48 protein-coding genes and 2 tRNA genes are annotated in these 57671 nt (G+C 63.1%); 14 read left to right on the top strand and 36 right to left on the bottom strand.

All coding sequences use genetic code 11. The features are described 5' to 3' along the window. Positions 1 to 63: 63 nt before the first annotated feature. Entirely contained in the window at positions 64 to 540 is a 477-nt protein-coding gene (locus G486_RS0112475) for a GNAT family N-acetyltransferase (RefSeq protein ID WP_027015844.1), read from the top strand. On the opposite strand, the gene G486_RS0112470 is transcribed toward G486_RS0112475, so the two are convergent. After that, positions 531 to 2174, bottom strand: coding sequence for an ABC-F family ATP-binding cassette domain-containing protein (locus G486_RS0112470; RefSeq protein WP_027015843.1), 1644 nt, complete (start codon positions 2172 to 2174; stop codon positions 531 to 533). The two genes, G486_RS0112475 and G486_RS0112470, sit on opposite strands and share 10 nt — an antisense overlap. Before the next feature lie 184 nt (positions 2175 to 2358). Next, complete coding sequence (locus G486_RS22215) at positions 2359 to 3717, bottom strand: TIGR03862 family flavoprotein (RefSeq protein WP_051303475.1); 1359 nt, start codon at positions 3715 to 3717, stop codon at positions 2359 to 2361. 248 nt (positions 3718 to 3965) lie between these two features. Here G486_RS22215 and trxA point away from each other — a divergent pair, with 248 nt between their 5' ends. From trxA to G486_RS0112440, 5 genes are all read left to right on the top strand, one after another. Continuing rightward, the gene (gene trxA / locus G486_RS0112460) at positions 3966 to 4298 is read left to right on the top strand and encodes a thioredoxin TrxA (RefSeq protein ID WP_027015842.1); all 333 of its coding nucleotides are present in this window, start codon (positions 3966 to 3968) and stop codon (positions 4296 to 4298) included. 322 nt (positions 4299 to 4620) lie between these two features. Next, positions 4621 to 5883, top strand: a complete 1263-nt coding sequence (gene rho / locus G486_RS0112455; protein WP_027015841.1) for a transcription termination factor Rho — start codon at positions 4621 to 4623, stop codon at positions 5881 to 5883. Between the two features lie 237 nt (positions 5884 to 6120). Next, complete coding sequence (locus G486_RS0112450) at positions 6121 to 6366, top strand: type B 50S ribosomal protein L31 (RefSeq protein ID WP_027015840.1); 246 nt, start codon at positions 6121 to 6123, stop codon at positions 6364 to 6366. Between the two features lie 241 nt (positions 6367 to 6607). Beyond that, positions 6608 to 8335, top strand: a complete 1728-nt coding sequence (locus G486_RS0112445; protein ID WP_027015839.1) for a hypothetical protein — start codon at positions 6608 to 6610, stop codon at positions 8333 to 8335. Then, positions 8332 to 9684 carry an MATE family efflux transporter gene (locus G486_RS0112440; protein ID WP_027015838.1) on the top strand — a complete coding sequence of 451 codons (1353 nt, stop codon included), beginning with the start codon at positions 8332 to 8334 and terminating at the stop codon, positions 9682 to 9684. Before G486_RS0112445 ends, G486_RS0112440 begins: the two co-directional genes overlap by 4 nt. A gap of 24 nt (positions 9685 to 9708) precedes the next feature. On the opposite strand, the gene phoR is transcribed toward G486_RS0112440, so the two are convergent. The 7 genes from phoR to pstS all read right to left on the bottom strand — a co-directional run bounded on the left by phoR (position 9709) and on the right by pstS (position 16699). After that, the gene (phoR, locus tag G486_RS0112435; protein ID WP_027015837.1) at positions 9709 to 11055 is read right to left on the bottom strand and encodes a phosphate regulon sensor histidine kinase PhoR; all 1347 of its coding nucleotides are present in this window, start codon (positions 11053 to 11055) and stop codon (positions 9709 to 9711) included. Positions 11056 to 11279: 224 nt separating this feature from the next. Continuing rightward, positions 11280 to 11975: a phosphate regulon transcriptional regulator PhoB gene (gene phoB, locus G486_RS0112430; RefSeq protein WP_027015836.1), complete on the bottom strand. Its 696-nt coding sequence runs from the start codon at positions 11973 to 11975 to the stop codon at positions 11280 to 11282. 18 nt (positions 11976 to 11993) lie between these two features. Then, positions 11994 to 12695, bottom strand: a complete 702-nt coding sequence (phoU, locus tag G486_RS0112425; protein WP_027015835.1) for a phosphate signaling complex protein PhoU — start codon at positions 12693 to 12695, stop codon at positions 11994 to 11996. Between the two features lie 137 nt (positions 12696 to 12832). Then, positions 12833 to 13615: a phosphate ABC transporter ATP-binding protein PstB gene (gene pstB, locus G486_RS0112420; RefSeq protein ID WP_027015834.1), complete on the bottom strand. Its 783-nt coding sequence runs from the start codon at positions 13613 to 13615 to the stop codon at positions 12833 to 12835. 33 nt (positions 13616 to 13648) lie between these two features. Then, positions 13649 to 14512, bottom strand: a complete 864-nt coding sequence (gene pstA / locus G486_RS0112415) for a phosphate ABC transporter permease PstA (protein WP_034387530.1) — start codon at positions 14510 to 14512, stop codon at positions 13649 to 13651. 23 nt (positions 14513 to 14535) lie between these two features. Next, on the bottom strand, positions 14536 to 15474 hold the full coding sequence (gene pstC / locus G486_RS0112410; RefSeq protein ID WP_027015832.1) for a phosphate ABC transporter permease subunit PstC: 939 nt from the start codon (positions 15472 to 15474) through the stop codon (positions 14536 to 14538). A 184-nt stretch (positions 15475 to 15658) separates the two neighbouring features. Beyond that, positions 15659 to 16699 (bottom strand): phosphate ABC transporter substrate-binding protein PstS, encoded by a 1041-nt coding sequence (gene pstS, locus G486_RS0112405; protein WP_027015831.1) that lies wholly within the window; start codon positions 16697 to 16699, stop codon positions 15659 to 15661. A 254-nt stretch (positions 16700 to 16953) separates the two neighbouring features. Here pstS and G486_RS0112400 point away from each other — a divergent pair, with 254 nt between their 5' ends. Continuing rightward, on the top strand, positions 16954 to 18447 hold the full coding sequence (locus G486_RS0112400; RefSeq protein ID WP_027015830.1) for a Ppx/GppA phosphatase family protein: 1494 nt from the start codon (positions 16954 to 16956) through the stop codon (positions 18445 to 18447). Positions 18448 to 18684: 237 nt separating this feature from the next. Here G486_RS0112400 and ppk1 read toward each other — a convergent pair whose 3' ends face one another. Next, entirely contained in the window at positions 18685 to 20742 is a 2058-nt protein-coding gene (ppk1, locus tag G486_RS0112395) for a polyphosphate kinase 1 (protein WP_027015829.1), read from the bottom strand. A 543-nt stretch (positions 20743 to 21285) separates the two neighbouring features. Here ppk1 and G486_RS0112390 point away from each other — a divergent pair. Next, positions 21286 to 22227 carry a Ppx/GppA family phosphatase gene (locus tag G486_RS0112390; protein ID WP_027015828.1) on the top strand — a complete coding sequence of 314 codons (942 nt, stop codon included), beginning with the start codon at positions 21286 to 21288 and terminating at the stop codon, positions 22225 to 22227. Between the two features lie 85 nt (positions 22228 to 22312). Beyond that, complete coding sequence (locus G486_RS22210; RefSeq protein WP_084455242.1) at positions 22313 to 24157, top strand: sensor domain-containing protein; 1845 nt, start codon at positions 22313 to 22315, stop codon at positions 24155 to 24157. Positions 24158 to 24294: 137 nt separating this feature from the next. Here the strand turns inward: G486_RS22210 and glmM are convergent, their stop codons facing one another. The 4 genes from glmM to G486_RS0112365 all read right to left on the bottom strand — a co-directional run bounded on the left by glmM (position 24295) and on the right by G486_RS0112365 (position 29432). Further along, positions 24295 to 25629, bottom strand: a complete 1335-nt coding sequence (glmM, locus tag G486_RS0112380) for a phosphoglucosamine mutase (RefSeq protein WP_027015827.1) — start codon at positions 25627 to 25629, stop codon at positions 24295 to 24297. A 37-nt stretch (positions 25630 to 25666) separates the two neighbouring features. Beyond that, positions 25667 to 26509 (bottom strand): dihydropteroate synthase, encoded by an 843-nt coding sequence (gene folP / locus G486_RS0112375; protein WP_027015826.1) that lies wholly within the window; start codon positions 26507 to 26509, stop codon positions 25667 to 25669. Between the two features lie 96 nt (positions 26510 to 26605). Further along, on the bottom strand, positions 26606 to 28528 hold the full coding sequence (gene ftsH, locus G486_RS0112370; protein WP_027015825.1) for an ATP-dependent zinc metalloprotease FtsH: 1923 nt from the start codon (positions 28526 to 28528) through the stop codon (positions 26606 to 26608). A 250-nt stretch (positions 28529 to 28778) separates the two neighbouring features. After that, entirely contained in the window at positions 28779 to 29432 is a 654-nt protein-coding gene (locus tag G486_RS0112365; RefSeq protein ID WP_027015824.1) for an RlmE family RNA methyltransferase, read from the bottom strand. A 31-nt stretch (positions 29433 to 29463) separates the two neighbouring features. Here G486_RS0112365 and G486_RS0112360 point away from each other — a divergent pair, with 31 nt between their 5' ends. Together G486_RS0112360 and G486_RS0112355 are read left to right on the top strand one after the other, a co-directional pair. Beyond that, positions 29464 to 29937 (top strand): YhbY family RNA-binding protein, encoded by a 474-nt coding sequence (locus tag G486_RS0112360; RefSeq protein WP_027015823.1) that lies wholly within the window; start codon positions 29464 to 29466, stop codon positions 29935 to 29937. 127 nt (positions 29938 to 30064) lie between these two features. Then, positions 30065 to 30769, top strand: a complete 705-nt coding sequence (locus G486_RS0112355; protein ID WP_245587309.1) for a glycosyltransferase — start codon at positions 30065 to 30067, stop codon at positions 30767 to 30769. A gap of 75 nt (positions 30770 to 30844) precedes the next feature. On the opposite strand, the gene G486_RS0112350 is transcribed toward G486_RS0112355, so the two are convergent. The 20 genes from G486_RS0112350 to rpsB all read right to left on the bottom strand — a co-directional run bounded on the left by G486_RS0112350 (position 30845) and on the right by rpsB (position 51833). Next, positions 30845 to 31285 (bottom strand): DUF4149 domain-containing protein, encoded by a 441-nt coding sequence (locus G486_RS0112350; protein WP_034387527.1) that lies wholly within the window; start codon positions 31283 to 31285, stop codon positions 30845 to 30847. A 20-nt stretch (positions 31286 to 31305) separates the two neighbouring features. Next, complete coding sequence (gene greA, locus G486_RS0112345; protein ID WP_027015820.1) at positions 31306 to 31782, bottom strand: transcription elongation factor GreA; 477 nt, start codon at positions 31780 to 31782, stop codon at positions 31306 to 31308. Positions 31783 to 31985: 203 nt separating this feature from the next. After that, on the bottom strand, positions 31986 to 35225 hold the full coding sequence (carB, locus tag G486_RS0112340; RefSeq protein ID WP_027015819.1) for a carbamoyl-phosphate synthase large subunit: 3240 nt from the start codon (positions 35223 to 35225) through the stop codon (positions 31986 to 31988). Continuing rightward, positions 35225 to 36400 (bottom strand): glutamine-hydrolyzing carbamoyl-phosphate synthase small subunit, encoded by a 1176-nt coding sequence (gene carA / locus G486_RS0112335; RefSeq protein ID WP_027015818.1) that lies wholly within the window; start codon positions 36398 to 36400, stop codon positions 35225 to 35227. The genes carB and carA overlap by 1 nt, the downstream gene beginning before the upstream one ends. A 175-nt stretch (positions 36401 to 36575) precedes the next feature. After that, on the bottom strand, positions 36576 to 37367 hold the full coding sequence (locus G486_RS0112330) for a TrmH family RNA methyltransferase (RefSeq protein ID WP_027015817.1): 792 nt from the start codon (positions 37365 to 37367) through the stop codon (positions 36576 to 36578). Between the two features lie 77 nt (positions 37368 to 37444). Next, positions 37445 to 38149, bottom strand: coding sequence for a ribonuclease HII (rnhB, locus tag G486_RS22205; RefSeq protein ID WP_211233784.1), 705 nt, complete (start codon positions 38147 to 38149; stop codon positions 37445 to 37447). Next, a complete protein-coding gene (gene lpxB / locus G486_RS0112320) occupies positions 38112 to 39335 on the bottom strand; it encodes a lipid-A-disaccharide synthase (RefSeq protein ID WP_084455240.1) in 1224 nt (407 codons plus the stop codon). The genes rnhB and lpxB overlap by 38 nt, the downstream gene beginning before the upstream one ends. A 5-nt stretch (positions 39336 to 39340) precedes the next feature. Next, positions 39341 to 40123, bottom strand: coding sequence for an acyl-ACP--UDP-N-acetylglucosamine O-acyltransferase (lpxA, locus tag G486_RS0112315; RefSeq protein ID WP_407059797.1), 783 nt, complete (start codon positions 40121 to 40123; stop codon positions 39341 to 39343). A gap of 21 nt (positions 40124 to 40144) precedes the next feature. Beyond that, positions 40145 to 40585 carry a 3-hydroxyacyl-ACP dehydratase FabZ gene (gene fabZ / locus G486_RS0112310; protein WP_027015814.1) on the bottom strand — a complete coding sequence of 147 codons (441 nt, stop codon included), beginning with the start codon at positions 40583 to 40585 and terminating at the stop codon, positions 40145 to 40147. Beyond that, on the bottom strand, positions 40585 to 41583 hold the full coding sequence (lpxD, locus tag G486_RS0112305) for a UDP-3-O-(3-hydroxymyristoyl)glucosamine N-acyltransferase (RefSeq protein WP_027015813.1): 999 nt from the start codon (positions 41581 to 41583) through the stop codon (positions 40585 to 40587). Before lpxD ends, fabZ begins: the two co-directional genes overlap by 1 nt. 21 nt (positions 41584 to 41604) lie before the next feature. Continuing rightward, positions 41605 to 42108 (bottom strand): OmpH family outer membrane protein, encoded by a 504-nt coding sequence (locus G486_RS0112300; RefSeq protein WP_027015812.1) that lies wholly within the window; start codon positions 42106 to 42108, stop codon positions 41605 to 41607. After that, a complete protein-coding gene (gene bamA, locus G486_RS0112295) occupies positions 42108 to 44405 on the bottom strand; it encodes an outer membrane protein assembly factor BamA (RefSeq protein ID WP_027015811.1) in 2298 nt (765 codons plus the stop codon). Before bamA ends, G486_RS0112300 begins: the two co-directional genes overlap by 1 nt. Positions 44406 to 44449: 44 nt before the next feature. Beyond that, entirely contained in the window at positions 44450 to 45814 is a 1365-nt protein-coding gene (rseP, locus tag G486_RS0112290; RefSeq protein WP_027015810.1) for an RIP metalloprotease RseP, read from the bottom strand. Positions 45815 to 45874: 60 nt separating this feature from the next. Beyond that, entirely contained in the window at positions 45875 to 47056 is a 1182-nt protein-coding gene (gene ispC, locus G486_RS0112285; protein ID WP_027015809.1) for a 1-deoxy-D-xylulose-5-phosphate reductoisomerase, read from the bottom strand. After that, positions 47053 to 47907 carry a phosphatidate cytidylyltransferase gene (locus G486_RS0112280; RefSeq protein WP_027015808.1) on the bottom strand — a complete coding sequence of 285 codons (855 nt, stop codon included), beginning with the start codon at positions 47905 to 47907 and terminating at the stop codon, positions 47053 to 47055. The genes ispC and G486_RS0112280 overlap by 4 nt, the downstream gene beginning before the upstream one ends. Before the next feature lie 9 nt (positions 47908 to 47916). Further along, entirely contained in the window at positions 47917 to 48636 is a 720-nt protein-coding gene (uppS, locus tag G486_RS0112275) for a polyprenyl diphosphate synthase (protein ID WP_027015807.1), read from the bottom strand. Positions 48637 to 48671: 35 nt separating this feature from the next. Then, positions 48672 to 49232 (bottom strand): ribosome recycling factor, encoded by a 561-nt coding sequence (gene frr, locus G486_RS0112270; RefSeq protein ID WP_027015806.1) that lies wholly within the window; start codon positions 49230 to 49232, stop codon positions 48672 to 48674. A 36-nt stretch (positions 49233 to 49268) separates the two neighbouring features. Continuing rightward, the gene (gene pyrH / locus G486_RS0112265; RefSeq protein WP_027015805.1) at positions 49269 to 49991 is read right to left on the bottom strand and encodes a UMP kinase; all 723 of its coding nucleotides are present in this window, start codon (positions 49989 to 49991) and stop codon (positions 49269 to 49271) included. Positions 49992 to 50071: 80 nt separating this feature from the next. After that, a complete protein-coding gene (gene tsf, locus G486_RS0112260) occupies positions 50072 to 50968 on the bottom strand; it encodes a translation elongation factor Ts (RefSeq protein WP_027015804.1) in 897 nt (298 codons plus the stop codon). Positions 50969 to 51080: 112 nt separating this feature from the next. Then, the gene (gene rpsB / locus G486_RS0112255; protein ID WP_027015803.1) at positions 51081 to 51833 is read right to left on the bottom strand and encodes a 30S ribosomal protein S2; all 753 of its coding nucleotides are present in this window, start codon (positions 51831 to 51833) and stop codon (positions 51081 to 51083) included. Between the two features lie 364 nt (positions 51834 to 52197). Between rpsB and G486_RS0112250 the strand changes: the two genes are divergently transcribed. Beyond that, positions 52198 to 53754: an NAD(P)H-hydrate dehydratase gene (locus G486_RS0112250; RefSeq protein ID WP_027015802.1), complete on the top strand. Its 1557-nt coding sequence runs from the start codon at positions 52198 to 52200 to the stop codon at positions 53752 to 53754. A 43-nt stretch (positions 53755 to 53797) separates the two neighbouring features. On the opposite strand, the gene rnr is transcribed toward G486_RS0112250, so the two are convergent. Next, positions 53798 to 56269, bottom strand: coding sequence for a ribonuclease R (gene rnr / locus G486_RS0112245; RefSeq protein WP_034387550.1), 2472 nt, complete (start codon positions 56267 to 56269; stop codon positions 53798 to 53800). Positions 56270 to 56303: 34 nt separating this feature from the next. Here rnr and G486_RS0112240 point away from each other — a divergent pair. Together G486_RS0112240 and G486_RS0112235 are read left to right on the top strand one after the other, a co-directional pair. Continuing rightward, positions 56304 to 56388 (top strand) — tRNA-Leu (locus tag G486_RS0112240). A 156-nt stretch (positions 56389 to 56544) separates the two neighbouring features. Further along, a tRNA-Leu gene (locus tag G486_RS0112235) sits at positions 56545 to 56629 on the top strand. A 34-nt stretch (positions 56630 to 56663) separates the two neighbouring features. On the opposite strand, the gene G486_RS0112230 is transcribed toward G486_RS0112235, so the two are convergent. Further along, the coding region (locus tag G486_RS0112230) for a transposase (RefSeq protein ID WP_027015800.1) at positions 56664 to 57671 on the bottom strand (1008 nt) is incomplete at its 5' end.

The raw sequence follows: 57671 nt of genomic DNA, 5'->3' as shown, positions 1-57671 counted from the left end.
CCTCTCTCTTGATCCTGCTGCGCACGGCTGCTGCGCCATCCCGCCAACAAGAGTCCATCGGCCATGGCCTTTTCCCTGCATTGTTTTACCGAGATCCCCGTGAAGGACTGGATGGTTTTGCTCAACCACCCGGACGTGATCCGCCACATGCCGCTGGCCGATACCCGCTGGGGTGAAAGCGCAGTTGCCGACTGGGCCAAGGCCAAGGATGCGCAGTGGCAGGAGAGCGGTTACGGTCCGCACGCCATCCGCATCGATGGGCACTTCGCGGGCTGGGGCGGCTTTCAGCGCGAAGGCGATGAGGCCGACTTTGCCCTGGTGCTGCTGCCTCAGTACTGGGGGCAGGGCGCCAGCATTTTTCGCAGCTTCATGCGCGACAGGTCCGCTCTGGGCATAGGCCCGGTAAGCATCTTGCTGCCGCCAAGTCGCGTGCGCACCCAGGGCCTGGCCAGACTTGGATTCTCGCCCGCTGGAGAGATCATCTACGAAGGCCAGCGCTTTCTGAAGTTCGTCACCCAAGCCCCGGCGCCTCAAGCCTGAGGCCAGGCATCGAGCACCCAGCCCTGCTTCGTGGCCTCAAGCCGGTGGCTCAGGTGCAGCGCATCCAGGAACACCGCATCATGCGAGACCACCACCAGGCACCCCTGGTAGCCGGCCAGCATCTGCTGCAAGGCCTTTTGCGAGACCAGGTCCAGATGGTTGCTGGGCTCATCCAGCAGCAATATCTGCGCGGGCGGGTCAGCATACAGCGCACAGGCCAGCCCAGCCTTCAGGCGTTCGCCGCCACTCAGCAGGCCTGAAGGCTGGGCCAGCTTTTGGGCATTCAGGCCCAATTGCGCCAGGCGCATGCGCAGCTCGGCCTCGGGCAGCGCGGCATTGGCCTCTTGCATCAACTCCAGCACCGTGCGCTCAGGCGGCAAAGACTCCAGTTGCTGATCCAGATAAGCGCCTGGTCCCACAAGCCGGCACTTGCCGGAGAGCGGCTGGATACGGCCTGCGAGCAGCCTGAGCAAGGTGGTCTTGCCACAGCCATTCGGCCCCAGCACACCGATACGCTGACCCGTGCTCAGGCTCAGGTTCAACGCGCTGTGCGCAGCCTGCTCAGCCCCGGACACGAAGGGCAGGCGCACCGCCTCCAGCTCGGCCACGGTACGGGAGCCGCCAGCCAGTGGCGGCAGTGCATGCAGCACGATGGCCTGTTCATCTTCCAGCAGCGCTGCAGCCTCACGCACACGCGCATCGAGCTGCTCGCGCTGGGCCTGCTGCTGCAGGGCCAGCTTGCCGGCCGTGCCCTGGCTGCGGTCTTTCTGCCGGTCCAGCAGGATCTTGGCCTGGTTGGCCTCCTGCCCCTGGCGTCTGCCGCGTGCCTCGCGCCTTTGCTGGCGCTCCTGCTGCTCGCGCAGCGCATGCTGCTGGCGCTTGCGCTCCTGCCTGGCCTGCTGCAACTGTTCGGTCGCATGCTCCACTTGCCGGGCCTTGGCCTGCTCATAGAAGTCGTAATTGCCACCCCAGCTGTCCAGGCCCAGCGCTGTCAGCTCGATGATGCGCTGCATGGTGTTCAGCAGCTCCCTGTCGTGGCTGATCACCAGCAGCCCCTTGCCGCGCTCTGCAGACCAGTGGCGCAACTGCTCGATCAAGACAGCGCGGCCGGGTCGATCCAGGTGATTGCTGGGCTCGTCGAGGATGAGAAAATCCGCATCCATGGTCAAGGCCCCGGCCAGCGCCACGCGCATGGCCTGGCCACCGCTGAGCCCGGACACGGGAGACTCCATCTCCAGATGCCCCAGCCCCTGGGCCTGCAGCGTCTGCCTCAGCTGCTGCCGCAGGTCCCAGCGATCACCAACGGCTTCGAAGTCGGCGACAGCCGTGCTGCCACCCTCTATGCGGCCCAGTGCATCGAGCACGTCCTGCACGCCTGCCAGGGCCGCCACCGTCGCACTTTCGCAGATCACCTGCTGGGACAGGTAATGCACCTGCCCCGATCCCCGCACCTGGCCTGCACTGGGTGGGATCTTGCCCGCAAGAATCTGTGCCAGCAGGCTTTTGCCCACGCCATTGCGCCCGACCAGGCCCGTGGGCCGCAGGTCGAATTGCGCATGCAGATCGGAGAAAAGTGTCTTGCCCTGAGGCAGGGCCAGAGAAACGCCTTGCAGCGTGAGATAGGTATTCGTCATATCGATGCCGGAAAGCCATAACACCCCCAGGTTGTGGGGAGGAAGAGCTGGGCCGTTGGAACAACGGCGGCATCAATAGCGCATGGGTCGAATACCTCGGTGAATACGAAAGCAGCCAATTATAAGAGCGTGTTCACGATCTAAGCCCGCAGACCTGCCAGGCCAAGCCCGGCACGGGCCTGGATCAACAGCCGCCTTCCACTTCCAGATAGCGCCCCACGCCGCGCGCCACATGCACGGCATTCGCAAAGCAGGCCGTGAGCAGATAGCCGCCCGTAGGCGCTTCCCAATCGAGCATTTCGCCCGCGCAGAAGACTCCCGGCAGGGCCTTGCACATGCCCTGCGCATCCAGCGCCTCCAGCCTCACTCCGCCGGCCGTGCTGATGGCCTCATCCATGGGTCTGGGGGCGACCACGGTGATTGGCAAGGCCTTGATGGCGGCGGCCAGCTGCAAGGAATCCTGCATGGCGCTCTTGTCCAGCATTTCGTGCAACACGCCGGCCTTGATGCCGTCGAGTCCGAGCCGGCTCTTGAGATGGCTGGCCAGGCTGCGCGAGCCGCGCGGGTGGCGCAGCTCGGCGAGCACGCGTTCATGACTCACCTGGGGCAGCAGGTCGAGCGCGAAAGTGGCCTGGCCCTGGCGGCCGATGGTGTCGCGCAGTGCGGCGCTGACCGCATAGACCAGGCTGCCCTCCACACCCGTGGCCGTGGCCACGAACTCGCCCTTGCGGGAAAAGCCAAAGCCCTGGCCATCATCGAAGCTCAAGGCCACGGACTTGAAGGGCTGGCCCGCAAAACGCTGTGCGAAATATGTACTCCAGCCGCGTGCGGGCCGGTGCGCAGGCCTGCTCGCCTCCCCGGCCTGCGCAGGCAGCCCCACATCGAAGCCGCAGTTGGCGGGCGCCAGCGCAGCCATCTCCACACCGCGCTGCTGCAGCCAGGAAAACCAGGCCGCATCCGAGCCCAGACGTGCCCAGCTTCCGCCGCCAAGCGCCAGCACCACGGCCCGGGCGCGCAAGGCCAGGCGACCCTGGGGGCTATCGAACAGCAGATCGCCCTGCTCGCTCCAGCCCTGCCAGCGGTGGTGCATGTGCATGGCCACCCCCTGGCTGCGCAGGCGCACCAGCCATGACCTGAGCAGCGGCGCAGCCTTCATGTCCGAAGGAAAGACCCGGCCCGAGCTGCCCACAAAGGTCTCCACGCCCAGGCCTTTGGCCCATGCGCGCAGCTCTTCGGGGCCAAAGGCTTCAAGCCAGGCTGCGACCTGCGCGCTGCGCTCGCCATAGCGCGCGACAAAGGCCGTCCGCTCTTCCGAATGCGTGAGATTGAGTCCGCCCTTGCCGGCCATCAGGAACTTGCGCCCTGCCGAGGCCTTGGCCTCGAACAAGGCAACCTTCAAGCCCATGGCAGCCAGTTGCTCGGCAGCCATCAGGCCGGCCGGCCCTGCGCCGATGACGGCGACTTCGCAGCTTGCATGGCGCGGCGCCCGCCCAGGATCTGGTTCGGGCGGCTGCGGTTCTTGGTCAGGGCGTTGTGCGAGCATCGCATCTCCAATTCACTGGTGGGCGCGCAGAATACATCGGCCACGCAGGGCCGGCGACACAAGAGCCCAAAAACTCTGCATTCGTGCCCGGGCACCGATACAGCCGCAGCCACCAGCTCCACAAGCTATTGCGTTCATAGCAAAAAGCCCGCACCCACACAGCGCGGCAGGACTGGGGTTTCTGTCACAATGATCCGATAGCGTGGTCAAGGCCACGCCTTTGTTTTCCAGAACTCAAGGACATTTCAATGGCCAGCGACTTGATCAAACACATCTCCGATGCAAGCTTTGAAACCGATGTGCTGCAACCCGGCTCTACGGTGCTTGTGGACTACTGGGCCGAATGGTGCGGCCCCTGCAAGGCAATTGCCCCCATCCTCGACGAGGTTGCCGAGACCTATAAAGGCCGGGTCTCGATTGCCAAGATGAACGTGGACGAGAACCGCAGCATCCCTGCCAAGTTCGGCATTCGCGGCATTCCCACGCTGATGCTGTTCAAGGACGGCCAGTTGGCAGCCACCAAGGTTGGTGCCCTCAACAAGACCCAGTTGTCGGAATTTCTGGACCAGCACCTGGCCTGAATGCCCTCTGCCTGGCTTGAATCCGACGGCCCATCAAATTCGGGCTCCGGTCTTTGATCAAGCAAAAGGCAGTTGCGAAAAGGCAGTTGTGGCACAGAGCCCAAAGTACCGGGATTCATGGGAAACCCCGGCCCTCATGGGCTCCTGCTTCAAAAATCCATGTGACCTTCGGGATTTTTCCTGTCATAATCCCCGCCATCGCCGGCCTCTTGCATCAAAGGCCGCGCTGAAATCCTCAGGCATGCCAGCCCGCATCCGCGGTGTTTCACCTGGCCTACCGCCTTCCCCCTGGTTTCTTTCTACTCCGTTCTGGAGTTACTTCATGCACCTTAATGAACTCAAGGCACTCCATGTGTCTGAAGTCCTGAAGCAGGCCGAAGCGCTTGAGATCGAGAACGTCGGCCGCATGCGCAAGCAGGAGCTGATGTTTGCCATCATCAAAAAGCGCGCCAAGGCCGGCGAACAAGTTTTTGCCGACGGCGTGCTGGAAATCCTGCCCGACGGCTTCGGCTTTCTGCGCAGCCCCGACACCAGCTACACGGCCAGTACGGACGACATCTACATCTCGCCCAGCCAGGTGAGGCGGTTCAACCTGCACACCGGCGACATGATCGAAGGCGAGGTGCGCACACCCAAGGACGGCGAGCGCTACTTTGCACTGACCAAGCTCGACTCCGTCAACGGCGGCCCGCCCGAGCAAAACAAGCACAAGGTGCTGTTCGAGAACCTGACCCCGCTGTTCCCCAAGGTGCAAATGCGCCTGGAGCGCGACATGAAGGGCGAGGAGAACATCACCGGCCGCATCATCGACATCATCGCGCCCATAGGTCGCGGCCAGCGCGCCCTGATCGTGGCTCCGCCCAAGAGCGGCAAGACCATGATGATGCAAAGCATTGCCCACGCCATCACGGCCAACTATCCCGATGTGCACATGATGGTGCTGCTGGTGGACGAGCGCCCTGAAGAAGTGACCGAGATGCAGCGCTCGGTCAAGGGCGAGATCATTGCCTCCACCTTCGACGAGCCCGCCACCCGCCACGTGCACGTGGCCGAGATGGTGATCGAGCGCGCCAAGCGCCTGGTCGAGCTTGGCAAGGACGTGGTCATCCTGCTGGACTCCATCACGCGTCTGGCCCGCGCCTACAACAACGTCGTGCCCAGCTCCGGCAAGGTGCTGTCGGGCGGCGTGGACTCCAACGCCCTGCAGCGCCCCAAGCGCTTCTTCGGCGCCGCGCGCAATGTGGAAGAAGGCGGCTCGCTGACCATCATCGCCACGGCCCTGGTCGATACCGGCAGCCGCATGGACGAAGTGATCTTTGAAGAATTCAAGGGCACGGGCAACAGCGAACTGCACCTGAACCGCCGCCTCTATGAAAAGCGCGTGTTCCCTGCCATCGAGCTCAACAAGAGCGGCACGCGCCGCGAAGAGCTGCTGCTCGCACCCGAGATCCTGCAAAAGACGCGCATTCTGCGTCAGTTCATGTACAACATGGACGAGATCGAATCCATGGAGCTCATGATCAAGAACATGAAGGCCACCAAGACGAATGTGGACTTCTTCGACATGATGCGCCGCGGCGGCTGATCCCAGCCCCCTGCCGGCCGGACCGCGCAGAAGATTTGAAAACGCCTCGCATCCGCGAGGCGTTTTGCATGGCGGGCGCTGCCAAAGGCCCTGACCTTGACCCCCGATTTGCTGCCGGCCTTGGGCCGTGTCATAATGCAGGGCTTTTTTCCTGCGGAAAGTATGCTTGATTTGAACCGCTACAAGGGTTGCAGCGGGTCAGGCACGGCTGTCGCACCTGAATAAAAAGGGAAGACCATGAAAGAAGGCATTCACCCCAACTACCGCGAAGTGCTGTTCGCCGACCTGTCCAACGGCTTCAAGTTCGTGACCCGCTCCTGCGTGAACACCAAGGAAACCGAAACCTTCGAAGGCAAGGAATATCCTCTGTTCAAGCTCGATACGTCTTCCGAATCGCACCCCTTCTACACGGGCACGCAAAAGTCGGTGGACAACATGGGCGGCCGCGTGGAGCGCTTCCGCAACCGTTTCGGCAAGAAGTAATCTTCGCTTCTCGCACCGGAAAGGTACAAGGGCAGCCGGGCAACCGTGCTGCCTTTTGTTTTACTGGGCCTGCCTTTGAGGGGCTTCAAAAAAGAGAGCTGCTTGCGCTTGCTACATAAGCATTTCAGTATTTAACTGGCTTCAATTCGAGACACAGCAAGCGCTAGCAGCTCCTGTTTTCAATTAGCCCCCTCAGGCAGACCAGCGGTTTTCTCTCATCCGTCGTCTTCTTGTTTTTCCAGTGAACCAGCCCAATCCCGCCATCGTTGCCCAAAGCGCCGTGCGCCGCCTGCCGCGCTGGTCGCTGCTGCTGCTGTGCCTTGCCTATATCGTGCCCGGCTTCGTGGGCCGCTCCCCCTGGCGCATGGCCGACATGGAGGGCTTTGGCTACATGCGCGAGCTGGCGCTGGGCCACACCTCCTGGCTTGCGCCCAGGCTCTCGGGCCTGGCGCCCGAGTCCGAGGGGCTTTTGCCCTACTGGCTGGGCGCTCTGGCGCTCAAGGCCGCCCCTTCCTGGTTCAGCCCCGAGATCGCCAGCCGCCTGCCCTTCATGGCCTTGCTCGCACTCACGCTCATGGCCACCTGGTGGGGCGTCTACTATCTGGCGCGCACACCCGGGGCGCGCCCCGTGGCATTTGCCTTCGGCGGCGAGGCCCAGACCACGGACTATGCGCGCGCCATGGCCGATGGCGGCCTGCTGGCCCTGGTGGCCTGCCTGGGCCTGGCCCAGCTGTCCCACGAGACCTCCAGCTATCTGCCTCAGCTGGGCTTTACCGCGTTGCTGTTCTTCGCCTTTGCCACCATGCCCTACCACGGCCGGCTTGCGGCCATGGGCCTGCTCATAGGCCTGCCGGGCCTGGCGCTCAGCGGCGCCCCGACCATGGCCCTCCTGCTGGGGCTGGGCTGCAGCTTTCTGGCCCTGTTCCTGCGCAGCTGGGGCGATGACGAGCAGGCACCCGCCAAGGCCAGGCTCTGGGCTCTGGCCTGGCTGCTGGTCACACTGGCCGCTGCCGCCCTGGCCTGGCTGCTCGATGAATGGGTCTGGCGCCTGGTCAATGAGAGCAATGCCAAGCAATGGCAAAGCCTGATGCGGTTGTTTCTGTGGTTTGGCTGGCCGGCCTGGCCCCTGACCCTGTGGACGCTGTGGGTCTGGCGGCGCCAGATCGCGCGCCCGTTGCACCACCCGCACCTGGCCCTGCCGCTGTGGTTTGCAGGCGTGGCCGTGGCCGCCACCGTGAGTTCCCTGCCGGCGGACCGCGCCCTGCTGCTGGGCCTGCCCGCGACCGCAACACTTGCGGCGTTTGCGCTGCCCACGCTCAAGCGCAGCATAGGCTCGCTCATCGACTGGTTCACCTTGCTGTTCTTCAGCGCCTCGGCAATTGCCATCTGGGTCATCTGGCTGGCCGTGCAGACCGGCTTTCCCGCCAAGCCGGCCGCCAATGTTGCGCGCCTCGCGCCCCAGTTCGTTCCCGGCTTCTCGCTGATTGCCTTTGCCGTGGCCCTGGCCGCCACGGCGGGCTGGGTGGTTCTCGTGGTCTGGCGCAGCGCACGCAACCGCGCAGCCATCTGGAAAAGCCTGGTGCTGCCGGCCAGCGGCGCCACCCTGGGCTGGATTCTGCTGATGACGCTGTGGCTGCCCCTGCTGGACCACGGCCTGAGCCTGGAGCCGCAGATAGGCCGCGTCCTGGCCCAGATGCCTGCGGACACGCGCTGCGTGCACACCTACGGGCTCACGCGCGCCCATATCGCGGCCCTGCGCTATTACGGCGATGTGGACACCTTGCGCTATGAGGTGCATGACAGGCCCGGCTGCGACTGGCTCGTGGCCGAGCAGTACTACTGGAACCACAAGCCGCGCCAGCCCGAGGCCTGGGAGCTGGTCGCCAAAGTGGTCCGCCCCACGGACCGCCATGACTTCCTGCTCGTGCTGCGCCGCAAGAACCAGAGCCGCACCCCCGTGACCCCGTGAAGCAGGAGCGCCTCACGATTGCCCGTCATGCTCTGACCGTGCTGGCCGGGCAAATGGCCGTCATGGCCTTTGGCATGACCGACACCCTGGTCGCCAGTCATTACTCCGAGCAGGCGCTTGCCGCCCTGTCCGTGGGGGCGGCGGTCTTCATCAGCGTCTATGTCTCGCTCATGGGGGTGTTTCAGGCCCTGCTGCCGCTGTGGGCCGAACAGCATGGCGCCAACCAGCCCCAGGCCATAGGGCGCTCGCTGCGCCAGGCCATGTACCTGTGCGCCGCAGCCTGCGTGCTCGGCATGGGCCTGCTGCTGTCCCCCGACATGGCATTGCAATGGACGCGGGTGCCGCCCGAGCTCCAGGCCGAGGTCAAGCACTATCTGGCCATACTCGCCTGGGGCCTGCCCGCAGCCCTGCTGTTTCGCATCTATAGCACGCTCAATCAGGCGCTGGGCCGGCCCAAGCTCGTCACCTGGCTGCAGCTGTTTTCGCTGCTGATCAAGATTCCCCTGTCCATCTGGCTGAGCTTTGGCGGCGCAGGCATGCCGACCCTGGGCCTGGCCGGCTGTGCCTGGGCCACGGTCTGTGTGAACTACGCCATGCTCGGCATAGCCCTGGTGCTCATGCGCAGCCATGCGCTCTATGCGCCGCTGGACCTGTGGCGCCCCATGGAGAGGCCGGACTTCAGGCTGCTCGCGGATTTTGCACGCCAGGGCATTCCTGCAGGCCTGGCGATTCTCGTGGAGATCACCTCGTTCACGCTCATGGCCTTGTTCGTGGCACGCCAGGGAACGCTGGCCTCGGCCTCGCACCAGATCGCAGCCAACCTCACGGCCTTTTGCTATATGGTGCCCCTGTCCCTGGCAATCGCCACCAGCGCCCGCATCGGCTTTTGGCGCGGCGCAGGTGACGAGGCCATGGCCAGACGCCTGGCCGCCATGGGTTATCGGCTGGCCTTGCTCATGGCCCTGAGCCTGGCAGCCATCGTCTTTCTGGGCCGCTTTCAGATTGCAGGCTTTTACAGCCAGAGCCCGCAACTGGTGGAGCTCGGCGCAGCCCTGTTGGCCTGGGTGGCGCTCTACCACGTGGCCGATGCCGTGCAGACCTTTTGCCTGTTCGTGCTGCGCTGCTGGCGCATCACCGTGGCTCCACTGCTGGTTTACTGCCTGCTGCTGTGGGGCGGCGGCCTGGGCGGCGGCTATTGGCTGGCCTATGAGGCAGGCGATCTGCCCGGCTGGGTCGCACGTACCACCCCGGCCCCGTTCTGGATCAGCAGCGCCATGGCCCTGCTGCTCACGGCGGCCGTGATGAGCGCGCTCGTGCGGCGCGTCACACGCCCCGAGCCGCAAGCCTAGTGTTCTGAGAACGTGTTTGCGATCTCAGGACAGGCCTCGCAAGCGGCTTGGCGGAAAGGTGACCGCGAACTCCGAACCCTGGCCCTGAACGCTGGAAACACTGAGCTTGGCGCCATGGCGCTGCAGCACATGCTTGACGATGGCCAGCCCCAGGCCCGTGCCGCCGGTATCGCGCGAGCGGCTGTGATCGACCCGGTAAAAGCGCTCGGTCAGCCTGGCCACATGCTTGGGATCTATGCCCGGGCCCGAGTCCTTGACCGCAAAACGGGCCGAACCATCCGCCAGCATGCTCCAGCTCACATCGATGCGCCCGCCTGCAGGCGTATAGCGCATGGCATTCGCGAGCAGGTTGGAGAATGCGCTTTGCAGCTCCGCACTGGAGCCGGCCACATCGCCAACCTCGGCCAGCGCTTCGGGCGACGGAAAAGTCAGCACATGCGGCAGAGCCTGCTTGCGCGTAAGCATCACCGACAGACCCCGGGCCTCGTCTTCGCAGCGCTGCAGCAACTGGGCCACGCACACCCAGTCCTTGCTGCTGGGCAAGGGGCTGCCCTCAAGGCGCGAGAGAGTCAGCAAGTCCTCGACCAGGTGCTGCATGCGCTCGGCCTGCTGGGCCATGAGACCCAGATAGCGGTTGCGCTCGGCTGCGTCCAGGGGCAGGTTCTGCAAGGTCTCGACAAAGCCCGAGAGCACGGTCAGGGGCGTGCGGATCTCATGCGAGACATTGGCCACAAAGTCGCGGCGCATGGCCTCGGCCTGCTCCAGCGCCGTCACATCGCGGGCCAGCAGCAGCTTGCGCCCTTCGCCATAGCCGTAGAGCTGCACCGAGAGCCTGACGGGCCGCGAGGGCGTGCTTTCACGGCCCTGCATGAGCAGATCGCCGGAGAAATCCTGGGCCGCGAAATAGGCGCTGAATTCAGGGTCGCGCACCAAGTTGCCAATGCTTTGCAGCAGATCGCGTTCGGCATCGAAGCCGAACTGGCGCGCCGCGATCTGGTTGCACCACTCGATCCGGTTTTCGGCATCGAGCAACACCACGCCATTCGGGCTGGCCTGCAGCGCCGAAAGAATGTCGTTCAATCGCTGGTCGCCCTGCTGCACCTGGTGCACGCTCTGGCGCAGCCAGCGGCGCATGCGCACGCCGGCCTCACCCCAGACGCCAGAGAGCTCGGGCGCATTGCCGAGCTCGGACTGGCGCAGCCAGGCCAGCAAACGCCCCGCATTCCAGCTGTCCACGGCCCACCAGATCCAGCCGGCAAGCCAGGCGCCGAGCAAGGCCACCACCGCTTGCCAGGCCAGGCTGGAATCCTTGCTGACCCTGCTCCACAACACCCATGCCAGCACCGCACCCAGAATCTGGGAAGCCAGCAGACGAAAACCTCGCCACCCCATGTTGACGCCTTTTTGCGTTGAACCCGCCACCTATACCGCAACAGCCACGCATGTCCTCAAGGCCATGCGTGGCTGTTTCTTGTCTTGTCCTGATTCCATCTCCAAATCAATAGAGTACGCGAGGACGCTGCGCAAGCAGCACAGGTGCCAGCAGCGCAGCCGAAAAACGCATCATTTGATCGGATTTTGGAACAAGCGCCCTGTCAGGCCAGCGCCTGGGCGCTCAGCCTGTAGCCCGCGCCGCGCACGGTCTCGATCACAGTCCCGGCCACGCCCAGGGCCTCGCGCAGGCGCTTGACGTGCACGTCCACCGTGCGCTCTTCGATGAACACATGGTCGCCCCAGACCTTGTCCAGCAACTGGGCCCGGCTGTGCACGCGTTCGGGGTGCTTCATCATGAAGTGCAGCAGCTTGAACTCCGTGGGCCCGACCTTGAGCATGTCGCCCTGCCAGCTGACCCTGTGGGCTGCGGCATCGAGCACCAGCTCGCCTATGCTGACCTTGTCCTGGATCTGCTCGGGCGCACGCCGACGCAGCACGGCGCGTATGCGCGCCAGCAGCTCCTGGGTGGAAAAGGGCTTGGTGATGTAGTCGTCCGCGCCCGCATCCAGGCCTGCGACCTTGTCGGGCTCGTCGCCGCGCGCCGTGAGCATGAGGATGGGCACGCTCTTGGTGCGTCCCTCGGAGCGCCATTTGCGCGCCAGCTGCAAGCCGCTTGTACCCGGCAACATCCAGTCGAGCAAGATGACATCGGGCAGCACGGCATCGAGTTCGCGCTGCGCCGACTCACCGTCCTCGGCCCAAACGGGCGTAAAGCCGTTATGCCGCAGATTGACTGCGATCAGCTCGGCAATCGCCGGTTCATCCTCGACGATGAGGATCATGGGCATCTTCTTCATCCGCTTACCGCCTCCTGCTCAAAGCACTGCCGATTCGATGGCATCCATGGTCTGGTGGCGCACATCCTTGCCCTCGACCAGATAGATGATGAGCTCGGCCACGTTCTTGGAGTGATCGCCGATGCGCTCTATGGCCTTGGCCATGAACAGCAGGTCCAGGCTGGCCGAAATGGTACGCGGATCTTCCATCATGTAGGTGATGAGCTTGCGCACAAAGCCGTCGAACTCCTCATCGATCAGATCGTCTTCCTTGAGGATGTCCACGGCGGCCTTGGTGTCCAGACGCGCAAACGCATCCAGCGTCTTGCGCAGCAGGCCCGAAGCCATCTCCGCAGCCACACGCAGATCACCCGTGGGCAGGGAGCGGGCAGCGCCGCTTTCTATGATGGACTTGACCATGCGCGCCATCTTGTGCGCCTCGTCGCCCATGCGCTCCAGGTTGGCCGTGGCCTTGGAGAAGGCGATCAGCAGGCGCAGGTCACGGGCCGTAGGCTGGCGCCTGGCGATGATGGAGGACAGCTCATGGTCGATCTCGACCTCCATCGCATTCACGCGCTTCTCGGCCGCGTCCACCTGCTCCACGGCCTCGATGCTGAAACGCGAGAGCGCATACACCGCCTGGCGTATCTGGGATTCGACCAGGCCGCCAAGCTCCATCACGCGGGCCGAGACGCGGTTGAGTTCGCTGTCGAACTGGCTGGACAAATGTTTTTCCGTCATTGCAATAAATCCTTTTCAGTTACCCGATCACCCTGGCGACCAGCCCCGGCATCCCGCTCGCAGCGCTCGAAGCCGGCACAGCGCCACTTGTCGTCCCCCTAGGGGCAGGCGCCGAAGGCGACTCAGGGGGCGTCACTTCAGCCGAACCGACCGGTGATGTAATCCTCGGTCTCGCGGCGCTGGGGCTTGAAGAACATCTGCTCGGTATCGCCGAACTCCACGAGATCACCCAGGTACATATAGGCCGTGTAGTCGCTGCAGCGCGCAGCCTGCTGCATGTTGTGCGTGACGATGACCACGGTGTAGTCGTTCTTGAGCTCGGCGATCAGCTCCTCGATCTTGGCCGTGGAGATCGGGTCCAGGGCCGAGCAGGGCTCGTCGAGCAGCAGCACCTCGGGCTTGATCGCAATCCCGCGCGCAATGCACAGACGCTGCTGCTGGCCGCCGGACAGGCCCGAGCCGCTTTGCTGCAGCTTGTCCTTGACCTCGTTCCACAGCGCAGCCTTGCGCAGCGCCCATTCCACGCGATCGTCCATGTCCGAGGCACCGAGGTTCTCGAACAGCTTCACGCCAAAGGCGATGTTGTCGTAGATCGACATAGGAAACGGTGTGGGCTTCTGGAACACCATGCCGACCTTGGCGCGGATCAGAGCCACATCCTGCTTGCTCGTGAGCAGGTTCTCGCCGTCGAGCAAAATCTGGCCTTCGGCGCGCTGCTCGGGGTAAAGCTCGAACATGCGGTTGAAGGTGCGCAGCAAGGTGGACTTGCCGCAACCCGAGGGGCCGATGAAGGCCGTGACCTTCTTTTCAGGAATATCGAGATTGATGCCCTTCAAGGCGTGGAACTTGCCGTAGTAGAAGTTCAGGTCGCGCACGGCCAGCTTGGAGGAAGTCGGCATGGAGGAGGTCTTCGCAGTCATTGCGTGGTTGTCCTTGTTCATTGCTTGCAGCATTTATTTTTGGCGTGTCAGCACACGGGCCAGAATATTGAGACCGAGCACGGCCACGGTAATCAGGAACACACCGGCCCAGGCCAGTTGCTGCCAGTTCTCGTAAGGGCTCATGGCGAACTTGAAGATCGTCACCGGCAGGCTGGCCATGGGCTTGGACATGTCCGCGTTCCAGAACTGGTTGTTCAGCGCCGTGAACAGCAGCGGAGCGGTTTCTCCCGCGATACGCGCCACGGCCAGCAGCACGCCCGTAATCACCCCCGCGCGCGCCGCGCGCAGCGTGACCATGCTGATGACCCGCCACTTGGGCGTGCCCAGTGCATAGGCGGCCTCGCGCAGGCTCGCCGGCACCAGCACCAGCATGTTCTCCGTGGTGCGGATCACCACCGGAATCACGAGCAGCGCCAGCGCCACCACCCCGGCATAGCCGGAGAAGCTCTTGAAGCGCGCCACGACCACCGCATAGACGAACAGACCGATGACGATGGAGGGCGCCGACAGCAGAATGTCGTTGACGAAGCGCGTGGTGCGCGCCAGCCAGCCGCGCGCATCGTATTCGGCCAGGTAGATGCCGGCCATCACGCCCACGGGCGTGCCTATGAAGGTGGCCAGGGCGACCATGAGCAGCGAGCCCATGATGGCATTCGCAATCCCGCCATCCTCGTTGGGCGGCGGCGTCATCTGGGTGAACAGCGCCAGGCTCAGGCCGCCCAGGCCCTGGTGGATGGTTTCCCAGAGAATCCAGATCAGCCAGAACACACCAAAGCCCATGGCCATCAGCGACAGGGTCAGGGCCAGCAGATTGAGACGCTTGCGCTTGGCGTACTTGGCCTGGCGCTGGCGGGCGAGTTCAGCTGCAGCAATCATGGCTGCGGAAGTTGTAGCCTGGTTCACGAGCGTGCCCCTTCGTTTTTCTGCAGACGATTGAGCAAGACCTTGGAGCCGCAAAGCACCACGAAGGTGATGAAGAACAGCACCAGCCCCAGGTAGATCAACGATGCCTGGTGCAGGCCTTCGCCGGCCTCGGCAAACTCATTGGCCAGGGCCGAGGTAATGCTGTTGGCCGCCTCGAATACCGACAGGGAGCTCAGCTGGTTCATGTTGCCGATCACAAAGGTCACGGCCATGGTCTCGCCCAGGGCGCGGCCCAACCCAAGCATCACGCCGCCGAGCACGCCGGTCTTGGTATAGGGCAGGACCACCTTCCAGACCACTTCCCAGGTCGTGGAGCCCAGGCCATAGGCCGACTCCTTGAGCAGGGCCGGTGTGACCTCGAACACGTCGCGCATCACCGAGGCAATGAAGGGAATGATCATGATCGCCAGGATGATGCCGGCCGACAGAATCCCTATGCCCACGGGCGGCCCCGAGACAAAGGCGCCCAGATAGGGCACGCCGTCGAACAGGGACTGCAACGGCTGCTGCACATAGGTGGCAAGCACGGGACCGAACACCATCAGCCCCCACATGCCATAGACGATGGAGGGCACGGCAGCCAGCAGCTCGATGGCCGTACCCAGAGGGCGCTTGAGCCAGGCCGGGGACAGCTCGGTGAGAAAGAGCGCAATGCCAAAGCTCACGGGCACGGCAATCACCAGCGCAATCGCCGAAGTGGCCAGCGTGCCGTAAATCATGACCAGGCCGCCGTACTCATCCTTTACGGGATCCCAAACGCTGCGCCACAGAAAGCTCAGGCCGTATTCGCGTATCGCGGGCCAGGCGCCGAACAGCAGCGAGATCATGATGGCCAGCAGCAGACCCAGCGTGAGCCAGGCGGCACTACGGGCGAGAAGCCCGAACAGACGATCCGCGAGCCGTCCGGAAAACATCGGGGGACGCAGCGGAGAGGGGGGGTGTCGCTGGGCACTTTCCATTGTCTTGGGGGCAGCAGCCAGGGAACTCGATGGCGACGTTGTGGACACGCTAAACGCCTTTGTTCTCAGAGTGGGAAATGAATGCAGGCGTCAGAAGGTCAAGCCGGCTGACCTTCTGACGCCTTGTCGTGCATGGAGATTACTTGATCGCGATCGCGTTGCCCGAAGCATCCTTGATCTGAGTCCAGGATTGGAGGATCACGTTCTTCACGGCACCGGGCATGGGCACATAGTCGAGCTCGGCAGCGGTCTTGTCGCCGGACTTGTAGGCCCAGTCGAAGAACTTCAGCGCCGCCGCAGCCTGGGCAGGCTTGTCCTGGGTCTTGTGCATCACGATGAAGGTCGCCGAGGTAATCGGCCAGGCGCCCTTGCCGCCCTGGTTGGTCAGGATCTGGTAGAAGCTCTTGGTCCAGTCGGCACCTGCAGCGGCAGCCTTGAAGGCGCTGTCATCCGGCTCCACAAAGCTGCCGTCGGCGGCCTGCATCTGCGCATAGGACAGCTTGTTTTGCTTGACGTAGGCGTACTCCACATAGCCGATGGAGTTGGGCAGACGGCCCACGAAGGCGGCCACGCCCTCATTGCCCTTGCCGCCGGTGCCCGTGGGCCAGTTCACGGCCTTGCCTTCGCCAACCTTTTCCTTCCACTCGGCATTGACCTTGGACAGGTAGTTGGTGAAGCCGAAGGTCGTGCCCGAGCCGTCGGCGCGGCGCACGGGAGCAATGGCGGCATCGGGCAGGTCCAGGCCGGGGTTCAGTGCCTTGATGGCAGCATCGTTCCACTTGGCAATCTTGCCCAGGTAGATGTCGCCGAGCACCTGGCCGTTGAGCTTGAGCTGACCGGGCTGCACGCCCTTGATGTTGACCACGGGCACGATGCCGCCGATCACGGTGGGGAACTGCACCAGTCCCTTCTTGGCCAGCTCCTCGTCCTTCAGAGGCTCGTCCGAAGCACCGAAGTCCACGGTCTTGGCATCGATTTGCTTGATGCCGGCGCTGGAACCTACCGACTGGTAGTTGATCTTGACGCCCGTGGCCTTGTGGTAGTCGGCCGCCCACTTGGAGTACAGCGGAGCCGGGAAGCTGGCGCCTGCGCCTGTTGCTTCTTCCTGGGCCAGCGCCTGACCCAGCCCACCAGCCGACACAGCACCCGCCACCAGAATACGAATCACAGACAACTTCATGAACAGACCTCTTGGGGTTGAAAAAATGCGATGAGTGGAATGTAAGAATGCTTTGTGACAGAGAGATGACATCCATGAATTGCGTCATATCTTTGCCCCATGCCGCGACCGGGCGACTGACATGGCAGTGTCACAATAGGCTTCTAGGGTGTACCTCCCTTCACACATACTCTGTCTTGCAACGCCAGCCCCTGGCCTGCCCGCAAGTTGCGGCCTGGCGCTGCGTTCCATGTTTTTTGATCGGCTCTCACCTCATGGTCCCTCACTCCCTGCTCGCTGCCGTCGACCTTGGCTCCAACAGCTTTCGCCTCGAAATCGGGCGCGTAGGCTCCCATCAGCGCATAGAGCGCGTGGAATACCTCAAGGAAACCGTGCGCCAGGGCAACGGGCTCAACGAGCAGCAGGAGCTCACGCGCCCGGCCATGGAGCGCGGCTGGGAGTGCCTGGCCCGCTTCGGCGAACGCCTTGCCGGATTCGCGCCCGAGCAGGTGCGCGCCGTCGCCACGCAAACCCTGCGCGAAGCCTTGAACCGCGAACAATTCATCCGCCGAGGCAGCGAACTTCTGGGCTTTCCCATTGAGGTCATTGCAGGCGAGGAAGAAGCCCGCCTGATCTACCGCGGCGTGGCCAGCCTGCTGCCGCCCTCGCAGGAGCGCCGCCTGGTGGTGGACATCGGCGGACGCTCCACGGAAATCATCATCGGCGAGCAGGCCAGCACACGCCAGGTAGCGTCCTACCCGATAGGCAGCGTGGCCTGGAGCAACCAGTTCTTTGCCGATGGTCAGTTGAGCAGCCAGCGCTTTTCGGCGGCCATCAAGGCTGCGGAGCAGGCCCTGGCCCAGGCCGTATCGGCCTATCCGCAAAACACCTGGGACCGCGCCTATGCCTCCTCGGGCACGGCCAATGCCGTGGGCGATCTGCTCTCGGCCAACGGCCAGGACGGCAAGACGGTGACGCCGGCAGGACTGGGCTGGCTGCACGAGCAGTTGCTGCAGGCCGGCCATGTGGACCGCATCAAGCTCCCCGGTCTCAAGGAAGATCGCCGCCCCGTGATCGCGGGAGGCCTGAGCGTTCTGATCGCCGCCACCCGTCTGCTGGGCATAGGAGAGCTCGAAATCGCGCAAGGCGCCTTGCGCCAGGGCGTACTCCATGACCTGCAGGCCCACGAGCCTCCGGCGGACCGCGAGGCCGCAGAGATCTCGGCCCTGCAGCACGATTTCGGCATAGACACCACGCATGCACGCCGCGTGCGCAAGACCGCCACCTGGGCCTGGCTGGCCATGGCCCGCGAATCCGAGCCCGGCGATGCCTGGTCACTGCACGCACTGGAGACCGCTGCCTGCCTGCACGAAATCGGCATGCGCATCTCGCTCAGTGCCTACCACCGCCACGGAGCCTACATCACCGCCCATTGCAGTGCCGCGACCTGGCCGCTGCAATTGCGCACACGCATCAGCCAGCTCGTGCTGGGCCACCAGGGCAAGCTGCGCAAGCTCGAAGGCGCTCTCGAAGACCCGGCCGTGGCCTGGCCCCTGCTGGCCCTGCGCCTGGCCGTGCAGTTGTGCCATGCGCACCGTGACCCCGACCTGCAGCACATGAGCCTGCAGCGCCAGGGCAATACCTGCGTGCTCAAGGCCCCTGCCGACTGGGCACGCAACTATCCGCAGTCGGCCCAGCTGCTGCGTACCGAGGCTGCGGCCTGGCACAAGACGCCCTGGACTCTGGAATTGAAATTGAACACGCTCTGAGCGGCTTTGCCGCCTTCCCCTGAAGGGGGACGACGCCCCCGCCGCGAGGCGGTTCTTGCTCGGCGTCACTGAGTTGGACCGCACGAACTTTTGTGCCGCGCCATCAAGGTCTGGTTCGCAAGACAGCGCCACGGCCAGCCCAGGCAGCCCCCGCTCAAATGCGGCTTAATCATCCATCAAAAAGCTGGAAGCGCTTGATGGAATAGCGCTTCCAGCTTCCAATTCAATAGCAAAAGCCTACTGCGGACCGTAGCGTTCCATGAGCGCATTCTGCGCACCCAGGCCCGTGGTGGGCTTGCGCGGACGGGCATAGCTGCCGTCGGCCTCCAGGGTCCAGGCATCGCGGTCGTCGTGCAGATAGGCCACCAGGCATTCATCTATGACCTGCTGGCGCAGCTCGGCATCGAGCACCGGCCAGGCCAGCTCCACGCGCCGCACCATGTTGCGGTTCATCCAGTCGGCGCTGGACAGCAGCAGCTCCTCATGCTCTCCCCAGCCGAAGTAAAACACCCGCGGATGCTCGAGGAAGCGGCCGATGATGGAGCGCACGCGGATGTTCTCGGTCCAGCCCGCGCGCTGGGCCGGCAGCATGCAGGCGCCGCGCACGATGAGGTCGATGCGCGCGCCCTGGCGCCCGGCCTCGATGAGGGCACGGATCAAAGGCTCGTCGGTGAGCGAGTTCATCTTGAGCACGATGCGCGCATGCTCGCCCTGGCGCGCAGCCTGTGCGACCTGACCGATCAGCACCAGCATCTGCTCGTGCAGATGAAACGGCGCCAGGATGAGGCGGTTGAGCCTGGGCAGGCGGTTGTGGCTGGACAGGTGGCTGAACACCGCATCCATGTCGACCGTGATCTCCTCGTCGCAGGTCAGGTGGCTGATGTCGGTGTACAGCCGCGCCGTGCGCACGTTGTAGTTGCCCGTGGACAAATGGCCGTAGCGCTTGAGCCGCCCGCTGCGCCGGTCGCGGCGCGTGATGAGCAGCATCTTGGCATGGGTCTTGAGGCCCAGCACGCCGTAGACGACCTGGGCGCCCAGGGCCTCCAGCTTCTCGGCCGAGTTGATGTTGGCCTCTTCGTCGAAGCGCGCCTTGAGCTCCAGCACGGCCATGACTTCCTTGCCCCGGCGCACGGCCTCGGCCAGCAACTGCATGATTTCCGAATCCGAGCCCGTGCGGTAGATGGTCTGCTTGATGGCCAGCACCTGGGGGTCGTTCACGGCCTCGCGCAGCAGCTCGAGCACGCCCTCGAAGCTCTCGAAAGGCTGGTGGATCAGAATGTCGCGCTTGCGCATCTGGGCCATGACCGAGCGTCCGGGCTGCAATTGATGCGGCCATGCGGGGCGCCAGGGCGGAAACAGCAGCCGCGGATCGTCCACCAGATCCACGAGCTGGGACTGGCGCACCAGGTTCACGGGCCCGCGCACGCGGAACAAGGCCTCCTCGGGCAGGCCGTACTGTTCGAGCAGCAGCTCGGACAGCATGGGTGAGCAGTCGAAAGAGACCTCCAGGCGCACGGCCTGGCCGTAGTGGCGATGGTGCAGGCCCTGGCGCAGTGCCATGCGCAGATCGCTGACATCGGCCTCGTCCACCGCCAGGTCCGAATGGCGCGTGACGCGGAACTGCGCGAACTCGGCGACCTCACGCCCCGGGAACAGCTCATCGAGATGGGCTCGCACAATGCTGGAAATGCTCACGAACAGGCGCTTGTTGTTCGCAATCCTCTCGGGCAGGCGCACCAGTCGCGGCAGGGCGCGCGGCACCTTGACGATGGCCACTTCGTTGGCGCGACCAAACGCATCCACACCCTTGAGGCGCACGATGAAGTTCAGCGCCTTGTTGGCCACCTGCGGAAAGGGATGGGAAGGATCCAGCCCCACGGGCATGAGCAGGGGCTGGACTTCGCGCAGATAGTATTCGCTGACCCATTTGCGCTGGGCGCTGCTGCGCTCGCCATGCGAAACCACGCGAATGCCCTGGGCTGCGAAGGCCGGCCGCAGCGACTGGTTGTAGAGCTGGTACTGGCTGGTCACCAGCTTATGGGCCTTGTCCATGAGCAAGCGAAAACTTTCCTGCGAATACAGGCCCCTGGCAGGCCCGGCCTTGGCCGCTGTGACATGGGGAGCACAGCGCACCTCGAACCATTCGTCAAGATTGGACGAGACGATGCACAGATAGCGCAGGCGCTCGAGCAAGGGAACGTCCTCGCGCACAGCCCAGTCAAGCACGCGCTCGTTGAAAGCCAGTATCGATTGATCGCGGTCCAGCAGTTGTTGCAGTTCGCGGTCTGCGGGCATGTCTGCCAGCAGAGCCGGGCCGACGGTGAGTTCAGTCATCGCAGAAGAACCAGCCATCGCCGGGGCCGGACTTTGTTGTAGCAGCGCAAGCATAGCCTGCTGCTCCGCAGCCTCGGAGGCTGATCGCAAAGTAATCGGTTCTGCCTCGAGTCGGTGCAAGTTCGAAAGAGAAGAAGAAGCAGCAGGCGCAGATTCACCTGTCACGGTCTGCGGGAGTATCTGAGGCATGAGGACAGGGGCCGCAGGCGGCCCGGTAATTCCCCCCAATCCGGGGTCGCCGGCAGTCTGCCCTCCATTTGTGACAAGCAGATGACATAACAGTGAACACCCGGGGTCTGAGCCGAGGGCCGGCACATGTGCAATACGCTCATTGCCTGACAGATGCGACGACTCGCCATGAACTCGTCACGGGGTTGACACAAATCATCACCCCATATGGAGAAGCGGCGACCGACAAGACCCGCACTCTCGATCTTCTCCGGGGCAATGCTAAGCTGCCAGCCTTTGATGCCTGAGCCCAGGCACACCGCTTCCCGCTTGCGCATGCCCCGTCCCTCTTTTGCGAATCACCGCCTGGCCGCGATCGACATCGGCTCCAACAGCTGTCTATTGGTCGTGGCGCGCTGGAGCGAAGGCCGGCTGCAACTGCTCAGCCACCGCAAGGAGGCCATACGCCTGGGCAGCGAAATCGATGCCCAGGGCGCACTCAGCGCCGCCGCCATGCAGCGCGGCTGGGACTGCCTGGAGCGTTATGCGCTGGTGCTCGGCAACCTGCCGCGCGAACGCCTGCGCGTGGTTGCCACACAGACGCTGCGCGAAGCCTCGAACCGCAATGAGTTTCTGGTCAGGGCCCAGGAGATTCTGAACTGCCCGGTCGACGTCATCGATGGCCTCGAGGAAGCGCGCCTAATCTACCGTGGCGTCGCGCCTTTGCTGCCAGCCAGCACCCAGCGCCGCCTGGTGGTGGATATCGGTGGCCGCTCCACCGAGCTATGCCTGGGCCGCAGGCTGCAGGCCCTGGCCGTACAGTCTTTTGCGGTGGGCAGCACGACCTGGGCGCAGCGCCACTTTGCAAGCGGCGAGCTGACATCGGCAACCCTGGACCTGGCCGAAGCCGCAGCCCTGGAGATCATCAGCCCGCATGCCGCAACATTCGGCCCCTCACAGTGGAAGCATGCCTATGGCTCCTCGGGATCGGCGGGAGCGATTGCCAAGGTCCTGTCCCACGCCAGCGGCGAGCCCACGGGCTGGATCACGCGCGAAGGCCTGGACTGGATCCGCGACGAGCTGCTGCAGGCCGGCCATATCGACCGTGTCAGCCTCGGCGGTCTCAAGCATGAGCAGCGCCCCTTGATCGGCGGAGGCTTCAGTCTCATGCGCGCGCTGTTCATCAGCCTGGGCATCAGTCGCATGCGCGTCACCCATGGCGCCCTGCGGCACGGCGTGCTCCATGAGCTCGCAGACAGGCTCGGGATGGCGGGCTGAGCCGGTTCAGGCAGGCGTCTGCAAACTGGATGCTACACTTTGTAAATCCAGTCATGGCCACAGCCTCTTCAGGCTTTTTCTCACCATGCCCCCACCGATGCTGCCTGTGCCTGCGCCCGAATCGGTGCAGCATGAGCCAGAGTCTTTCAGCCTTTCGCTGACCGAGTTTCAGCCATCCGCACCCGACGGTGCCGGGGTGGGCATTGTCTTCATACGCCATGGCCGCGTCGTGCGCTGCAATCAATGCTTTGCCGCCATGCTGGGCCACCCCGATGCACAAGAGCTGCCAGCCCATGGCAACCTGCAGTTGCAGGCCCTGGCCCGGGAAACATCGACCCAGTTGGGCCATGGCTCGCACTGCGCCCAAATGCAGTTGCAGCGGCGCAACGGCAGCCTGTTCTGGGCCAAGGTCACGGGCTGGCTGATCCATCCGGAGCGCCCCGAGGAAGGCTCGCTGTGGATCATCAGCGACATGGACCTGCAGTTGCGCAGCCAGCGCGCACTGAGCCTGGCCCATGAACAGCTCGAACAGCAGGTGCGGGACCGCACGCGCGAGCTCAGCTCCACCGTGGAGAGCCTGCACCGCGAGATTGCCGAGCGCAAGCTGGATCAGGAGCGCATCTACTGGCTGGCACACTACGACGCCTTGACCTCCCTGCCCAACCGCACGCTGCTGGCCGAGCGCAGCGCTCTGGCGATCGAGCATGCGCGTGCAGCCGGCACGCCGCTGGCCGTGATGTTCCTGGACCTGGACCATTTCAAGCATGTCAACGATTCCCTGGGCCATCGCATAGGCGATGCCTTGCTCGTGGAGATCGCCCAGCGCCTGCGCGCCGTGGTGCGCGAGCGCGACACCGTGGCCCGCATCGGCGGTGACGAGTTCGTGCTGCTGCTGCCCGGCGCCAATGCCCAGGGCGCGGCACGCGTGGCCGGCAAGCTGCAGGAGGCATCGCTGCAGCCCTACCACATAGGCCGCCACGAGCTGACCATTGCCCCCTCCATGGGCATAGCCCTGTACCCGGGCGATGGCCGCGACATCGACGGTCTGACCCAGGCTGCGGACACCGCCATGTACCAGGCCAAGCAGGCCGGGCGCAACACCTACTGCTTCTACACCCCGCAGATGCAGGCCCAGTCGCTGCGGGCGCTGCAGCTGGAAAACGCCCTGCGCCGCGCGCTCAAGCGCAATCAGCTGTATCTGCACTACCAGCCCCAGGTCACGCTGAGCACGGGCCATGTCTGCAGCGTAGAGGCCTTGCTGCGCTGGGAGCACCCCGAGCTGGGCCTGGTCTCGCCGGGCGAGTTCATTCCCGTGGCCGAGGCCAGCGGCCAGATTCTGCAGATCGGCGAATGGGTGCTGAACCAGGCCCTGCGACAGCTGGGCGCCTGGCGCAAGGCCGGCCTGCACGGGCTGAAGATGGCCGTGAACCTGTCGGCCATCCAGTTTCACCAGCAGCAATTGCCCGAGCTCATCAACCGCATCCTGCAGGAAACCCAGGTGCCCGCCGATGCGCTGGAGCTGGAGCTGACCGAGGGCGTGGCCGTCAACGATCCGCATGCAGCCACGCTGACCATGGACCGGCTGCGCTCCCAGGGCGTGCGCCTGTCCATGGACGATTTCGGCACCGGCTACTCCTCGCTGAGTCAGCTCAAGCGCTTTCAGATCTACAAGCTCAAGATAGACCAGTCCTTCATCCAGGACCTGGACCACGACAGCAACGACAGGGCCATCGTGAGCGCCATCATCCGCATGGCCCAGGCCCTGGGCATGCAGACCACGGCCGAAGGCGTGGAGACTGCGGCCCAACTGCAGTTTCTGCGCGAACAAGGCTGTGACGAAGCCCAGGGTTATCACTTCAGCCGCCCCCTGCCGCCCAGGGAGGTCGAAGCCTTCTTGCGTCTCCGCCCCGAATGGCAGGAGCAGGGTTGAGCATGAAAAACAATAGCTGCAAGCGCTATCTCTGACTCGGTTTCAGATTGTTTTAACCATGAAATCCAGGCAGGACAAGCGCTAGCAGCAACTCAATTGATAGCAGACACCGAGCGGTCTCAGGGCCTGCAAGAACGTCAGTCGGCGCGGGCCGCGCTTGCGAGCTCCTCGGCATAGCGGCTTGCAAGCCCGCCATCGCGCGCCTCGACCATGATGCGCAGCAGCGGCTCGGTGCCGCTGGCGCGTATCAGCACCCGACCGGTGTTGCCCAGCCTGGCCGTCACCTCCTGGGTCGCCTGCTCCAGCACGGCATTGCTCTTCCAGTCCTGGCCCGGCTGCAGACGCACATTGAGCAGCACCTGAGGGAAGAGCTTCACCGGCTCCAGCCACTGCGACAGGCTCTTGCCCGAGCGCACGCAGGCCTGCAGCACCTGCAAGGCACTGATCAAGCCATCACCCGTGGTGTGCTTGTCCAGGGCCAGCAAATGGCCCGAGCCTTCGCCGCCCAGCTTCCAGCCATGGCGGTGCAGCTCCTCGAGCACATAGCGGTCGCCCACCTTGGCACGCACAAAGCCCATGCCCTGGTCCTTGAGCGCAAGCTCCACCGCCATGTTCGTCATCAGCGTGCCCACGACACCGGGCACGGCTTCGCCGCAGGCCAGTCGATCGGCTGCCATCAGGTACAGCAGCTCGTCGCCGTTGTACAAACGCCCGCCCGCATCGACGATGAGCAGGCGATCGGCATCGCCATCCAGGGCCACGCCATAGTCGGCGCGGTTGGCGCGCACCGTGCGCACCAGGGCCTCGGGGTGGGTGGCGCCCACGCCTTCGTTGATGTTGAGGCCGTCGGGTGCGCAGCCTATGGCGACCACGTCGGCCCCGAGCTCGTGAAAGACCTTGGGCGCGATCTGGTAGGCCGCGCCATGGGCAGCATCGACCACGATCTTGAGGCTGCGCAGCGACAACTCATGGTCGAAGCTGCTCTTGCAAAACTCGATGTAGCGGCCCGCCGCATCATCGAGGCGCCGCGCCTTGCCCAGGCTGGCCGACTCCGCCCACTCGGGCTCCCGTGTCAGGGCCTGCTCGACCTCTTGCTCCCAGGCATCGGACAGCTTGGTGCCCTGGGCGCTGAAGAACTTGATGCCGTTGTCCTCGTAAGGGTTGTGGCTTGCACTGATCACAACCCCCAGGCTTGCACGCTGGGCCCGCGTGAGATAGGCCACACCGGGCGTGGGCAAGGGGCCGAGCAGCATCACATCCACGCCGGCGGAGTTGAAGCCCGACTCCAGCGCGCTCTCCAGCATGTAGCCGGAAATGCGCGTGTCCTTGCCGATGAGGACCAGAGGCCTCTCCTCGCTGCTGCGCAGCACACGACCCACGGCATGCGCAAGGCGCAGCGCGAAGTCCGGAGTAATCGGCGAGCGCCCCACCGTGCCACGAATGCCGTCGGTTCCAAAATACTTGCGAGCCATAGTGATCCTCTTGTTTTTGTTTGCCTGGACAATGCCATCATGCCACTTGGCTGTCTTGCATGGCCTGCCACACCGACAGGGCCGCCACCGTCTGCGCCACATCGTGCACACGCACCACGCGTGCGCCGCGCTCCACGGCCAGCAGGGCGGCGGCCACGCTGGGCACCATGCGCTCGCCCGGGCCCAGTCCACTGACCTGCCCCAGCGAGCCCTTGCGTGACCAGCCAGCCAAAAGCGCGAAGTCTAGTCCCAGAACTTCCTCCTGCCTTGCAAGCAGCGCAAAATTTTGCTCCAGGCTCTTGCCAAAGCCTATGCCGTAGTCCAGCACCACGCGTTCGCGCGCCACGCCAAGATCCATCAAAGCCTGGCTGTGCTCGCGCAGAAAGTCGCGCACCTGGGGCACGGCATCGCCCTGCATGGGCGAGACCTGCATGTTCTGCGGCGTGCCATGCATGTGCATGAGGCAGATGCCGCAGCTTGCATGGGCCGCCACGAGCTGCTGCGCGCCGGGCTGGCGCAGGGCCCAGATGTCGTTGATGATGTCTGCGCCCAGGTCCAGCGCGGCCTGCATGACCTCGGGCTTGTAGGTGTCCACGGAGATGGGCACGCCCAACTTCACCGCCTCGCGCACCAGGGGCAACACGCGCGCGAGCTCCTCATCCAGCGGCACGGCAGGCGAGCCGGGACGCGTGGACTCGCCGCCTATGTCCAGAATATGCGCGCCCTGCTGAAGCAGCAGCTCGGCATGCGCGAGCGCCTGACCGGCCGTCGCATGACGACCGCCGTCGGAGAACGAATCCGGCGTCACATTCACAATCCCCATGACCTGGGGGCGGCTCAGATCCAGCACAAAGCGCGTGGTCTGCCATTGTTGCGGCATGCAATCTCCTTGATGTCGGGCACGCGGCAGCAACGGCTGCGTGTACCCAAGAAAAAAGGGCCTGCAAGGCCCTTTGTGAGTGATGGTGTCCGAGCCTCAAGCCGTGGTGGGCGAAGGATCCGCATCCACCGCAGGCGTTCCGCCCGAGGAGTTGCCGTCATCGGAAGACGGAGGATTGCGCGGCACCCAGTCCTTGGGCGGGCGCGGCGCCTTGCCGGCCATGATGTCGTCGAGCTGCTCGGCATCAATGGTTTCCCATTCGAGCATGGCCTTGGCCATGGCGTGCATCTTGTCCGAGTTGTCCTCGATCAGCTTGCGCGCCAGCGTGTACTGCTCATCGATGATGCGGCGCACCTCGGCATCGACCTTTTGCATGGTCTCTTCGCTGATGTTGCTGGACTTGCTCATGGAGCGCCCCAGGAAGGGCTCGCCCTCCTGCTCGGCATAGACCATGGGGCCCAGCGCATCCGTCATGCCGTAGCGCGTGACCATGTCGCGCGCAATCTGCGTGGCTCGCTCGAAGTCGTTGGACGCGCCCGTGGTCATCTGGTGCATGAACACTTCTTCGGCAATACGGCCACCGAACAGCATGGCGATCTGGTTGAGCATGAACTCCTTGTCGTAGGAGTAGCGGTCCTTCTCGGGCAGGCTCATGGTCACGCCCAGAGCGCGACCACGCGGGATGATGGTGACCTTGTGCACAGGATCGCACTTGGGCAGCAGCTTGCCGATCAGCGCGTGGCCTGCCTCGTGGTAGGCCGTGTTGCGGCGCTCTTCCTCGGGCATGACCATGGACTTGCGCTCCGGGCCCATGATGATCTTGTCCTTGGCCTTTTCGAAGTCCTGCATCTCCACGGTGCGTGCGTTGCGACGCGCAGCCATCAAGGCGGCCTCGTTGCAGAGGTTGGCCAGATCGGCGCCCGACATGCCGGGCGTGCCACGCGCGATGATGTTGGGATTCACATCCTGGGCCACAGGAATCTTGCGCATGTGCACATTGAGAATCTGCTCGCGGCCGCGCACATCGGGCAGGGTCACATAGACCTGGCGGTCGAAACGACCGGGACGCAGCAGGGCGGCATCCAGAATGTCGGGGCGGTTGGTGGCAGCCACCACGATCACGCCCATATTGGTTTCGAAGCCGTCCATCTCCACCAGCATCTGGTTCAGCGTCTGCTCGCGCTCGTCGTTGCCGCCACCCAGGCCTGCGCCACGCTGGCGGCCCACGGCGTCGATTTCATCGATGAAGATGATGCAGGGCGCGTTCTTTTTGGCGTTTTCGAACATGTCGCGCACACGGGCCGCGCCCACGCCGACGAACATTTCCACGAAGTCAGAACCCGAGATCGAGAAGAAAGGCACCTTGGCCTCGCCCGCAATCGACTTGGCCAGCAGCGTCTTGCCGGTGCCGGGAGGGCCCACCAGCAGCAGGCCGCGCGGAATGCGGCCACCCAGCTTCTGGAACTTGTTGGGGTCTTTCAGAAAGTCCACGACCTCCTTGACCTCTTCCTTGGCCTCGTCGCAGCCGGCCACGTCGGCAAAGGTCACGGTGTTGTTGTTCTCGTCGAGCATGCGCGCCTTGGACTTGCCGAAGCTGAAGGCACCGCCCTTTCCGCCGCCCTGCATCTGGCGCATGAAGTACACCCAGACACCGATCAAAAGTAGCATCGGGCCCCAGCTCACGAGCAAGGTCATGAGCAGCGAGCCTTCTTCGCGCGGCTTGACGTCGAACTTGACGTTGTTGTTGATCAGGTCGCCCACCAGACCACGGTCCAGATAGGTGGCCGTGGTGCGCAGCTTGCGATCGTCATTGGTCGTGGCCACGATTTCCGTACCACCGGGGCCTTCCTGAATAGTGGCGCTCTTGATGCGGTTATTGCGCACTTCTTCCAGGAAATCGGAGTAGCCGACATGGGATGCGCCTACGGCACCACGGGTGTCAAACTGTTTGAACACCGTAAACAGCACCATGGCGATGACCAGCCAGACGGCAATTTTAGAAAACCACTGATTGTTCAAGCGGGGCTCCAATGAGGAATACAGACACGACTTGTGCAAATCCAGACAGGGCAAGCTGCTGGCCGAGGGCGCGCCATGCTTGCCTTCTTGTCTGCGCAAGTTCCAACAGATAAAGCAGCATGCAGCTGGCAATGCCTATTTACGGTCCATTTTAGGTCTTTCAAGCGCTACAGCTATGAAACCCCTTCATCGCGGCCATAGATGGCATGCGGTTTTGGGTCGCACAGGGCTCGAAAAGTGGCTCCAGCCCTTATTTCAGCCCGATACCGACCAGAAAAATCTCGGCTGACCTGTCGCGCGAGGACTTGGGCTTGATGGGCTTCACCAGTTTGAAGGTCTGTCGAAAGAGCTCGACCAGCTCGTTGTAGCCGCTGCCATGGAACAGCTTCACGACCAACGCGCCTTCGGTTTTCATATGCTGGCAGGAGAAATCAACCGCCAGCTCGATCAAATGGGCCACGCGAGCCGCATCGGTGGACGCATTGCCCGAGAGGTTGGGCGCCATGTCCGAGACCACCACATCGGCCTTGCTGCCCTGCATGGCCTCTTCAAGCTGGGCCAGCACGGCCTCTTCGCGAAAATCGCCCTGTATATAGAGCACGTCCTCGATGGGCTCCATGGGCAGCAGGTCAAGCGAGATGATGCGCCCGTTGAGCTGGCCGACAGCGGCCCCGTCGGGCGACAGGCGCCGGCGCAGATACTGGCTCCAGGCACCGGGCGCGCAGCCCAGATCAACCACCGTATGGCCCGGGCGTATGAGCTTGAGCTGCTCGTCTATCTCCTTGAGCTTGTATGCTGCACGCGCCCGGTAGCCATCCTTTTGGGCGGCTTTGACATAGGGATCGTTGATGTGGCTGTGAAGCCAAGCCTTGTTGACCTTCTTGCTTTTCGTCTGAGATTTCATGCTGGATTCTTTCAGCCTCGATAATACGGCCATGCCCCAAATTCAATTGACTACGGCCGAACGCCGTGAACATCGTGCCGATGCGCACCATCTGGACCCTGTCGTCCTCATCGGCGGCGACGGTCTCACGCCCGCCGTGCAAAAGGAAGTCGACGCAGCCCTCAACGCCCACGGGCTGATCAAGGTCCGCGTCTTCAACGACGATCGCGCCGCACGCGAGCAAATCCATCTGCAACTGTGCGAGGAACTCAGCGCCGCACCCATTCAGCACATTGGCAAGCTGCTCGTGCTGTGGCGCCCAGTCCCCGAGAAAGCCAAGACCGTCAATGAAGACCGCATGCCAGGTCCGCGCGATGTCAAGGTGCTCAAGTTCAGCAAGCGCGGCGGCCAGAAGCCCGAGATCAAGCAGATCCGCGTGCTTGGCAACCAGCGCCTCACGGCCGGTGGCCAGGTCAAGCGCGCCAAGCCCAAGCAAAAATCCATCAAGAAGCGCCAGGCCGACTAAGCACGCCCCTGCGCCACCGACCCCTGACCAGAAAGCAGATTTGATTGCCGCCGACGTGAACTCCAACGCACCCAGCACCGCCCCCAGCACACAGCCCGCCAACGCCACGCAGCGTTTTGTGATCTGCATGAAATGGGGCAAGAAATATGGCCCCGAATATGTCAACCGGCTCTATGCCATGGTGCGCAGGCATTTGCGGGGTGATTTTCGCCTGGTTTGCCTCACCGATGATGGCGCAGGGATTAGGCCCGAGGTCGAGTGCTATCCCATCCCCTCGCTCAATCTGCCTGCGGGCATTCCCGAGCGCGGCTGGAACAAGCTGGCCACCTTCAGCGCCGATCTGCACGGCCTCAAGGGCACGGCCTTGTTCCTCGATGTGGACGTGGTGATCACCGGCGCGCTCGACGATTTCTTCACCGAGCCCGGCGAATTCCTCATCATCCACGACTACAAGCGTCCCTGGCGCATCACGGGCAACTCCTCGGTCTACCGCTTCGAGCTCGGCGCCCATCCCGAGGTGCTTGAGCACTTTCGCGGCCACTTCGAAGAGATCCGCAAGAACTACCGCAACGAGCAGGCCTATCTGTCGGACATGCTGCACAAAGAGGGCAAGCTCAAGTACTGGCCTGCGAGCTGGTGCCCGAGCTTCAAGTACCACTGCATTCCCGGCTGGCCCACGAACTACTGGAAGGCTCCGTTCGTTCCCGAAGGCGCGCGCATCGTGATCTTTCACGGCGAGTGCAATCCGCCCGATGCCCTGGCCGGGCGACGCAACCGGCGCTTTCGCTTCATCAAGCCCGCGACCTGGGTCGCCGAGCACTGGCACGAATAAACTCGCCGCCCCAGCGACATCCCGCATGCAAAAGGCCCGCAATCTGCGGGCCTTTTCCCTGGGGCCTGCGAAGCCTCAGTCGTGACTTTGCTGAGCACCAGCCCTTGCAGCGCCAGCCGTGCGCCACAGCACGACCAGGGCGCAAAGCCATTGCACGCCATACATGACCGTGCCCAGGCTGTGCCAGAGCTTGAGGTTCTCGCGCGCCACGATGCGCGGCGAGACGCCGTACTGCACGAGCAAGGCCAGCAGCATGCCGGCAATAACAAAAACGATAGCTGCTTGCGCCCATGGTTCCATGGTTTGCGCATGTTTTCGCTTTGCAATCACCAACAGCAGCGCGCAACACGCTATCGAAACCCAGGTCTGCGCAGCAAACAGCTTGGCTGCCATATAACCGGCCAGGGCTGGCGAGGGCAGGTTCGCAAACAGCATGGGCACGGCCATGAAGCCTATGGCAGAGAGACTGCCCCACCAGAGGGCAGCGGCCAGCAGGGGAAGGCGTGCATACAGCATGTAGGCCCTTCGCGTTCAGCTCAGAGGTAGCGCACCGACACCACTTCGTAGCGGCGCAGGCCGCCCGGAGCCTGGACTTCGGCCATATCGCCCTCTTCCTTGCCGATGAGCGCGCGCGCGATGGGGCTGGAGACGTTGATCAGCCCCTGCTTGAGATCGGCCTCATCTTCGCCCACGATCTGGTAGGTCACGGCTGCGCCGCTGTCCTCGTCCTCCAGCTCCACGGTGGCCCCGAAGACCACGCGTCCTCCTGCGTCCAGCGCCGTGGGGTCGATGACTTGCGCCGCCGACAGCTTGCCTTCGACCTCGGCGATGCGGCCTTCGATAAAGCCCTGGCGGTCCTTGGCAGCCTCGTATTCGGCGTTTTCGCTGAGATCGCCCTGGGCGCGCGCTTCCGCAATCGCCTGGATGATCGCAGGGCGCTCCACGGTCTTCAAGCGTTGCAGCTCGTCCTTGAGCTTTTCGGCTCCACGCTTGGTGATGGGAATGGTGGCCATTGAGAAGTCTCCATGTTCAACAAACGCCGCGCAGCGCGCGGCCTGTTTTGGCGCTGGCCTTGGGTGGCCGCACCCCAAAAGCAAACCGCCGCACGTTGCCGCGCGGCGGTTTCATCGAGTCGTTCACCGGATTATGCCGCGTTTACCCAGGCATGCGTCCAGTAAAACCCACGGCCTTGTCAGGCAGCGGACAGAACCACCCCTCAGAGCTGGGCGTGCAGCTCCTGCACCGAATGCACGTCCATGCTGCCCATGGACTGCATGCCTTCGACCGCAGCTTCGGCACCGAAGATGGTGGTGAAGGTTGTCACGCGGGCCTGCAGTGCATTCGTGCGTATGGCGCGCGAGTCCACGATGGCGTTGCGACGCTCTTCCACGGTGTTGATGACCATGGCGATCTCGCCGTTCTTGATCATGTCCACGATGTGGGGGCGGCCTTCGGCGACCTTGTTGACCACCTGCACGGCGATGCCGGCCTCCGCAATCGCAGCCGCCGTGCCGCGCGTGGCGCACAGCGCAAAACCCATGGCCGCCAGATCCTTGGCCACGGCCACGGCGCGCGGCTTGTCGGCGTTCTTCACGGTGAGGAAGACCTTGCCTTCGGTGGGCAGCTTGACGCCCGCGCCCAGCTGGCTCTTCACAAAAGCTTCGCCAAAGGTCTTGCCCACGCCCATGACTTCACCGGTGGACTTCATCTCGGGGCCGAGAATGGTGTCCACGCCGGGGAACTTCACGAAGGGGAAGACGGCTTCCTTGACGCTGAAGTAAGGCGGCGTCACCTCCTTGCCCACGCCCTGGCTGGCCAGGCTCTGGCCGACCATGCAGCGCGCGGCCACCTTGGCCAGCTGTATGCCCGTGGCCTTGGAGACAAAGGGCACGGTGCGCGAGGCACGGGGGTTGACTTCCAGCACATAGATCACGTCGCCGGCTTCGGTTTCCTGGATCGCGAACTGCACGTTCATCAGGCCCACCACGTTCAGGCCTTCGGCCATGGCCGCAGTCTGGCGCTTGATCTCGGCCACGGTCTCGGGCTTCAGGTAGTAAGGCGGCAGCGAGCAGGCGGAGTCACCAGAGTGCACGCCGGCTTGCTCGATGTGCTCCATCACGCCGCCGATGAATACGGCGCCGGTGTTGTCGCGCACGCAGTCCACATCGCACTCGATGGCGTTGGACAGGAAGTGGTCCAGCAGCACGGGCGAGTCATTGCTGACCTTGACGGCCTCGCGCATGTAGCGCTCCAGGTCGCGCTGCTCGTGCACGATTTCCATGGCGCGGCCGCCCAGCACATAGCTGGGGCGCACGACCAGCGGATAGCCGAGGCCCGAGGCCTTCTCCAGCGCCTCGGCTTCGGTACGCGCCGTGGCATTGGGCGGCTGGCGCAGACCCAGCTTGTTGAGCAGCTTCTGGAAGCGCTCGCGGTCTTCGGCTGCGTCGATCATGTCGGGCGAGGTGCCGATGATGGGCACACCTTCCTTTTCCAGGCCCAGGGCCAGCTTCAAAGGCGTCTGGCCGCCGTACTGCACGATCACGCCTTCGGGCTTTTCGACGGCCACGATCTCCAGCACGTCTTCCAGCGTCAGCGGCTCGAAGTACAGGCGATCCGAGGTGTCGTAGTCGGTGGACACGGTCTCGGGGTTGCAGTTGACCATGATGGTTTCGTAGCCGTCTTCGCGCATGGCCATGGCGGCGTGCACGCAGCAGTAGTCGAACTCGATGCCCTGACCGATGCGGTTGGGGCCACCGCCCAGCACCATGATCTTCTTCTTGTCGGTGGGCTCGGCCTCGCACTCCTCGTCATAGGTGGAGTACATGTAGGCGGTGTTGGAGGCGAACTCGGCCGCGCAGGTGTCCACGCGCTTGTACACGGGGCGCACCTTCAGGGCCTTGCGTGCGTCGCGCACGGCCTTGTCCGTGGTGTGCAAGAGCTTGGCCAGGCGGCGGTCGGAGAAGCCTTTTTGCTTCAAGGTGCGCAGCGTGGCCGCATCCAGCAGCGCCAAGGCCTTGTCGCCATGCGCCTCGAAGTGCTTGTCCAGGTCGAGCTCGATCTTCACGATCTCTTCGATCTGCACCAGGAACCACTTGTCGATCTTGGTGATGTTGTGCACTTCGTCCAGCGTCCAGCCGGCCGCGAAGGCGTCGCCCACATACCAGATGCGATCGGGACCGGGCTCGCCCAGCTCCTTTTCCAGGATCTCGCGGTCCTGGGTCTTCTCGTTCATGCCGTCCACGCCGACTTCCAGGCCACGCAGGGCTTTCTGGAAGGACTCCTGGAAGGTGCGGCCCATGGCCATGACCTCGCCCACGGACTTCATCTGCGTGGTCAGGCGGTTGTCGGCAGCCGGGAACTTCTCGAACGCAAAACGCGGGATCTTGGTGACCACGTAGTCGATCGAGGGCTCGAACGAAGCCGGCGTGGCACCGCCCGTGATGTCGTTCTTGAGCTCGTCCAGCGTAAAGCCCACGGCCAGCTTGGCCGCGATCTTGGCAATCGGGAAGCCCGTGGCCTTGGAGGCCAGGGCCGAGGAGCGCGAGACGCGGGGATTCATCTCGATGACGATCATGCGACCGTCGGCGGGATTCACCGAAAACTGCACGTTGGAGCCGCCCGTGTCCACGCCGATCTCGCGCAGCACGGCCAGGCTGGCGTTGCGCATGATCTGGTATTCGCGGTCGGTCAGCGTCTGGGCCGGGGCCACGGTGATGGAGTCACCCGTGTGCACGCCCATGGGGTCCAGGTTCTCGATGGAGCAGACGATGATGCAGTTGTCGGCCTTGTCGCGCACGACTTCCATCTCGTACTCTTTCCAGCCCAGGAGCGACTCTTCGATCAACAGCTCGTTGGTGGGCGAGGCCTCCAGGCCGCGCTTGCAGATGGTCTCGAACTCTTCGGGGTTGTAGGCAATGCCGCCGCCCGTGCCGCCCAGCGTGAAGCTGGGGCGGATCACCGTGGGAAAGCCCACGTTGCGCTGCACTTCCCAGGCCTCTTCCATGGAGTGGGCAATGCCCGAGCGCGCCGAGCCCAGACCGATCTTGGTCATGGCGTCCTTGAACTTCAGGCGGTCTTCGGCCTTGTCGATGGCCTCGGGCTTGGCGCCGATCAGCTCGACCTGGTACTTGTCCAGCACGCCGTGCTTCCACAGGTCCAGCGCGCAGTTCAGCGCGGTCTGGCCGCCCATGGTGGGCAGGATGGCGTCGGGGCGCTCCTTGGCGATGATCTTCTCCACCGTCTGCCAGGTGATGGGCTCGATGTAGGTGACGTCGGCCGTGGCCGGGTCGGTCATGATGGTCGCGGGGTTGCTGTTGATCAAAATGACCTTGTAACCCTCTTCGCGCAGCGCCTTGCAGGCCTGCACGCCCGAGTAGTCGAACTCACAGGCCTGGCCGATCACGATGGGACCGGCGCCGATGATCAGAACGCTTTTGATGTCGGTGCGCTTTGGCATTATTTGTTCTCCTGGGTTGCAGCCATAGACGCGGTGAAACGCTCGAACAGGTAGGCGATGTCGTTGGGGCCGGGCGATGCCTCGGGGTGGCCCTGGAAGCTGAAGGCAGGTTTGTCCGTGCGCTCCAGGCCTTGCAGCGTGCCGTCGAACAGGCTGACATGCGTGGGGCGCACATTGGCGGGCAGCGAGGCCATGTCCACGGCAAAGCCGTGGTTCTGGCTGGTGATGCTCACATGGCCGTTGTCCAGGTTCTTGACCGGATGGTTGCCGCCATGATGACCATGGGGCATCTTGAACGTCCTGGCGCCCGAGGCCAGGGCCATGATCTGGTGGCCCAGGCAGATGCCGAACACAGGCAGGCCGGACTCGATCAAGGTCTTGGCGGCTTCGATCGCGTAGTCGCAGGGTTCCGGGTCGCCAGGGCCGTTGGAGAGGAACACGCCATCGGGCTTGAGCGCCAGCACCTCGGCCGCGCTTGTGTGGGCCGGCACCACGGTCAGCCTGCAGCCGCGCTGGGCCAGCATGCGCAAAATGTTCTGCTTGACACCGAAGTCATAGGCCACGACATGAAAACGCGGCGCATCCATCTGGCCAAAGCCTTCGCCCAGCTGCCATTCGGTCTGGGTCCAGGCATAGGGTTTGTCGGTGCTGACCACCTTGGCCAGATCCAGACCAGCCATGCTGGGAGCGCTGCGCGCCTTGGCAAGCGCTTCGTCGATGCGTGCCTGGCTGACTTCCTCGCCTTGGGCCAGGCCCATGATGCAGCCGTTTTGCGAGCCCTTGCTGCGCAGCAGACGCGTGAGCTTGCGCGTGTCGATATTGGCAATCGCCACCGTGTTCTTGGCCTTGAGGAACTCGGGCAGAGTCTGCTCCAGGCGGAAGTTGCTGGCCAGCAGCGGCAAATCCTTGATGACCAGACCTGCAGCGCGCACCTTGTCGGACTCCATGTCCTCGGCGTTGACGCCGTAGTTGCCGATATGGGGATAGGTCAGGGTGACGATCTGCTGGCAATAGCTGGGGTCGGTGAGGATTTCCTGGTAGCCGGTGATGGAGGTGTTGAACACCACCTCGCCGCTAGTGGCGCCTTGCGCGCCAATGGAATTGCCAATAAAGACCGTGCCGTCTGCGAGCGCCAGAATGGCGGATGGGAATTCTCCCTTGAGAGACAAAAGCACTGGGTTCTCCGTTTTTTCAATTGCGGTTACGCCCAGCTGGGCCTCAGGCGCGCTGCTCTGAGGTCATGGCTTGTCTGCGGGGGGTGGCGAGGAAGCTTCGCTAGGCGTAGTTGGAATGCTTGAAAGCCGCCCATTATAGGCTGCTGCGACCTCGGCCGCGAGCCTGACCTGGGTATCAACCCTCGCAAACCGCTCGGGAAATACTGCTCGCGTGCAGGCAGATCGCGGCTGCAGCCGCCACGTTCAGCGACTCCTCGCCCCCGGGCTGGCCTATGCGTATGAACAGGCCGGCCTGCTGCATCAAGGCCTGGCCCACGCCCTGCCCTTCATGGCCCATGGCCCAGGCGCAGGGCCAGGGCAAGGCGGTGCGCTCTATGAGCTCGCCCTCATGAGAGCTGGTCACCAGCAAGGGCAGCCCCAGGGCTGGAACATCCTCATGCGATGCAGACTCGACCAGGTGCAGGCCGAAGTGCGCCCCCATGCCGGCACGCAGCACTTTCTGACTCCACAGTGCAGCCGTCCCCTTGAGCGCCAGCACCTGCTCAAAGCCAAAGGCCGAAGCACTGCGCAGGATCGAGCCCACATTGCCGGCATCCTGCACGCGGTCCAGCACCACGGTGGCCACGCCCCTGCGCAGCTCGCCCACGCCCTGCCAGTCCATGAGATAGCCCATGCATGCAGGCGATTCCAGGGAGCTGATCTCGGCAAACAGCTTGTCACCCAGCACTATGACTTTGCCAGCTGCCTGCGCCCACTCCTGGGGCGCTTGAGGCCAGAAAGACTCTGCAAACACGGCCACCTCTGGCTTGAGGCCTCGCGCCAGGGCTGCGCGGCACAGATGGTCGCCTTCAAGCCAGACCCGGCCCTGCTTGCGATAGGCAGCACTGTCCTGGGACAGGCGCCGCAAATCCTTGACCAAGGCGTTGTCGCGGGACTGAATCAGAACGGGAGAAATGGGACGGCTCATGGTAAATATCGGGGCAAGAATGAGGAGCAGCGCACCAGGGTGCGAGACAGGCTCGCCCGGCGAGCAGGTACTAAAGACTAAAGACCCAGGCCCAGCGCCACGGGCTCGGGCAGGCTGCGCCGCCTGGGCGACACCACGCAAGCCGGTATGGCAGCCGGCGCCAGCACACGCGCCACGGGCGCAAACGAGCGCCGGTGCTCTATGCAGGCCCCATGCTCGGACAATGCAGCCAGATGCGCGGCCGTGCCATAGCCCTTGTGGCCGTCAAAGCCGTATTGCGGAAAGCGTTCGTGCAGCCGCTCGCACCAGCGGTCACGCGTGACCTTGGCGAGAATCGAGGCCGCCGAGATCGCCTGCACCAGCGCATCGCCCTTGACGATGGCCTCGGCCTGCACATTGAGCACGGGCAACTGGTTGCCGTCGACCAGCACCAGCACGGGCTTGAGGCGCAGGCCCATGACGGCGCGGCGCATGGCCAGCATGGTGGCCTGCAGGATGTTGAGGCGGTCGATCTCCTCCACGCTGGCCTCGGCAATTGAGCAGCACAAGGCCTTGGCGCGAATCTGGTCGTAGAGCATGTCACGGCGCGCAGCCGTGAGTTTCTTGGAGTCGTTCAGGCCTTCGATGGGATTGAGCTCATCCAGGATGACGGCAGCGGCCACGACAGGGCCGGCCAGAGGTCCGCGCCCGGCCTCGTCCACGCCCGCAACCAGCCCCGGCGGATGCCAGGGCAGGATGGCCTGTTCAGACCGGGTGGGAGGCAATGACTTTTTCGATGGCATGTGCGGCCAGTTGGGCTGTATCGCGCTGCAGCTCATGATGCAGCGCCGTGAAGCGCTGTTCCAGCGCTTCGATGATTGAAGGGGAGTGCTCGCAGGCAGCAAGCCATTGCAGCAGGGCCGCGCTCAAGGCCTCGGGCGTTGCCGCATCCTGCAGCAGCTCGGGCACGACGAAGTCGCGACAAAGAATATTCGGCAGGCCTACCCAGGGCTGCAATTGCTTGCGCCGCATCATGCGCCAGCTCAAGGGGTGCATGCTGTAGGAGATGACCATGGGCCGCTTGTAGAGCGCAGCCTCCAGGGTGGCGGTTCCGCTGGCGATCAGGGTTACGTCGCAGGCCGCGAGCACCTCATGCGAGCGTCCGCGGATGATGTGCATCTTCTCGGCCATCTGCGTCTGCGTCGCAATCGCCAGAATCTCATCCATCAGGGCCGGCACGGCAGGCACTACGATATTGATAGCTGGAAGCGCTTGCTTGACAAGTGCTGCAGCCTTGAAGAAGCGTTGAGCCAGGTGGCGCACTTCGGAGCGCCGACTGCCTGGCAGCACAGCCAGCACCAAGCCCTCTTCGGGCAGGCCCAGGCTGACTCTTGCCGCGCGGCGGTCTGGCCGCATGGGAATCACGCTGGCCAGCGGATGGCCCACATAGGTGGCCTCGATCCCGTGCTGCGCCAGCAGCTCTGGCTCGAATGGAAAAATGCACAGCACATGGTCGGCCGCACGGCGGATCTTTTCCACGCGGTCGGCACGCCAGGCCCAGATCGAGGGGCAGACAAAGTGCACGGTCTTGATGCCCGCAGCGCGCAGATCGGTCTCCAGCCTCAGGTTGAAGTCGGGCGCATCCACACCCACAAACACCGAGGGGGGATGGGCGATCAAGCGCTGGCGCAGTTTTTTGCGAATGCCCAGCAGCTCGGCCACGCGCATCAGCACTTCCCAGCTGTAGCCGTGCACGGCCAGGCGCTCGGATTGCCACCAGGCCTCAAAGCCGCGCTCTTGCATGGCTGCGCCGCCAATACCCATGGATTGGGCCTGCGGCCAGCGCTCACGCAGGCCGTCCAGCAGCAGCGAGGCCAGCAGATCGCCCGAGGCCTCGCCGGCCACCATGGCAATGGAAGGAGGCTTCGCCGCTGCCGAGGGCAAAGTCAGAGAATCCGTCACAACCGGCGTCGCTTTCTCAACAGACATAAAAATTAGCGCGCGATACCACGCGTAGACGCGGCCAGAAAGGTCTGCATGCAGACGATATCAGCCACCGCTTCTGGCATGTCGGTCTTCAAAGCTTCAATACTTTGCTGGGCCATCTCCAGCGTCAGGCCTTGACGATAGAGCAGCTTGTGCATCTGCTTTACCGCGGCCAGTCGTTCGGGCGTGAAGCCACGGCGGCGCAAGCCCTCTATGTTGAATCCGCGTACAGCCAAAGGATTGCCATTCACCAACATAAAAGGCGGCACATCCTGAGAGATATGGCTGGCAAAACCTACCATGACATGGGCGCCGATATGGGTGAACTGGTGCACCCCAGAAAGACCGCCCAAAGTAACCCAGTCGTCGACATGCACATGCCCCGCCAGCGTGGCGTTGTTGGACATGGTGATATGGCTGCCCAGCACGCAGTCATGCGCGATATGCACATAAGCCATGAGCCAGTTGTCCGAGCCGATGGTGGTCTCACCCCTGTCCTGCACGGTGCCAATATTGAAAGTACAGAACTCACGCACCAGATTGCGATCGCCCAGCACCAGTCGCGTGGGCTCGCCTGCGTACTTCTTATCCTGGGGCTCGGCCCCCAGCGAGGCAAACTGGAAGATCTTGTTGTCTCGGCCGATGGTGGTGTGGCCTTCGATCACGCAATGCGCGCCCACCGAAGTCCCTGCACCAATCCGCACATGAGGGCCTATGACGGCATACGGCCCGACGCGAACCGTGCTGTCCAGCTCCGCGGCCGCATCGATGATGGCCGTGGGGTGAATCAGATTTTCAGCCGCTGCCAAGACTTAACCCACCTGACGCATGGTGCACATGAGCTCGGCCTCGGCCGCAACCTCGCCCTCGACACTGGCCACGGCCTTGAACTTCCAGATGCCGCCGCGCACGCGGTCTATGCTGATCTCCAGCGCCAGCTGATCTCCGGGCACCACCGGACGCTTGAAGCGCGCCGAATCAATGCCCACGAAATAGTAGATGTTGTTTTCGTCCGGCACCTGGCCCATGGCATCAAAGGCCAGCAGGCCGGCAGCCTGCGCCAGCGCTTCAAGGATGAGCACGCCGGGCATGACCGGACGACCGGGAAAATGCCCGGTGAAGAACGGTTCGTTGAAGGTGACGTTCTTGATCGCCTTGATGCGCGTATTGCGCTCAAGCTCCAGCACGCGGTCCACCAGAAGAAAGGGATAGCGGTGGGGCAGTTGCTTGAGAATTGCTTGAATGTCCATCATCAGTTTCCGTTATTGCCGCGCTGCTGTGCCAGCGCCTGTTCCAGCTTTTTCACACGTTCTCGCAAGCCATGCAATTGCTTGAAGGTGGCCGCATTCTTCTCCCATTGCGCGTTTTCCTGCAATGGAAAAATGCCGGTGTAAAAGCCCGGTTTGGGTAGGGAGCGCGTAACCATGGATGTGGGTGAGATCACCGTTCCATCCGCGATCGTCAAATGCCCCAGGATATTCGCTGCACCGCCTATGGAGCAATGTGCTCCTATGCGTGCGCTGCCGGCTATGCCTGTATTGCCGGCAATCACCGTATGTGCACCGATGTGCACGTTGTGCGCTATCTGCACAAGGTTGTCGATCTTGACGCCATCCTCGATCACGGTGTCGTCCAGTGCGCCCCTGTCGATGCAGGTGTTGGCGCCGACTTCCACGTCATGTCCTATGCGCACACGGCCCAGTTGCTCGATCTTGAGCCAGGAACCGGCATCAGGCGCAAAGCCAAAGCCATCAGCCCCCACGACCACGCCCGGGTGCAGCACGCAGCGCTCGCCGATCTCGCAGCCCTCGCTCACCGTGACACGCGACTTGAGCACCGAGCCCGCACCAATGCGCGCGCCGGCCTCGATCACGCACAGCGGCCCCACATAGGCACTGGCATGCACGCTCGCAGTCGCATGAACGACGGCGCTTGGGTGCACGCCCGTAGGCGCAGGCCCGCTTCGATGCATCTTCCACCACTGCGTGGCACGTGCGAAATAGGCATAGGGGTCAGGCGTGACTATGCATGCACCACGCCCCATAGCTTCCTCGCGCATGGCGGGGGCCACAATAACGCAGGCCGCCTTGGAGGCGGCCATTTGCAGGCGGTAACGGGGATTGCTGAGAAAGCTCAAGTCCCCTGGCCCTGCCGAATCCAGCGGGGCTATGCGGGATATGGACGTATCCCGCTGCCCTGCCAGCAACTCGCCACCCAGGGCGTCCAGGATTGCACCTAGCGTTGCGCTCACGACTTTTGCCTTTGCGCAGGCTTACTTGCCGTTGAGAGCCTTGATCACTTTGTCAGTGATGTCGTACTTGGGATTGATGTAGACCGCCTCCTGCAGGATGACGTCGAACTTCTCGCTTTCCGCGACTTGCTTGACGACCCTGTTGGCGCGCTCGAGAACCTGGGCCAGCTCCTCGTTCTTGCGTGCGTTCAGATCCTCCTGGAACTCGCGGCGCTTGCGCTGGAATTCACGGTCCTGGTCCACAAGCTGGCGCTGACGCGTCACGCGCTGGCTTTCGGACATGGTGGGGGCTTCACGTTCGAACTTTTCCGAAGCGCTCTTGAGTGCGTTGCCTTGGTCAACCAGATCTTTTTCGCGCTTGGAAAACTCTTGCTCCAGCTTGGTCTGGGCAGCCTTGGCTGTCGATGCCTCGCGGAAAATCCGGTCAGTGTTGACAAAGCCCGCCTTGAACTCCTGTGCATGAGCAGACACAGCCATGGCGCCGAGCAAGACGGCCAAAGAAAAACGGCTAGATAGAGATTTCATTAGAAGGATGTTCCGATCTGGAATTGCAGTCTCTGGATTCTATCTCCGGACTGCTTACGTATAGGTTGAGCAAAAGCCAGGCGCAGTGGGCCGAGTGGAGAAATCCAGCTGATACCGACACCGGTGGAGGCACGCAGCTCACCGACATCAAAGCTCTGATTTTCTCCAAAGACATTGCCCACGTCTAGGAAGGTAAACAGGCGCAGCGTCCGGTCATTGCCCGCGCCAGGGAATGGGATCATGAACTCGGCGTTCAAGGTGAGTTTCTTGGAGCCACCGAGAGACAGGTTTTCCACCGTGTCACGCGGCCCCAAAGAGCCTTGCTCGAAACCACGCACCGAGCCCAGACCACCCGAATAGAAGTTCTTGAAAATCGGGAACGGCCTGCCATTCAGGCCCTTACCCCAGCCCAGCTCACCATTCAGGGCAATGGTGTACTTCTTGTTCAGAGGTATGTACTGCTGAATCTGATAATTGGCGCGCACGTAGCGCGCATCGCTGGCTGCCGACCATTCTGTGTTCACGCGCTGATACAGGCCCGAATTGGGAGCCAAAGCGCTGTCACGGTTGTCACGCGACCAACCAAGAGTCAGCGGGATACCTGTCTGGGTATAGCCATACCGATCCGCATAGTCCTTGTAGGCCTCGGGCAAATAGGTGCCGGGCTTGATTTCGGAGCGCTCGATACCGCCGCCGAAATACACGGTGTCGACTTCACTGAAAGGAACACCGAAGCGCACGCTACCACCCGAGGTCACGATCTTGTAGGCCGCATCATCGTAATAAGGCCTGTCGGTGCGATAGTACAGATCGTAGGTGCGCGAAATACCCGTATCCGTGAAATACGGATCCGTTGTCGAGAGCACCATGGTCCGACGATATTTGCTGGTATTGACGTCCACGCCCAAATAGTTACCGGAACCAAACACATTTTCCTGTTTGATACCAAAAGACAGCGAGACCTTCTCGGCACTGGAAAAGCCTGCGCCCAATTGCAGCGAGCCCGTGGGCTTTTCAGCCACCGATATCACGATGTCGACCTGGTCAGGCGAGCCAGGAACCTCCTGGGTTTCGACGTTGACCTCGGTGAAAAAGCCAAGACGGTCCACGCGGTCGCGCGACAGGCGGATCTTGTCGCCGTCATACCAGGAAGCCTCGAACTGGCGGAACTCTCGGCGAATCACTTCGTCGCGCGTGCGGTTGTTGCCATTCACATTGATGCGCCGCACATAGGCGCGGCGCGAGGGTTCGGCACGCAGCACCAGGGCCACGCGGTTGGTTGCACGGTCGATCTCGGGCACGGCCTCCACACGCGCGAATGCAAAGCCGAAATTGCCGAAGTGCTCGGTAAAGGCCTTGGTGGTCTCGGCCACCTGGTCTGCGTTGTAGGGCTCGCCGGGCTTGATCTTGACGAGGGACTTGAACTCGTCGTCGCGATCCAGATAGTTGCCCTCGAGCTTGACGCCCGAGACCACGAAGCGCTCGCCTTCATGGATGTTTACGGTCAGCGAAATCGTCTGCTTGTCGGGCGAGATCGCGACCTGGGTGGAGTCCACCCGGAACTCCATGTAGCCGCGCTGCAGATAGTAGGAGCGCAAGGTCTCCAGGTCGGCATTGAGCTTGTTACGCGCATAGCGGTCGGACTTGGTGTACCAGCTCATCCAGTTGCCGGTGTCCTGGTCGAACAAATCCTTGAGCGTGGATTCGCTGAAGGCCTTGTTGCCGACGATGTGGATTTCGTTGATGCGCGCGGGCGCACCCTCGGTTACGGTGAACGTGAGGTTCACACGATTGCGCTCGATGGGCGTGACCGTGGTCACGACCTCGGCGCCATAGAGGCTGCGGTTGATGTACTGGCGCTTGAGCTCCTGCTCGGCTCGGTCGGCCAGGGCCTTGTCGAAGGGCCGTCCTTCCGCCAGGCCCACGTCGCGCATGGCCTTGCCCAGGGTGTCCTTGTCGAACTCCTTGGTGCCTGCGAAATTGACCTCGGCAATCGTGGGACGCTCCTCCACGACGACGACCAGCACATTGCCGTTGGCTTCGAGGCGCACATCCTTGAACAGGCCCAGCGCGAACAATGAGCGAATGGCAGCCGCGCCCTTTTCATCGTTGTACTCATCGCCCACACGCATGGGCATGGAGGCAAAAACGGTTCCGGGTTCAACGCGCTGCAGGCCTTCTACGCGAATGTCCTGCACCTTGAAGGGCTCCAGCGCCCACGCCGCATTTGCGGCCAAAATCATGGCAGCCAGGGCAGTTGCAGTGCGCACGCCCAGGCGATTAATGGATTTGTTCATGAATGGAGTTGCCGCCGCTGCAGCTTGTCAATTTCGGCGAAAAATTAGCCCCAAAGCCGGTTGATATCGTTGAAAAAGGCGATGGACATCATGACGAGCAATACTGCCACGCCTGCGCGCTGCAAGCGCCCTGCCCAGACCTCGGACACGCCGCGACCGGTCACGCCTTCCCAAAGATAATACATCAGGTGCCCACCATCGAGCACCGGCAGAGGAAGCAGGTTGAGCACGCCCAGGCTGATGCTGATCATGGCCAAAAAGGTCAGGTACTGTACCAGCCCCATGCTGGCCGAACGGCCTGCATAGTCGGCAATCGTCAAAGGCCCGCTGATGTTCTTGAGCGAGGCCTCGCCAATCACCATGCGCCCAATCATGCGCAAGGTCAGGGAGGACAGCTCCCAGGTGCGCTGCACCCCGGCCCAAGCCCCTTCCAGAGGGCCGTATTGCACCAGGGTCATTTCGGGCGGACCTCCGATATAGGCACTGATGCGGCCCACGCTCTGCCCGCCCTCGGCGCTTTGAACATCGGGGCGCACCGGCACCTGCAACTGCTGCCCGCCACGCTCTATGAGCCAGGCCTGGGTCTGGGCCTGGCCCAAAGCACCGAGATCGCGTATCAGCCTCAGCAGATGAGCACCATCCGCCACGGGCACGGAGCCTACGACCAGGACCTGGTCACCCGCTTGCAAGCCAGCCTTGTCGGCAGCGCCGCCGTCCATGACTTTCTCCAGCACCGCCGGCATCCAGAAGCCAACCAGGCCCAGTCGCTCGAAGAATGCCGCATCCGGCTCGCCCTGAACCTGGGCCGCGACATCCAGATTCAGCGACTTGCTCGCCCCTTGAGGCGTTGCGACCTCCAGTGTCAGCGCCTGCTTGTCAAGGGCTGCCTGCGTCACCCGCCAGCGCAAATCGCTGAGCGAGCGTATGGCCTCCAGAGGCTGATCGCCCACGGCCGCGCGCTCCACACGATCGCCGCCACTGAGCCCGGCCTTGTCCAACAGTGAGCCTGCAGGAGGCTGGGCCAGCTTGGCCACGGGCTCTTCCATGCCGATCCAGTTGATGCCGGCCAGCAGGACCACGGCCAGCGCCAGATTGGCCAAGGGCCCAGCAGCCACGATGGCGGCACGTGCACGCAAAGACTGGTTGTTGAAGGCCAGATGACGCTGCTCCTCGGGCACAGGACCTTCACGCTCGTCGAGCATGCGCACATAGCCACCCAAAGGCAGCGCCCCTATAACGAACTCAGTATCCGATCCGACTCGCTGCCAACGCAGAATGGGGCGCCCAAAACCCACGGAATAACGCAAGACCTTGACCCCGCAGGCCACGGCCACACGGTAATGACCCCACTCATGAATGGCGATCAAGAGCCCCAGGGCCACCACGAAAGCTACAGCAGTCAGCAACACTTGATACCTCTACGAATTGTTTGAATGCCCAAAGCACTTGTTTCAGACATTACTTCAGAGTCACAAGATCCACTGGCGAGCAATGACCTCGGCCGCCTGACGCGCCTGGGTATCGAGCTCCAGCAAATCCCCCAGACTGCTCAAGGCCGAGGGCACGACAGTCTCCAGGGTTTGCAGATTGACCGCATGAATGCGATCGAACGCCAGGCGTTTTTCCAGAAAGGCCGCCACGGCGACTTCGTTCGATGCATTGAGCACCGCCGTAGTTCCCTCGGCCGCACGCAGTGCCTGCCAAGACAGGTGCAGCCCTGGGAAGCGTCGCTCATCGGCTTCCTCAAACGTCAGAGCAGCAAGCCGGGAAAAATCCAGGCACGCGGCCCCGCTTTCCATGCGCTCCGGCCATGCAAGGCCACAGGCGATGGGCACCCGCATATCGGGCGTGCCTAACTGGGCCAGGATGGAAGAGTCTCTGAACTGCACCATGGAGTGCACGATTTGCTGAGGGTGTATGACCACCTTGATCTTGTCGGGCTCCATGTCGAACAGCCAGCGCGCCTCGATCACCTCCAGCGCCTTGTTCATCATGGTCGCCGAGTCCACGGAGATCTTGCGTCCCATGGAGAAATTCGGGTGGGCGCAGGCCTGCTCGGGCGTGATCGCCGAGAGTGTTGCGGGATCACGTTCGCGAAACGGCCCGCCAGAGGCGGTAAGCAGCAGGCTGTCGACTCGCCGGTGCCAGCTCGATCGATCTTCGGGCAGGCACTGGAAAATCGCCGAGTGCTCGCTGTCTATGGGCAGCAGCGTGGCGCCATGGCTTTTGACGGTCTGCATGAACAAGGCTCCACCCACAACCAGGGCTTCCTTGTTGGCCAGCAGCAAGCGCTTGCCTGCCCGCGCCGCAGCCAGGCAAGGCGCCAAGCCTGCAGCTCCCACGATGGCTGCCATGACCGCATCCACGTCAGGGTGAGACGCTATCATCTCAAGAGCATCAAGCGCTTGCAGCACCTGGGTTTGCAGTCCATTTTGCTTGAGCTTCTCGGCCAGCAGCAGCGCATGCTCGGGACTGGCCATGGCCGCGTAGACAGGCTTGAACTCGGCGCATTGGCGCAGCATCAGGTCCACCTGGGTGGCTGCACTGAGCGCAAAGATTTCATAGCGGTCGCGATGACGCGCAACCACATCCAGGGTATTGGTTCCAATTGATCCCGTGGAACCCAGAACAGTGATTTTCTGCTTCTTCATGAATGCGCAAACCAGGAAAGCATCATGGCCAGGGGCAAGGTGGGAAGCAAGGCATCGACACGGTCGAGCACGCCGCCATGCCCGGGCAGCAATCCGCTGCTGTCCTTGACGCCTACGCTGCGCTTGATCAGGGATTCGATCAGATCACCGACCACACTCATGGCCGCCATGAAAACAGCTGCCAGCAGCAAGAACCAGGTGCCCTTGCCCTGCAGCAGGGAATAAAAGCTCGGCACGACTGCCCCGTAATGGCGGTCGGCCCAGACCCAGACCAGAGCCAGGACCAGCACGCCGGCCATGCCCCCCCAGACGCCTTCCCAGCTTTTGCCGGGACTGATGGAGGCAGCGAGCTTGACCTTGGTGAACTTGAGACCGAAAGTGCGGCCCGCGAAATAGGCAAACACATCGGCAACCCAGACCAGCACCAGCACGGACAGCAGGTAGTTGATGCCCAGCATTCTGGCCTGCACAGCCGCCATCCAGGCAAGCCACAAGGCCAGCACACCACCGATCAGGCGCAGCGGTGCCGCGATGCGCGGCCAACCTGCCACACCGGCGCGCAGCAAGGCCACGCCGCCCAGCACCCAGACGGCAGAAGCCGCAATCCAGACCATGGGCAAGGGCTTGCTCAGCCAGCCAGCCGCCCAACTGCCCCCGCACAAGGCCGCGCAAACGGCGGCAATGCCCAGAGCGCCCGGGTTGCCAAAGCCGTTGAGCCTTCCCCATTCCCAGGCCCCGGCGGTCATGAGCACCAGGATGACGACGGCGAAGGCAATCGGGGAAGGATAGAACAGTGCTGGCAGCAAAATGGCTAACAACACCAGGGCTGTAATGACTCGCTGCTTAAGCATGGCTGCCTTTCAAGAGGTTTGTTGGACTTGTTCCGAAGTCTGGCCGAAGCGCCGTTCACGCCCGGCAAAAACGGCGATCGCCTCGTCCAGTGTGGCCTCGTCGAAATCGGGCCAGAGGCAAGAGCTGAAAAACAGCTCTGCATAGGCGAGCTGCCACAGCAAGAAGTTGCTGACCCGCATCTCGCCGCCCGTGCGTATAAGCAAGTCAGGATCAGGCACATGGGCCAGAGCCATGGCGCGTGCAAGCGCCTGCTCGGTCATGGGCTCGCCGCGTGCCGCGAGCTGGGCTGCAGCCTGGACGATATCCCAGCGCCCGCCATAGTTGAAGCAGACGTTCAGGATCAGCCGATCATTGTGGGCCGTGGTTTTCTCGGCGTCTGCAAGGCCTGCGCACACTTTGTCCGACAGTCCTGCGCGCTCACCCACGAAATGCAGACGCACGCCATCGCGGCTTAGTTGCTTGACTTCCTTGGCCAGGGCCGTGGCCAAAAGCCCCATGAGGCCGGAGACCTCTTCCTCGGGGCGACTCCAGTTCTCCGAGGAGAAAGCAAACACGGTGAGCACCTGCACACCGCGCTCCACGCAGGCGCGGGCGCAGCGGCGCAAGGATTCCACGCCCTGCTTGTGTCCGGCAAGCCTTGGGAGAAAGCGCTTCTTGGCCCAGCGCCCATTGCCGTCCATGATGATGGCAATATGGCGCGGCACAGCGCCAGAGTTCTCTTGTCTCAAATGCGAAGTCCTTGGCTGTGTCCGGGCGCACAGGCTCAGACAGCCATGATGTCCTGTTCTTTGGAGGCCACCAGCGTATCGATCTCGGCGATGTGCTTGTCGGTCAACTTCTGGATATCGGCTTCCGAACGCTTTTGATCGTCTTCCGAGGCTTCCTTGTCCTTGACCAGCTTCTTCACCGACTCGTTGGCATCGCGGCGCAGATTGCGCACGGCCACCTTGGAGGCCTCGCCCTCGTTGCGTGCGAGCTTGGTCATTTCTTTGCGGCGCTCTTCGCTCATGGGAGGCATGGGCACGCGGATCAGGTCACCCAGCGAGGCCGGGTTCAGTCCCAGATCGCTTTCGCGAATGGCCTTCTCCACCTTGGCCGACATATTCTTTTCCCAGGGCTGGACGCTGATGGTACGCGAGTCCAGCAACGAGACATTGGCCACCTGGGACAGCGGCACCATGGAGCCGTAATACTCGACCTGGATGGAGTCGAGCAGGGCCGGATTGGCACGTCCCGTGCGAATGCGCGAGAGGTTGTGCTTCAAGGCCTCGATGGACTGGCCCATCTTGGTTTCTGCGGTTTTCTTGATATCGGCAATCGTCATGTTCTTGTTCCTTGTGGCTCTGCGGGCTCCAAACCCTCAAGCGTACACCAGCGTGCCCTCGTCCTCGCCCATGACGACGCGCTTGAGTGCACCGGGCTTGACGATGGAGAACACGCGAATCGGCAGCTTCTGGTCTCGGCACAGCGCAAAGGCCGTGGCATCCATGATGCCCAGGTTGCGCGAGATGGCCTCGTCGAAGGCCAGCTTGGAGTAGCGCGTGGCATCGGGATTCTTCATGGGATCGTCGGTATAGACACCGTCGACCTTGGTCGCCTTGAGCACGACTTCGGCACCGATTTCGGCACCACGCAGCGCAGCTGCCGTGTCCGTGGTGAAGAAGGGGTTACCGGTGCCGGCAGCGAACACCACCACCTTGCCCTCTTCGAGATACTGCAAAGCCTTGGGGCGCACATAAGGCTCGACCACCTGCTCGATGCCTATGGCCGACATGACGCGCGCCGTCAGGCCCTGCTTGTCCATGGCATCGGCCAGGGCCAGGGCATTCATGACCGTGGCCAGCATGCCCATGTAGTCGGCCGTTGCACGGTCCATGCCGGCCGAGCCGCCGGCCACGCCGCGAAAGATGTTCCCCCCGCCAATCACCACAGCCACCTCCACACCGACCTTGGTGACTTCGGCGATCTCGGAGACCATGCGCTCTATGGTTGCGCGGTTGATGCCAAAGGCATCATCGCCCATGAGCGCCTCACCAGACAACTTGAGCAGGATGCGCTTGTGGGCTGGTGCGGCATGGGTCATGGTGATTCTCCGTTGGATAGACTGGGTAACTGGCAAAAAGAGGAACTATTGGATCGTGCGCGGCGCAGACTGAAGACAGCTTAGGCGCCGGCCTTGGCGGCGGCCATCTGGGCTGCCACTTCGGCTGCAAAGTCGTCGGTCTTCTTCTCGATGCCTTCACCCACCACGTACAGCGTAAAGCCATTGACGGTGGTGTTCGCAGCCTTGAGCATCTGGGCCACGGTCTGCTTGCCATCGGCAGCCTTCACGAAAACCTGGTCGGCCAGCGAGACTTCCTTCAAGTATTTTTGCACCGAGCCTTCGACCATCTTGGCCACGATGTCGGCGGGCTTGCCCGACTCGGCAGCCTTGGCGGCAGCCACGGCGCGCTCTTTTTCGATGAGCTCGGCAGGCACGTCGGCACTGGTCACGGCCACGGGCTTCATGGCAGCCACGTGCATGGCCACATCCTTGGCGGCGGTAGCGTCACCGTCGAACTCGACCACCACGCCGATGCGCGTGCCGTGCACGTAGGAAGCCAGGCCGGCACCGTTGAAGGCCTTGAAGCGGCGAAAGGACATGTTCTCGCCGATCTTGCCGATCAGGCCCTTGCGCACGTCTTCCAGCGTGGGGCCGAAGCCGTCTTGCTCGTAAGCCAAGGCGCCCAGGGCCTCCACATCGGCCGGCTTGTGTGCTGCCACCAGCTTGGCAGCAGCGTTGGCCATGGCGATGAAGCTGTCGTTCTTGGAGACGAAGTCGGTTTCGCTGTTGACTTCGATCATCGCGCCCTTGCCACCTTCGATGAAGGCAGCGATCACGCCTTCAGCCGTCACACGCGATGCCGCCTTGCCAGCCTTGGTACCCAGCTTGACGCGCAGCAGCTCTTCGGCCTTGGCCATGTCGCCACCGGCTTCGGTCAATGCCTTCTTGCACTCCATCATGGGGGCGTCGGTCTTGGCGCGCAGTTCGGCGACCATGCTTGCGGTAATTGCAGCCATCGTATTTCTCCAATCTCAATTCGATTCGTTACAGGATTCAGGCTAAAAAAACGGGGCTACCCAGAGCCCCGCTTTTTCATCGCGACGCGGTCGCGCAGCCGGACAGACGTGCTCAGGCAGCGGACTCTTCCACTTCCACGAACTCGTCGCCGCTCTCGCTGGAAGCGGCCTTGACCACTTCGTTCAGGCGGGCTTCACGGCCTTCCAGGACGGCATCGGCGATGCCGCGGGCATACAGGTGCACAGCCTTGGCCGAGTCGTCGTTGCCGGGGATCACGTAGTCGATGCCTGCGGGGTTGTGGTTGGAGTCCACCACGCCGACCAGGGGAATGCCCAGCTTCTTGGCTTCGGCCACGGCAATCTTGTGGAAGCCCACGTCGATCACGAAGATGGCGTCGGGCAGGTTGCTCATGTCCTGGATGCCGCCGATGTCCTTCTCGAGCTTTTCGAGCTCACGGCTGAACATCAGCTGTTCCTTCTTGCTCATGGACTCCAAGCCGGCTTCCTGCTGAGCCTTCATGTCCTTCAGGCGCTTGATCGAGGTCTTGACGGTCTTGAAGTTGGTCAGCATGCCGCCCAGCCAGCGCTGGTCGACATAGGGCACGCCAGCGCGCTGGGCTTGCTCGGCCACCAGTTCACGGGCCTGACGCTTGGTGCCAACCATCAGGATGGTGCCGCCATTGGCCGTCAGTTGCTTGACGAACTTCTGGGCGTCCTGGAACATCGGCAGCGACTTTTCCAGGTTGATGATGTGGATCTTGTTGCGCGAACCGAAGATGAACGGAGCCATCTTGGGGTCCCAGAAACGCGTTTGGTGGCCAAAGTGGACGCCTGCTTCCAGCATCTCACGCATAGTGACGGACATATGAATACCTCAAAGGTTGGGTCTTAAATCCAGCTCGCCGATTGCGCTGCATGCACAACACCTTGAAAGAGCTGGTTTGTGATTTGCCTCGCCGTTTCAATCCACCGCAAGACCTCAGCGCAAACGCCGGGGCCAAGGGCAAACCCTAGGCAAAGCCGCAAGATTCTAGCACACTGCCCGGCAGACGATTCCCCATCCCGCACAGTCTTGCCGCAATCCGGCCACGGATCCTTGGCGCAGAATCCGGAGCCCGCTTCAGCACAACTCCTGTATTCATAGCTGCTAGCGCTTGATAGTCAATGGATTCAAGTATCTTCAAACTTAAATATCAAGCTGGTCGAGCGCTAGCCGCTATGCTTTTATGATGCAGCGATTCAGCACCACCGCCTCCTCAGCCTGGCCTTTGTTCTCTGCGGCTGCGATCCGCGAGCATGAGGCCAGCCGCCCCGCGCCTGAACAAGCCCGGCAGTGGGGGCGCAGCCTGGCCAGACTGAGCAGCGCCCTCGCGCCCCATGCACGCAACCTCTGGATCATCTTCGGCCAGGGGCTTCAAGGCCTTGCAGGCTTGCAGGCCGCGGTGCAGCTGCTGACCATGCAGGCCGCGAGCCCCGGCGGGCAGCGCCGCATTCTGCTCAGCAGCCCCCTGGATTTACCCGCCTTGACCGGGCCCATGCAGACCCTGACCAGACAAGCCATGAATGCTGGCGCCCTGTGGACCGAAGGCATTCCCGGACTATCTGCTCAGGATTTGTGCCTTGATGCCTTGCTGGGCACGACCTCCATCGAAGAAGCTGGCAACAGGCCCAGACTACAGGTGCTGCTGCAACAGATACAGGCCTGCCCGGCCATCACCCTCAGCGCAGGCCTGGCCTCGGGCCTGAACCCCGATAGCGGTCAGCACTACCTGGGACTTGAGCCACCGCACGGCGCCTCGCACACCCGGGGGCCGCGCCACACCCTGGCATTGCCCCTGGCCTGCCCGGCTCTTTTCACAGGAAAGGGACGCGACGCCTGCGGCCAGATCTGGCGCGATGACGACCTGCCCGAGAGCCCGCAAGCCGGCCCGCACCTCCAGCCCTGCGCGCAGATCTACAGGCCACAGGCAGCGGCCGAGGCCCTCCAACGCCCTCATGCCAGCCACAAGGGCAGCTTTGGCGATGTGCTCGTACTCGGCGGCCAGGGCATGCAGCCCCATGGATCATCGATGGCTGGCGCGGCCTGGCTGGCTGCGCTTGCAGCCCTGCATTCAGGCGCAGGCCGGGTCTTGCTCGCACTGCTCGACGAGCAGGCATCTGCGGGCATCAGCCCCTGGCCGGAAATCATGCTGCGCCGCCCGCAGGCACAGGACTTCAGCCAGGCCACCGTGGTCTGCGGCTGCGGTGGCGGCCAAGCCATTCGCGGCTGGATGCCGCAGGTTCTGGAGCAGGCGCCAAGACTGGTCCTCGACGCCGATGGACTGAATGCCGTCGCCGCCGACCACAGCCTGGCCCAGGCCTTGAGCCAGCGCCGCCAACGCGGCCTGGCCAGCGTTCTCACCCCCCACCCACTGGAGGCCGCGCGCCTGCTGGGCTGCGATACAGCCCAGATTCAGGCCCGGCGCCTGGACAGCGCCAGCCGGCTCGCCCAGCGCTTTGCCTGCACGGTTCTTCTCAAAGGCTCGGGCACCGTGATCGCGCACCCTCTAGGCGATGACCAGGAAGCCATTGCCTGCTGGATCAACCCCACAGGCAACGCACGCCTGGCCACAGGCGGCACAGGCGACGTGCTTGCCGGACTGATTGCCTCGCTTTGGGGCCAGGGTCTGGCGCCAGAGCAGGCTGCAGCCCTTGGCGCCTACCGCCACGGCGCTGCCGCCGACTGCTGGCCGCCCGGACCAGGCTTTAGCGCCAGCGCACTGGCCCGAAGCCTGAGCCCGGCATAAGGCCTGGCGAGCATCTGCTCAGCAAAGCCTCCATTTCAGGACACTAGATCTTTCGCCCAGTCTTGCGTCCCTTTGGAGCCGCCTTTTTGCCCGACGCCCTCAAGGCCTGGACAGGCGAGGGCGCGGGCAATTGCGGCAGGTCGCGCACCTGGCGCTGACTGCGGTCCTTGGACTTACTGGGTTTGACGGACCTGGGAAACAGGCCTGCCCCGCCCGGCTGATCCTGTGCAAGCGCCGCCTGCTGAGTCTGAGCCGCGTACTCAGCCTCCAGCGCCGCAAGATTCACCCCCTTGAGCATGGCCTTCTTCGCAGTCTTGGCCGTCTTGCGCTCCTGATTTCCGGCACCAGACTCTGCAGAGCTGCGCTGCTGGCGCCTGGCATCACGACGGCCCGCACTCTCGAGACCGTCTTCACGCCCCATGGAGCGACCCGGTCGCGCCTGGGCAATCAGCTGATCCTCACCATCGCGCACCAGACGGAAATCTATGCGCCGACCATCAAGGTCCACACGGCTGACCTGCACGCGCAAACGCGTACCAATGCCGTAGCGAATACCCGAGCGCTCGCCGCGCAACTCCTGACGCGCCTCGTCAAAGCGGAAGTAATCCCCGCCCAGCTCGGTGATATGCACCAGGCCTTCCACATACATCGCATCCAGGGTCACGAAAATACCAAAGGTGGTGACCGCCGAGACCGCACCCGCGAACTCCTCGCCCAGATGGTCGCGCATGTATTTGCACTTGAGCCAGGCCTCCACGTCGCGGCTGGCCTCGTCGGCACGGCGCTCGTTGGCACTGCAGTGCAGACCAGCCGCTTCCCAGGCCTGGACCTCGGCCGCAGGCGCGCGCCTGCGCGGTTTTTGCCTGGGCTCGGCCACGCGCGAAGCCAGGCGCTTGGCAAGCTTGGCCTCGGCCTCGCCCGGTGTCGGCAACTCGGGCAGGCGGTACTGCGTGCCATCGAGCTCGGACCTGATCACGCGGTGCACCAGCAGGTCGGGGTAGCGGCGAATCGGGCTGGTGAAATGGGTATAGGCCTCGAAAGCCAGGCCAAAGTGACCCGAGTTCTCGGGCGTGTAGAAGGCCTGCATCATCGAGCGCAGCAGCATGGTGTGGATCTGCTGCGCATCGGGCCTGTCCTTGGTCGCCTGGGCAATCTTCTGAAACTCCTGCGTGCTTGGATTCTCGCTGAGCGTGATGCCCACCCCCATGGCCTTGAGGTAGTTGCGCAAGATTTCCTGCTTTTCCAGCGAAGGCTTGTCATGCACGCGAAACAGGCCCACACGGCCGCTGTGCTCTATGTAATCCGCACTGCAGACGTTGGCTGCCAGCATGGCCTCCTCGATCAGCTTGTGGGCTTCGGTGCGCGTACGCGGCACGATTTTTTCGATGCGGCCGTTGTCGTCGCAAACGATCTGGGTTTCCGTGGTCTCGAAGTCCACGGCCCCACGCGTCTCACGCGCCTTGAGCAGCGCCTGGTAGACGCCATGCAGGTTCAGCAAATCACTCACACGTTCACCACGGCGCGCAGCCTCGGGCCCGCGCGTGTTCGCGAGAATCGCCGCCACCTCGTTATAGGTAAAGCGCGCATGACTGTGCATCACGGCCGGATAGAACTGATAGGCGTGGATTTCGCCCTGGGCCGTGATCAGCATGTCGCAGACCATGCACAGCCGGTCCACATCGGGGTTGAGCGAGCACAGGCCGTTGCTGAGCTTCTCGGGCAGCATGGGAATCACGCGGCGCGGAAAGTAAACACTGGTTGCGCGATCATAGGCATCGACGTCGATGGCACTACCCGTGGTCACGTAATGGCTGACATCGGCAATCGCCACCAGCAGACGCCAGCCCTTGCTGCGTCCGATCTTCGCGGGCTCGCAATACACGGCATCGTCAAAGTCGCGCGCATCCTCGCCATCTATGGTCACCAGAGCCACATCGGTAAGGTCTATGCGTTTCTTGCGATCGGCAACCCGCACCTTGTCGGGCAGCGCCTTGGCCTGGGCCAGGCAAGCCTCGGAGAACTCATGCGGCACCCCGTATTTGCGCACCGCGATTTCGATCTCCATGCCGGGATCATCGACCTCGCCCAGCACCTCGGTGATGCGCCCCACAGGCTGACCGAAGAGCGCCGGCGCCTCGGTGAGTCCGACCACCACGACCTGCCCTGTCTTGGCATCGCCCAGAGCGTTTGCGGGAATCAGAATGTCCTGCCCGTAGCGCTTGTCTTCAGGCGCCACCAGCCACGCACCGCTCTCCTGCAACAGACGCCCGATGATGGGATGGACCGGGCGCTCGATGATCTCCACAACCCGCCCTTCGGGTCGACCGCGCCGATCCTGCCGGACCACGCGCACCTTGACTCGGTCCTTATGCAGCACGGCACGCATTTCGTTGGGAGGCAGGTAAATGTCACTGTCTCCATCATCACGGATGACAAAGCCATGTCCGTCGCGGTGCCCTTGCACACTGCCCCAGATTTCGTCATTCACGTCGGCATTTTTTGCGCGAGGGTTCATTTTTTTGATATACAATCTAAATCTTTCCTGAGATGCCCAGGTGGCGGAATTGGTAGACGCACTAGTTTCAGGTACTAGCGGGTAACTCCGTGGAGGTTCGAGTCCTCTCCTGGGCACCAAGTTTAACGACAACCCAAGCGGGTTTCGCTCAAGCAGGTAAACATATGCAATAAAAACTGCATTGTTTGTCAGTGAAACTTGTTCAACAGCAGATCTTTGGAAAAAAGCTTCAGCAAATGGGATGCAGAAATGCACTACAATTGCTGGCTAAACTAGCCCAGGTGGCGGAATTGGTAGACGCACTAGTTTCAGGTACTAGCGGGTAACTCCGTGGAGGTTCGAGTCCTCTCCTGGGCACCAAACACGAAAAGGCCGTTGCATTGCAACGGCCTTCCTAAGAAACACCTTCGCCGACCGGCTGCAACGAGAAGCCGAAACGAGCCGCGCGACGTTCCAGTTGCTTGACAACACGCTCTCGATACCGTTGCTCGTATTGGTCGGCACCGGGGTCTTGGTACTGCATGCCGAAGCGCATCGCGCGATAGAAGAGGATGGCGATCTTGCGCGCAGTGGCGGTCACGGCCTTGGCCTTGCCGATGCGTGTGGCCAGACGCCGATAGAACGCCCCGAGAGCCGTCTCGGTACGACCGACGTTGACTGCCACCAATCGTAGCTGCGATGCCAGGCGGCTGGAGCTCTTTCGCGTACGGGCAGAGAGCACCTTGCCTCCGCTGATCTTGCATCCCGGCGACAAACACAGCCACGAAGTGAAGTGCTTTTCGGTGGGCCACTTGCCAAGGTCAGTACCGCATTCGGCAACCAATGACAGCGCAATGCTGGGCCCGAGGCCGTGGATCAAGGTCAGATCGGTGCCGGTCAACTGGTACAGCATCGCCCGCACGTCGAACTTGGGTGCGTTGGCTTGCTTTGTCTTGGTACGCGGTGCCGGTAGCTTCATCTCCGGCTCGGCGCGGTCGGCGTTCAGCTGGCACAACACATTCTCAATCTGCCGATCGCAGTCACCTATCCGGTCCTGGTACGAATCAAATAGCGCAAGCGCCTGTGACAAGGCGAAGACATGCTCGGGCTGGTAGTTGCCAACTAGCGCGGCACGAATGACCTGCAGACTTTCACGGCACCGAACGTCCCGCATAGATGCAAGAACGTCGGGGTCCCGCTCGCCCGCCACAATGGCCCGAATGATTTTCAGACCGGTGACGCCACTGATATCGCTGAGGACATGGTGAACCTGAAGGTTCATCAGCGTCAGGGCCTTCTGCATGTGAGCGGCCGCGTATTCCAAGTGCCGATCACGAATCCGCATGTAGGCACGCAGTGCTGCTATATCCCGGGCCGGATGGAAGCTGGCGCGCAACAGCCCGCATGCGTGCAAGCGCTGGAT

Source organism: Comamonas composti DSM 21721 (assembly GCF_000429845.1).
GTDB classification, from domain to species: Bacteria; Pseudomonadota; Gammaproteobacteria; order Burkholderiales; family Burkholderiaceae_C; genus Comamonas; species Comamonas composti.
Note: the sequence above shows the minus strand (reverse complement) of the source record. Positions and strands in the feature narration are given on the sequence as shown.

Coding starts and splice junctions, on each gene's coding strand:
- G486_RS0112330 (WP_027015817.1), bottom strand. CDS start 37,367: ATGAGCCGTCCCATTTCTCCCGTTCTGATTCAGTCCCGCGACAACGCC.
- ispC (WP_027015809.1), bottom strand. CDS start 47,056: ATGAAGAAGCAGAAAATCACTGTTCTGGGTTCCACGGGATCAATTGGA.
- tsf (WP_027015804.1), bottom strand. CDS start 50,968: ATGGCTGCAATTACCGCAAGCATGGTCGCCGAACTGCGCGCCAAGACC.
- pstS (WP_027015831.1), bottom strand. CDS start 16,699: ATGAAGTTGTCTGTGATTCGTATTCTGGTGGCGGGTGCTGTGTCGGCT.
- G486_RS0112470 (WP_027015843.1), bottom strand. CDS start 2,174: ATGACGAATACCTATCTCACGCTGCAAGGCGTTTCTCTGGCCCTGCCT.
- rnr (WP_034387550.1), bottom strand. CDS start 56,269: ATGAACCCTCGCGCAAAAAATGCCGACGTGAATGACGAAATCTGGGGC.
- frr (WP_027015806.1), bottom strand. CDS start 49,232: ATGACGATTGCCGATATCAAGAAAACCGCAGAAACCAAGATGGGCCAG.
- G486_RS0112350 (WP_034387527.1), bottom strand. CDS start 31,285: ATGCTGTATGCACGCCTTCCCCTGCTGGCCGCTGCCCTCTGGTGGGGC.
- G486_RS22210 (WP_084455242.1), top strand. CDS start 22,313: ATGCCCCCACCGATGCTGCCTGTGCCTGCGCCCGAATCGGTGCAGCAT.
- pstC (WP_027015832.1), bottom strand. CDS start 15,474: ATGTTTTCCGGACGGCTCGCGGATCGTCTGTTCGGGCTTCTCGCCCGT.
- ppk1 (WP_027015829.1), bottom strand. CDS start 20,742: ATGCCCGCAGACCGCGAACTGCAACAACTGCTGGACCGCGATCAATCG.
- G486_RS0112400 (WP_027015830.1), top strand. CDS start 16,954: ATGGTCCCTCACTCCCTGCTCGCTGCCGTCGACCTTGGCTCCAACAGC.
- G486_RS0112250 (WP_027015802.1), top strand. CDS start 52,198: ATGCAGCGATTCAGCACCACCGCCTCCTCAGCCTGGCCTTTGTTCTCT.
- G486_RS0112280 (WP_027015808.1), bottom strand. CDS start 47,907: ATGCTTAAGCAGCGAGTCATTACAGCCCTGGTGTTGTTAGCCATTTTG.
- trxA (WP_027015842.1), top strand. CDS start 3,966: ATGGCCAGCGACTTGATCAAACACATCTCCGATGCAAGCTTTGAAACC.
- pstA (WP_034387530.1), bottom strand. CDS start 14,512: ATGATTGCTGCAGCTGAACTCGCCCGCCAGCGCCAGGCCAAGTACGCC.
- glmM (WP_027015827.1), bottom strand. CDS start 25,629: ATGGCTCGCAAGTATTTTGGAACCGACGGCATTCGTGGCACGGTGGGG.
- G486_RS0112450 (WP_027015840.1), top strand. CDS start 6,121: ATGAAAGAAGGCATTCACCCCAACTACCGCGAAGTGCTGTTCGCCGAC.
- rpsB (WP_027015803.1), bottom strand. CDS start 51,833: ATGTCCGTCACTATGCGTGAGATGCTGGAAGCAGGCGTCCACTTTGGC.
- bamA (WP_027015811.1), bottom strand. CDS start 44,405: ATGAACAAATCCATTAATCGCCTGGGCGTGCGCACTGCAACTGCCCTG.
- pstB (WP_027015834.1), bottom strand. CDS start 13,615: ATGACTGCGAAGACCTCCTCCATGCCGACTTCCTCCAAGCTGGCCGTG.
- phoU (WP_027015835.1), bottom strand. CDS start 12,695: ATGACGGAAAAACATTTGTCCAGCCAGTTCGACAGCGAACTCAACCGC.
- G486_RS0112475 (WP_027015844.1), top strand. CDS start 64: ATGGCCTTTTCCCTGCATTGTTTTACCGAGATCCCCGTGAAGGACTGG.
- rho (WP_027015841.1), top strand. CDS start 4,621: ATGCACCTTAATGAACTCAAGGCACTCCATGTGTCTGAAGTCCTGAAG.
- phoB (WP_027015836.1), bottom strand. CDS start 11,975: ATGAAGAAGATGCCCATGATCCTCATCGTCGAGGATGAACCGGCGATT.
- pyrH (WP_027015805.1), bottom strand. CDS start 49,991: ATGACCCATGCCGCACCAGCCCACAAGCGCATCCTGCTCAAGTTGTCT.
- folP (WP_027015826.1), bottom strand. CDS start 26,509: ATGCCGCAACAATGGCAGACCACGCGCTTTGTGCTGGATCTGAGCCGC.
- rnhB (WP_211233784.1), bottom strand. CDS start 38,149: ATGCCATCGAAAAAGTCATTGCCTCCCACCCGGTCTGAACAGGCCATC.
- G486_RS0112365 (WP_027015824.1), bottom strand. CDS start 29,432: ATGAAATCTCAGACGAAAAGCAAGAAGGTCAACAAGGCTTGGCTTCAC.
- G486_RS0112360 (WP_027015823.1), top strand. CDS start 29,464: ATGCCCCAAATTCAATTGACTACGGCCGAACGCCGTGAACATCGTGCC.
- G486_RS0112390 (WP_027015828.1), top strand. CDS start 21,286: ATGCCCCGTCCCTCTTTTGCGAATCACCGCCTGGCCGCGATCGACATC.
- fabZ (WP_027015814.1), bottom strand. CDS start 40,585: ATGATGGACATTCAAGCAATTCTCAAGCAACTGCCCCACCGCTATCCC.
- G486_RS0112355 (WP_245587309.1), top strand. CDS start 30,065: ATGAAATGGGGCAAGAAATATGGCCCCGAATATGTCAACCGGCTCTAT.
- greA (WP_027015820.1), bottom strand. CDS start 31,782: ATGGCCACCATTCCCATCACCAAGCGTGGAGCCGAAAAGCTCAAGGAC.
- carB (WP_027015819.1), bottom strand. CDS start 35,225: ATGCCAAAGCGCACCGACATCAAAAGCGTTCTGATCATCGGCGCCGGT.
- G486_RS22215 (WP_051303475.1), bottom strand. CDS start 3,717: ATGCTCGCACAACGCCCTGACCAAGAACCGCAGCCGCCCGAACCAGAT.
- lpxB (WP_084455240.1), bottom strand. CDS start 39,335: ATGTCTGTTGAGAAAGCGACGCCGGTTGTGACGGATTCTCTGACTTTG.
- G486_RS0112300 (WP_027015812.1), bottom strand. CDS start 42,108: ATGAAATCTCTATCTAGCCGTTTTTCTTTGGCCGTCTTGCTCGGCGCC.